The sequence below is a fragment of the Pseudonocardia xinjiangensis genome (genome assembly GCF_012911925.1).
Classification (GTDB): Bacteria; Actinomycetota; Actinomycetes; order Mycobacteriales; family Pseudonocardiaceae; genus Pseudonocardia; species Pseudonocardia xinjiangensis.
The window spans coordinates 1-56,920 of sequence record NZ_JAAXKY010000024.1 but is presented as its reverse complement, the minus strand read 5'-3'; the positions used below and the strand labels follow the sequence as shown (position 1 = coordinate 56,920).

55 protein-coding genes and 1 pseudogene (1 of these 56 cut by a window edge) are annotated in these 56,920 nt (G+C 68.4%); 26 read left to right on the top strand and 30 right to left on the bottom strand.

Features of this window, described 5'->3' with window-relative positions; genetic code table 11:
* Positions 1 to 379: the 3' portion of an LOG family protein gene (locus HF577_RS10335; RefSeq protein WP_169395556.1), read on the top strand. The gene continues 161 nt to the left of window position 1, outside the view; 379 of the gene's 540 nt are visible here — the last part of the coding sequence; its start codon lies off the left edge, out of view; its stop codon occupies positions 377 to 379.
* 108 nt (positions 380 to 487) lie between these two features.
* Here HF577_RS10335 and HF577_RS10330 read toward each other — a convergent pair whose 3' ends face one another.
* Together HF577_RS10330 and HF577_RS10325 are read right to left on the bottom strand one after the other, a co-directional pair.
* Entirely contained in the window at positions 488 to 1,204 is a 717-nt protein-coding gene (locus HF577_RS10330) for an SDR family oxidoreductase (RefSeq protein WP_312859054.1), read from the bottom strand.
* Positions 1,205 to 1,378: 174 nt separating this feature from the next.
* Positions 1,379 to 1,822 carry a hypothetical protein gene (locus HF577_RS10325; protein WP_169395555.1) on the bottom strand — a complete coding sequence of 148 codons (444 nt, stop codon included), beginning with the start codon at positions 1,820 to 1,822 and terminating at the stop codon, positions 1,379 to 1,381.
* Positions 1,823 to 1,960: 138 nt separating this feature from the next.
* Between HF577_RS10325 and HF577_RS10320 the strand changes: the two genes are divergently transcribed.
* Together HF577_RS10320 and HF577_RS10315 are read left to right on the top strand one after the other, a co-directional pair.
* Complete coding sequence (locus HF577_RS10320; RefSeq protein ID WP_169395554.1) at positions 1,961 to 3,499, top strand: DHA2 family efflux MFS transporter permease subunit; 1,539 nt, start codon at positions 1,961 to 1,963, stop codon at positions 3,497 to 3,499.
* Between the two features lie 99 nt (positions 3,500 to 3,598).
* A complete protein-coding gene (locus HF577_RS10315; RefSeq protein WP_312859053.1) occupies positions 3,599 to 4,774 on the top strand; it encodes an MFS transporter in 1,176 nt (391 codons plus the stop codon).
* Positions 4,775 to 4,803: 29 nt separating this feature from the next.
* On the opposite strand, the gene HF577_RS10310 is transcribed toward HF577_RS10315, so the two are convergent.
* Complete coding sequence (locus HF577_RS10310; protein ID WP_169395552.1) at positions 4,804 to 5,709, bottom strand: NmrA family NAD(P)-binding protein; 906 nt, start codon at positions 5,707 to 5,709, stop codon at positions 4,804 to 4,806.
* A 213-nt stretch (positions 5,710 to 5,922) separates the two neighbouring features.
* Between HF577_RS10310 and HF577_RS10305 the strand changes: the two genes are divergently transcribed.
* From HF577_RS10305 to HF577_RS10275, 7 genes are all read left to right on the top strand, one after another.
* Positions 5,923 to 6,303, top strand: a complete 381-nt coding sequence (locus HF577_RS10305) for a hypothetical protein (protein ID WP_169395551.1) — start codon at positions 5,923 to 5,925, stop codon at positions 6,301 to 6,303.
* Positions 6,304 to 7,530: 1,227 nt separating this feature from the next.
* Complete coding sequence (locus tag HF577_RS10300) at positions 7,531 to 9,003, top strand: aspartate kinase (RefSeq protein ID WP_169395550.1); 1,473 nt, start codon at positions 7,531 to 7,533, stop codon at positions 9,001 to 9,003.
* A gap of 65 nt (positions 9,004 to 9,068) precedes the next feature.
* A complete protein-coding gene (gene dapA, locus HF577_RS10295) occupies positions 9,069 to 10,019 on the top strand; it encodes a 4-hydroxy-tetrahydrodipicolinate synthase (RefSeq protein ID WP_246266183.1) in 951 nt (316 codons plus the stop codon).
* 132 nt (positions 10,020 to 10,151) lie between these two features.
* A complete protein-coding gene (locus HF577_RS10290; protein WP_169395548.1) occupies positions 10,152 to 11,600 on the top strand; it encodes a KamA family radical SAM protein in 1,449 nt (482 codons plus the stop codon).
* Entirely contained in the window at positions 11,588 to 15,619 is a 4,032-nt protein-coding gene (locus HF577_RS10285; protein ID WP_246266182.1) for a Pls/PosA family non-ribosomal peptide synthetase, read from the top strand. The genes HF577_RS10290 and HF577_RS10285 overlap by 13 nt, the downstream gene beginning before the upstream one ends.
* Complete coding sequence (locus HF577_RS10280) at positions 15,616 to 16,284, top strand: BPL-N domain-containing protein (protein ID WP_169395547.1); 669 nt, start codon at positions 15,616 to 15,618, stop codon at positions 16,282 to 16,284. The genes HF577_RS10285 and HF577_RS10280 overlap by 4 nt, the downstream gene beginning before the upstream one ends.
* A 70-nt stretch (positions 16,285 to 16,354) precedes the next feature.
* Positions 16,355 to 17,473 (top strand): serine hydrolase domain-containing protein, encoded by a 1,119-nt coding sequence (locus tag HF577_RS10275; RefSeq protein WP_169395546.1) that lies wholly within the window; start codon positions 16,355 to 16,357, stop codon positions 17,471 to 17,473.
* A gap of 117 nt (positions 17,474 to 17,590) precedes the next feature.
* On the opposite strand, the gene HF577_RS10270 is transcribed toward HF577_RS10275, so the two are convergent.
* The 6 genes from HF577_RS10270 to HF577_RS10245 form a co-directional block, all read right to left on the bottom strand.
* A complete protein-coding gene (locus HF577_RS10270) occupies positions 17,591 to 18,613 on the bottom strand; it encodes a DUF4331 family protein (RefSeq protein WP_169395545.1) in 1,023 nt (340 codons plus the stop codon).
* Positions 18,614 to 18,811: 198 nt separating this feature from the next.
* Positions 18,812 to 19,018: a hypothetical protein gene (locus HF577_RS10265; RefSeq protein WP_169395544.1), complete on the bottom strand. Its 207-nt coding sequence runs from the start codon at positions 19,016 to 19,018 to the stop codon at positions 18,812 to 18,814.
* Positions 19,019 to 19,132: 114 nt separating this feature from the next.
* The gene (locus HF577_RS10260; protein ID WP_169395543.1) at positions 19,133 to 19,558 is read right to left on the bottom strand and encodes a hypothetical protein; all 426 of its coding nucleotides are present in this window, start codon (positions 19,556 to 19,558) and stop codon (positions 19,133 to 19,135) included.
* Positions 19,559 to 19,856: 298 nt separating this feature from the next.
* Positions 19,857 to 20,666, bottom strand: a complete 810-nt coding sequence (locus HF577_RS10255; RefSeq protein WP_169395542.1) for a class I SAM-dependent DNA methyltransferase — start codon at positions 20,664 to 20,666, stop codon at positions 19,857 to 19,859.
* A gap of 353 nt (positions 20,667 to 21,019) precedes the next feature.
* Complete coding sequence (locus HF577_RS10250; RefSeq protein ID WP_169395541.1) at positions 21,020 to 21,637, bottom strand: TetR/AcrR family transcriptional regulator; 618 nt, start codon at positions 21,635 to 21,637, stop codon at positions 21,020 to 21,022.
* A gap of 81 nt (positions 21,638 to 21,718) precedes the next feature.
* A complete protein-coding gene (locus HF577_RS10245) occupies positions 21,719 to 23,140 on the bottom strand; it encodes an FAD-binding oxidoreductase (RefSeq protein ID WP_169395540.1) in 1,422 nt (473 codons plus the stop codon).
* A 224-nt stretch (positions 23,141 to 23,364) separates the two neighbouring features.
* On the opposite strand from HF577_RS10245, the pseudogene HF577_RS38120 reads away from it, so the two are divergent.
* The 5 genes and pseudogenes from HF577_RS38120 to HF577_RS10225 all read left to right on the top strand — a co-directional run.
* Positions 23,365 to 23,805 (top strand): annotated as a pseudogene (locus HF577_RS38120) (LLM class flavin-dependent oxidoreductase); the annotation flags it as partial.
* Positions 23,806 to 23,855: 50 nt separating this feature from the next.
* On the top strand, positions 23,856 to 24,374 hold the full coding sequence (locus HF577_RS10240; RefSeq protein ID WP_312859052.1) for an LLM class flavin-dependent oxidoreductase: 519 nt from the start codon (positions 23,856 to 23,858) through the stop codon (positions 24,372 to 24,374).
* 53 nt (positions 24,375 to 24,427) lie between these two features.
* Positions 24,428 to 25,603: a low temperature requirement protein A gene (locus HF577_RS10235; RefSeq protein ID WP_211174055.1), complete on the top strand. Its 1,176-nt coding sequence runs from the start codon at positions 24,428 to 24,430 to the stop codon at positions 25,601 to 25,603.
* Between the two features lie 14 nt (positions 25,604 to 25,617).
* Entirely contained in the window at positions 25,618 to 25,881 is a 264-nt protein-coding gene (locus HF577_RS10230; RefSeq protein WP_169395537.1) for a YceI family protein, read from the top strand.
* A 483-nt stretch (positions 25,882 to 26,364) separates the two neighbouring features.
* Positions 26,365 to 26,835, top strand: a complete 471-nt coding sequence (locus HF577_RS10225) for a MarR family winged helix-turn-helix transcriptional regulator (RefSeq protein WP_312859051.1) — start codon at positions 26,365 to 26,367, stop codon at positions 26,833 to 26,835.
* On the opposite strand, the gene HF577_RS10220 is transcribed toward HF577_RS10225, so the two are convergent.
* The 4 genes from HF577_RS10220 to HF577_RS10205 form a co-directional block, all read right to left on the bottom strand.
* Positions 26,789 to 27,811, bottom strand: coding sequence for an SLAC1 family transporter (locus tag HF577_RS10220; RefSeq protein WP_169395534.1), 1,023 nt, complete (start codon positions 27,809 to 27,811; stop codon positions 26,789 to 26,791). The genes HF577_RS10225 and HF577_RS10220 overlap by 47 nt on opposite strands.
* A gap of 38 nt (positions 27,812 to 27,849) precedes the next feature.
* Complete coding sequence (locus HF577_RS10215; protein WP_169395533.1) at positions 27,850 to 29,205, bottom strand: FAD/NAD(P)-binding protein; 1,356 nt, start codon at positions 29,203 to 29,205, stop codon at positions 27,850 to 27,852.
* 222 nt (positions 29,206 to 29,427) lie between these two features.
* Entirely contained in the window at positions 29,428 to 30,006 is a 579-nt protein-coding gene (locus HF577_RS10210) for an isochorismatase family protein (RefSeq protein WP_312859050.1), read from the bottom strand.
* Between the two features lie 483 nt (positions 30,007 to 30,489).
* Positions 30,490 to 31,299, bottom strand: coding sequence for a mycofactocin-coupled SDR family oxidoreductase (locus HF577_RS10205; protein WP_169395530.1), 810 nt, complete (start codon positions 31,297 to 31,299; stop codon positions 30,490 to 30,492).
* 539 nt (positions 31,300 to 31,838) lie between these two features.
* Between HF577_RS10205 and HF577_RS10200 the strand changes: the two genes are divergently transcribed.
* From HF577_RS10200 to HF577_RS10190, 3 genes are all read left to right on the top strand, one after another.
* Positions 31,839 to 33,377: a GMC family oxidoreductase gene (locus tag HF577_RS10200; RefSeq protein ID WP_211174054.1), complete on the top strand. Its 1,539-nt coding sequence runs from the start codon at positions 31,839 to 31,841 to the stop codon at positions 33,375 to 33,377.
* 66 nt (positions 33,378 to 33,443) lie between these two features.
* Positions 33,444 to 34,223 carry a response regulator transcription factor gene (locus HF577_RS10195; protein ID WP_169395528.1) on the top strand — a complete coding sequence of 260 codons (780 nt, stop codon included), beginning with the start codon at positions 33,444 to 33,446 and terminating at the stop codon, positions 34,221 to 34,223.
* Between the two features lie 39 nt (positions 34,224 to 34,262).
* The gene (locus HF577_RS10190; protein ID WP_169395527.1) at positions 34,263 to 35,198 is read left to right on the top strand and encodes an alpha/beta hydrolase; all 936 of its coding nucleotides are present in this window, start codon (positions 34,263 to 34,265) and stop codon (positions 35,196 to 35,198) included.
* A 224-nt stretch (positions 35,199 to 35,422) separates the two neighbouring features.
* Here HF577_RS10190 and HF577_RS10185 read toward each other — a convergent pair whose 3' ends face one another.
* The 3 genes from HF577_RS10185 to HF577_RS10175 all read right to left on the bottom strand — a co-directional run bounded on the left by HF577_RS10185 (position 35,423) and on the right by HF577_RS10175 (position 37,880).
* On the bottom strand, positions 35,423 to 36,181 hold the full coding sequence (locus HF577_RS10185) for a class I SAM-dependent methyltransferase (protein ID WP_169395526.1): 759 nt from the start codon (positions 36,179 to 36,181) through the stop codon (positions 35,423 to 35,425).
* 71 nt (positions 36,182 to 36,252) lie between these two features.
* Positions 36,253 to 36,843, bottom strand: coding sequence for a VanZ family protein (locus tag HF577_RS10180; protein ID WP_169395525.1), 591 nt, complete (start codon positions 36,841 to 36,843; stop codon positions 36,253 to 36,255).
* A gap of 59 nt (positions 36,844 to 36,902) precedes the next feature.
* On the bottom strand, positions 36,903 to 37,880 hold the full coding sequence (locus HF577_RS10175; protein ID WP_246266179.1) for an aminoglycoside phosphotransferase family protein: 978 nt from the start codon (positions 37,878 to 37,880) through the stop codon (positions 36,903 to 36,905).
* 19 nt (positions 37,881 to 37,899) lie between these two features.
* On the opposite strand from HF577_RS10175, the gene HF577_RS10170 reads away from it, so the two are divergent.
* The 3 genes from HF577_RS10170 to HF577_RS10160 all read left to right on the top strand — a co-directional run bounded on the left by HF577_RS10170 (position 37,900) and on the right by HF577_RS10160 (position 40,755).
* Complete coding sequence (locus HF577_RS10170) at positions 37,900 to 38,616, top strand: TetR/AcrR family transcriptional regulator (RefSeq protein ID WP_169395524.1); 717 nt, start codon at positions 37,900 to 37,902, stop codon at positions 38,614 to 38,616.
* A 204-nt stretch (positions 38,617 to 38,820) separates the two neighbouring features.
* Entirely contained in the window at positions 38,821 to 39,729 is a 909-nt protein-coding gene (locus HF577_RS10165; protein ID WP_169395523.1) for an SMP-30/gluconolactonase/LRE family protein, read from the top strand.
* An 18-nt stretch (positions 39,730 to 39,747) separates the two neighbouring features.
* Positions 39,748 to 40,755, top strand: coding sequence for an LLM class flavin-dependent oxidoreductase (locus HF577_RS10160; RefSeq protein ID WP_211174053.1), 1,008 nt, complete (start codon positions 39,748 to 39,750; stop codon positions 40,753 to 40,755).
* A gap of 57 nt (positions 40,756 to 40,812) precedes the next feature.
* Here HF577_RS10160 and HF577_RS10155 read toward each other — a convergent pair whose 3' ends face one another.
* The 5 genes from HF577_RS10155 to HF577_RS10135 form a co-directional block, all read right to left on the bottom strand.
* On the bottom strand, positions 40,813 to 41,253 hold the full coding sequence (locus HF577_RS10155) for an anthrone oxygenase family protein (protein WP_169395521.1): 441 nt from the start codon (positions 41,251 to 41,253) through the stop codon (positions 40,813 to 40,815).
* Positions 41,250 to 41,888, bottom strand: coding sequence for a TetR/AcrR family transcriptional regulator (locus HF577_RS10150; RefSeq protein ID WP_169395519.1), 639 nt, complete (start codon positions 41,886 to 41,888; stop codon positions 41,250 to 41,252). The genes HF577_RS10155 and HF577_RS10150 overlap by 4 nt, the downstream gene beginning before the upstream one ends.
* Positions 41,885 to 42,334, bottom strand: a complete 450-nt coding sequence (locus HF577_RS10145) for a hypothetical protein (RefSeq protein WP_169395518.1) — start codon at positions 42,332 to 42,334, stop codon at positions 41,885 to 41,887. Before HF577_RS10145 ends, HF577_RS10150 begins: the two co-directional genes overlap by 4 nt.
* A 223-nt stretch (positions 42,335 to 42,557) precedes the next feature.
* The gene (locus HF577_RS10140; protein ID WP_169395517.1) at positions 42,558 to 43,391 is read right to left on the bottom strand and encodes an enoyl-CoA hydratase/isomerase family protein; all 834 of its coding nucleotides are present in this window, start codon (positions 43,389 to 43,391) and stop codon (positions 42,558 to 42,560) included.
* Positions 43,392 to 43,654: 263 nt separating this feature from the next.
* Positions 43,655 to 44,191, bottom strand: a complete 537-nt coding sequence (locus HF577_RS10135) for a GNAT family N-acetyltransferase (RefSeq protein WP_169395516.1) — start codon at positions 44,189 to 44,191, stop codon at positions 43,655 to 43,657.
* Positions 44,192 to 44,407: 216 nt separating this feature from the next.
* Between HF577_RS10135 and HF577_RS10130 the strand changes: the two genes are divergently transcribed.
* Entirely contained in the window at positions 44,408 to 45,085 is a 678-nt protein-coding gene (locus tag HF577_RS10130) for an alpha/beta hydrolase (RefSeq protein WP_211174052.1), read from the top strand.
* 138 nt (positions 45,086 to 45,223) lie between these two features.
* Here the strand turns inward: HF577_RS10130 and HF577_RS10125 are convergent, their stop codons facing one another.
* Positions 45,224 to 46,387, bottom strand: coding sequence for an MFS transporter (locus HF577_RS10125; RefSeq protein ID WP_169395514.1), 1,164 nt, complete (start codon positions 46,385 to 46,387; stop codon positions 45,224 to 45,226).
* 145 nt (positions 46,388 to 46,532) lie between these two features.
* On the opposite strand from HF577_RS10125, the gene HF577_RS39655 reads away from it, so the two are divergent.
* Positions 46,533 to 47,171: a BBE domain-containing protein gene (locus HF577_RS39655; protein ID WP_169395513.1), complete on the top strand. Its 639-nt coding sequence runs from the start codon at positions 46,533 to 46,535 to the stop codon at positions 47,169 to 47,171.
* Between the two features lie 110 nt (positions 47,172 to 47,281).
* On the opposite strand, the gene HF577_RS10115 is transcribed toward HF577_RS39655, so the two are convergent.
* From HF577_RS10115 to HF577_RS10105, 3 genes are all read right to left on the bottom strand, one after another.
* Positions 47,282 to 47,635, bottom strand: a complete 354-nt coding sequence (locus tag HF577_RS10115) for a LuxR C-terminal-related transcriptional regulator (RefSeq protein ID WP_169395511.1) — start codon at positions 47,633 to 47,635, stop codon at positions 47,282 to 47,284.
* Complete coding sequence (locus HF577_RS10110; protein WP_169395510.1) at positions 47,574 to 48,074, bottom strand: hypothetical protein; 501 nt, start codon at positions 48,072 to 48,074, stop codon at positions 47,574 to 47,576. Before HF577_RS10110 ends, HF577_RS10115 begins: the two co-directional genes overlap by 62 nt.
* A 238-nt stretch (positions 48,075 to 48,312) precedes the next feature.
* Positions 48,313 to 49,008: a response regulator transcription factor gene (locus HF577_RS10105; protein WP_169395509.1), complete on the bottom strand. Its 696-nt coding sequence runs from the start codon at positions 49,006 to 49,008 to the stop codon at positions 48,313 to 48,315.
* A gap of 220 nt (positions 49,009 to 49,228) precedes the next feature.
* Here HF577_RS10105 and HF577_RS37415 point away from each other — a divergent pair, with 220 nt between their 5' ends.
* A complete protein-coding gene (locus HF577_RS37415) occupies positions 49,229 to 49,969 on the top strand; it encodes a phosphopantetheine-binding protein (protein ID WP_211174051.1) in 741 nt (246 codons plus the stop codon).
* On the opposite strand, the gene HF577_RS37410 is transcribed toward HF577_RS37415, so the two are convergent.
* Positions 49,945 to 50,199, bottom strand: a complete 255-nt coding sequence (locus tag HF577_RS37410) for a hypothetical protein (protein ID WP_211174050.1) — start codon at positions 50,197 to 50,199, stop codon at positions 49,945 to 49,947. The genes HF577_RS37415 and HF577_RS37410 overlap by 25 nt on opposite strands.
* On the opposite strand from HF577_RS37410, the gene HF577_RS37405 reads away from it, so the two are divergent.
* A complete protein-coding gene (locus tag HF577_RS37405) occupies positions 50,192 to 50,830 on the top strand; it encodes a hypothetical protein (RefSeq protein ID WP_211174049.1) in 639 nt (212 codons plus the stop codon). The genes HF577_RS37410 and HF577_RS37405 overlap by 8 nt on opposite strands.
* A 183-nt stretch (positions 50,831 to 51,013) precedes the next feature.
* Positions 51,014 to 51,889: a class I SAM-dependent methyltransferase gene (locus HF577_RS10095; protein ID WP_169395508.1), complete on the top strand. Its 876-nt coding sequence runs from the start codon at positions 51,014 to 51,016 to the stop codon at positions 51,887 to 51,889.
* Positions 51,890 to 52,025: 136 nt separating this feature from the next.
* Here the strand turns inward: HF577_RS10095 and HF577_RS10090 are convergent, their stop codons facing one another.
* The 4 genes from HF577_RS10090 to HF577_RS10075 all read right to left on the bottom strand — a co-directional run bounded on the left by HF577_RS10090 (position 52,026) and on the right by HF577_RS10075 (position 56,732).
* On the bottom strand, positions 52,026 to 52,496 hold the full coding sequence (locus HF577_RS10090; RefSeq protein WP_169395506.1) for a hypothetical protein: 471 nt from the start codon (positions 52,494 to 52,496) through the stop codon (positions 52,026 to 52,028).
* Complete coding sequence (locus HF577_RS38110; protein WP_169395505.1) at positions 52,493 to 53,104, bottom strand: TetR/AcrR family transcriptional regulator; 612 nt, start codon at positions 53,102 to 53,104, stop codon at positions 52,493 to 52,495. Before HF577_RS38110 ends, HF577_RS10090 begins: the two co-directional genes overlap by 4 nt.
* Positions 53,105 to 53,157: 53 nt before the next feature.
* Complete coding sequence (locus tag HF577_RS10080; RefSeq protein ID WP_169395504.1) at positions 53,158 to 54,273, bottom strand: NAD(P)-dependent alcohol dehydrogenase; 1,116 nt, start codon at positions 54,271 to 54,273, stop codon at positions 53,158 to 53,160.
* A gap of 104 nt (positions 54,274 to 54,377) precedes the next feature.
* A complete protein-coding gene (locus tag HF577_RS10075; RefSeq protein ID WP_169395503.1) occupies positions 54,378 to 56,732 on the bottom strand; it encodes an ATP-binding protein in 2,355 nt (784 codons plus the stop codon).
* Between the last annotated feature and the right edge of the window lie 188 nt (positions 56,733 to 56,920).

Genomic DNA, 56,920 nt, shown 5'->3' with positions numbered 1-56,920 from the left:
GGGAGGGCGGCTCGTCGGGATCTCGGTCAGCTTCCTCCGGGAGTGGGCCAGGAAGGACGCCGACGAGATGGTGATCGCCGAAGATCTGGCCGCACGGAAGTCGCTGCTGCTCGCCGGAGCGGACGCGGTGGTGGTGATGTCCGGCGGCCTGGGCACGCTGGACGAGGCCACCGAGATCCTGGAGCTGCGGAAGCACAGGCTGCACGACAAGCCGGTGGTGCTGCTGAACACGGCGGGCTTCTACGACGGGTTGATACTCCAGCTCCGGCGGATGGACGCGGAGGGGTTCCTCCCGGTCCCCCTGGCCGAGTTGGTCTTCTTCGCCGACGAGGGCGCCGACGCGCTGGCTCATCTGGAGGAGTCCGTCGGGACGCATTGACTCGTCGCGCCGCCCGCCACCGGCGTCATCGGGAGACGCGATACCGGCGGCGCCGGGCAGCGCCGCCGGTATCGCGACCATCATCGCCGGATCGGCGACCGTGGAAGCTCAGTCGGTGATGACGACGACGCCCGTCGGCTCGCTCAGTGCCTCCACCGTCCGGTCGGCAGCGCGGTCGATGCTGACCCGAGGTTCCGCGGGAAGTCGCTGGTCGTTGTAGGTGCCGGGCCCGTAGAACTGCCCGTAGCGCAGTACGACACCGCCCTCGGCGAGAACGGAACGCTCCAGTTCTGCAACGGCGTCGGCGTCGGGTCCGGCAGGCAACTGCCAGGCGACGCTCTGAGCGAGGATCTTCGGCGAGCCGCTCCCCCGGGCGGCCTCGATCAGGTTCTGGGTTCCCTCGGTGCGGATGCGGGCGTTCAGGGCTGCGAGCGCCCCGATCTGCGTCACGTCATCCGGGAGATCGGTCAGCTCGTTGAGCACGACGTCGGGCTTGAAGTCACGAACCGCCTGGACGAGTGCCGGGCGGTCGAAGACGTCACACAGAATCGGTTCGGCACCGAGGCGGCCCAGTACCTCCATCTTGCTGGACGAGCGCGTCATGCCGCCGACGACGTGCCCGGCCTGAACCAACCGGGGAATCAGTCGCTGTCCGATCACACCGGACGCACCGGCGAGAAAAATTCTGAGACTCATGGGTTTCTCCTGTTCACTGTCGGATGTGCCTGCCGGCCACGTTTGCTCGTGATTCGGCGGCCATGCACCGAACTTAAGGCCGACACGGCGCACACCATGGGTCATTCTCGACCGGATCAGATGGGCCACTCGAGACGCCGGACGGCCCGGGCGCCCGGGGCCCGCAGAATTGGACCACGGAGCCTCCCGGGAAATGGCCCAGAACCCGGCCGGCCCGGCCCGTAGCGTTGCGGACATGACAACGGACAGTCCGAGAGTCGCAGGTGCCGCCACCGTGGGGTGTGGCGGAGCAGGCGCTCCGGATCAGCCGGGAGCGAACTCGAGTGAGATCTCCTCCGGGTCATCGGGAGGGTCGGGCAAGTAGGCCATCTCCCGGTCGTGAATCTCCGCGTATCGCGGCGAGGTTATCCGTACTCGGGCGGCGTTCCATTCCTCCGGTAGTACAACCTCGAATCCCTCTACGAGACCCCAGAACGTGGTTACCACTACGTTCTGGGTGAGCAGGGGCATCAGGAGTGTCTCGGACACCATCCCCCTCCTTCTCCTGAGGTCCGTCAGGCCATCACCGACTGTCGCTTCGAGCAGGACGTCACCAGTGTGGGTGGCAGCCTGGACATGAACCAGTCCTTCGGCGATCACCTCCGCAAACTCAGGAGCATCGCGCACCTCCAACTCAGGGGAGTTGATCGCCTCGAGATTGCCGATGAGAAGGTATCCGTAGGACACGCCCGCCAGAACGTGAAGCACCCAGCCTTCTCCTCTCTGGGGGATCCCTTGCCACCCCCGCCGCATCCTGCGTGATCGTCCGGTAGACGGGAAGTGGCCCGCATTTCTTCCCTGGAAGTGCACCGCGCTCCGGTCCCACTGCCTGCTTAGCGTGAATTCATGAATCGAGAGGGTCCACTCAACCCGTGGCCCGCACTGTGGGCGCTGGTGCTCGGGTTCTTCATGATCCTCGTCGACTCGACGATCGTCTCGGTCGCGACCCCTGCGATCATGGCCGAGCACGGCGCCGACGTGGACTCCGTCGTGTGGGTCACGAGCGGCTACCTGCTGGCCTACGCGGTGCCGCTGCTGATCACCGGCAGGCTGGGCGACCGGTTCGGGCCGCGCCGGGTCTACCTCGCCGGGCTCACGGTGTTCACGCTGGCGTCGCTGTGGTGCGGCCTGACCGGCAGCATCGGTGAGCTCGTCGTGGCGCGGGTCGTTCAGGGCCTCGGCGCGTCGCTGATGAGCCCCCAGTCGTCGGCCATCGTCACGCGGATGGTGCCCGCCGAGAGCCGGGGCAGGGCCATGAGCCTCTGGGGTGCCACTGCCGGGGTGGCCACGCTCGTCGGGCCGATCCTGGGTGGCGTGCTCGTCGACGGCCTCGACTGGGAGTGGATCTTCTTCGTCAACGTGCCGATCGGTGTCGTGGGCCTTGTGCTCGCAGCCCGGCTGGTTCCCGAGCTGACCACCCATGTCCGCCGCTTCGATCTGCCCGGTGTGGCGCTCAGCGCCGTCGGCATGTTCCTGCTGGTCTTCGGGATCCAGGAAGGGCAGGCCTACGCCTGGGGGACGATCACCGGCCCGATCTCGGTGTGGTCGCTGGTCATCGCGGGCCTGGTGGTGATGGGGGGCTTCCTGTTCCGGCAGGCGCGCAACCGCGGCGAGCCACTGGTGCCGCTGGCGCTGTTCCGCGACCGGAACTTCAGCCTCGCCAACATCGCGGTCACACCGGTCGCCTTCGCGGTCACCGCTATGCAGTTCCCGATCATCTTCTACGCCCAGGGCGTTCTCGGGCTCAGCCCCACGGGCTCGGCGTTGCTGCTGATGCCGATGGCCGTCGTCTCCGGCGGTCTCGCACCGATCGTGGGCCGGTGGACCGACCGCTTCCACCCGAGCCTGATCGCCGGGTTCGGGATGGTGTCCCTGCTCGCGGCGCTGCTGTGGCTCGCGGCGATCATCGGGCCGGACACCCCGATCTGGCAGTTGCTGCTTCCGGTCGCGCTGCTGGGCGTGGGCAACGGGTTCACGTGGGGCCCGATCGCCACGACGGCGATGCGGAACCTCCCTCCTGCAAGTGCCGGCGGCGGTGCCGGGATCTACAGCACCACCCGTCAGATCGGAGCGGCCCTGGGCAGCGCGGCCATCGCGGCGCTGATCGGGTCGCGGCTCGCGGCGAACCTCCCGACGGCTGCCGGCGGCGGCAGCCCGGAGACCTGGGGCGCGCGGCTGCCCGAGGCGCTGCACGCCGGTTTCGCCACGGCGATGGCGCAGTCGCTGGTGCTACTCGCTGCGGTGCCGCTGATCGGCCTCGTCGCCGTGCTGGCATTCGCCCGGCCACGGCACCTCCCGCTCGCAGCGGCGCCGACCACCGCCACCGAAGTGGCCCGGGAATCCGCCATGACAATGGACCAGAGCCCGGCCCTACCACGGGCATAACGTTGAGATATGACAATTAATGAAACACAGAAAAGCACGGGCCGCCGTCCGGAACCCGCACCACTCCCGGGCCGGAGGACGCTCACCCTCCCGGCCGGAGTGGCGTTGACCGGTGGCGCGATCACGTTCACGAGTCTCTATCTTGCGGCGGGCGCGCTGACGCCGCTGCTCGTGCTCTACAAGGAGCAGTGGGAGTTCCCGGCGGCGTCTCTCACGCTGGCCTTCGCCGTCTACGCGATCGGCTTCCTCGCCGCTCTCCTCACCCTGAGGTCACTCTCCGACCATATCGGCCGGCGCCCCGTTCTCATCGGTGCTCTGGTCATTCAGCTCGCGTCGAACGTCATGTTCCTCGTCGCTCCCGATATCGGCTGGGTGATCGCCGGCCGTATCGTGCAGGGCATCGCCACCGGCGCAGCATCGAGTGCCCTGACCGCAGCGCTCGTCGAAGTGGCCCCGCGGAACCGGAAGCGACTGGGCACGATCCTCGGCAGTGTCAGCGTGACCGGTGGCCTCGCGGTCGGCTCCTTGCTGGCCGGCCTCGCGATCCAGGTCACGACCACGGCGAATGCCATCGTCTTCGTCGTCCTGACCATCATCACGATCCTCGGGATCGCCGTCATCGCCCTGTCCCCCGAGACCGTGGGCCGCACGCCCGGCGCACTCCGCTCGCTGATCCCGCGCGTCGCCGTCCCGCCGGCCACTCGACGGGAGTTCGCCGCAGCGGCGCCCGTGGTCGCCGCAAGCTGGATGCTCGCAGGCCTCTCGGGCGGCCTCGCCCCGAGCCTGGTTCGCAGTGTCTTCCTCGTGGACAGCGGCCTGATCAACGGCCTGGCCGGGTTCATCGCGCCCGCGACATCGGCCGTCATCGGACTGGCGTTCGCCAAGGTCGACTCCAGGCGCGCGATGACCATCGGCATCTACGCGTCCGTCATCGGGCCCCTGGGCATCATCAGTGGCCTGTTCGCCGGAAGCCTGGGAATCATGTTCATCGGCCAGGCGATCGCCGGCGTCGGCTTCGGCGCATCCTTCACCGCAGCCCTCCGCCTCGTCTTTCCGCTCGCGGAGCCGCATCAGCGGGCCGGGGTCGTCGCCGGCATCTACGTCGTCTCCTACCTCGCCTTCGGCGTGCCCATCGTCATCGCCGGCCAGCTCACGGAAACCCTCGGCCAGGTGCCGACCGTCTCCTGGTACGCGGCGCTGACCGTCCTGCTCGCGCTCATCAGCCTCGTCGCCCAGATCCGCATCACGCACAGCAGCCGCCGCTCCGACCTGTGAACGAGCGACGCAAGCCCGTCGGACCGGTCTCAGCCGAGGTAGAAGTCCTTGCGCGCAGCCACGAACGCCTCGACCGTCTGGGCGGGCACACCGGTCACGCGCTCGACATCGTTGCTCGCGCGGTCGTAGCGATTCTCCCGGTGCAACCGGGCCATGGTCGCGATGTGCTGCTCGGTGTGCGGAGGCAGACCCGCCTGCGCGAGCACCTCGGTGAGCCACCGGTCCAACGGGACGTCCACGTACGACACCGTCCGACCGAGTGCTCTCGTGAACTCCTCGGCCACCCCGTTCATGTCCTGTGTCCGAGGTCCGGTCAGCTCGTAGACGTGACCGACGTGCGGTGCCGGGTCGCGGAGCACGGTCGCCACCACCCGCGCGACGTCGGCCCCGGCGATCGGCGACGTGCGGCCCGTGCCGAACGGCAACGCGAGAGTGCCGTTCTCCCGGATCGTCCGCGCCGCCAGCGTGGTGAAGAGCGGGTTGTCGAGGAACGTCGTCGGGCGCACGTGCACCACCGGCAGGCCCGACCAGTCGAAAACCTGCTCGGCCAGCCAGTGCAGCCGCTGATGGTGGGACTCCGCGGTGCTGGTGGCGGTCATCTGCGACACCGTCATCTGCGACATGTCCACCACGACGTCGAGCGTCCCGAGCTCGCGGGCCACCGTGGCCACCACGGTCGCCGCCAGCAGATGATCCGGCGACACACTCATCCCGAAGTACATCCGCCCGACGCCCTCGAGCGCGGCCGCGACACTCTCGGGCCGGGTGAAATCACCGACGACCACCTCCGCGCCGAGCCCGCGCAACTCATCGGCACGCCCATCGTCGCGTCGGACCAGCGCACGCACCGGTAGCTCCCATGCGAGCAGCTGGTCGAGGACGTCGCGGCCCACGCCGCCACCGCCGGGGACGAGGACCAGGTTGCTCGCAACCATTGATGACACTCCTTCTCGCTCGGGGGTGGCGCTGCACGCGAGTTCCGTTCTTCAGACCTCTCCCACGTGTACGGGCGCCTCACCGGCGTCACAGCCCGGTGTACACCGACGCCACTCGCAGCTGTCAACCGCCGTCCAGCCAGGTCCTGACGTTCTCCCGCATCTCCGCGACGAGCACGCGGCGCCACGCCGTCACGCCCCCGCAGAGCCGAAATGCGCACCACCCAGCTCTCTAGGCTGGAAGTTGTGCCGCAATGCGACCCGTCCGATCGTCCACAGCTTCAGGTCGGCCCACTCCTGCGCGAGCTCGCCGCCCACGACGTCGACTGGGTACTGAGCGGCTCGGCGGTACTCGTGCTCTACGGCGCCACGATCACCCCCAACGACCTCGACGTCGTACCGGGCCTGGACCAGGTGAACCTCGGACGGCTCGCGCGAATGTTCGACAAGCTCGGCGCGGTCCCTGCTCACTTGCCGACCTGGCCAGAAAGCCCGAGTCGTGAGCAATGCTGGCCTGGAGCCCCGACCCTGAACTACCTGTATCTGGGCGAGCCAGCGGTGGGAACGCGCTTGGCGCCGACCTCGACGCCCTGACGATCGCGATGTATTGATCAGGACCTCGTGGCATCAGCCGCAGACCTGTCGCAGCAATTGGCCAGGTCGTCGGTTCGGTATTCACCCGCGGCCGCCGCCACGGACGCACTCCGGCCGGCATCCGCAAGAGCCGTCAGCGACGGGCGGAGCAGACCGCGCCACAGTTCTCCCGGGACGCCGATCGAGGCGTCCTGGCGACGGTAACGGGTTTCATCAACCGGTCTGGTAACTCGCGAGGAGCCGAGGAGCGATATCGCTCGAGCGTCGAGAGCTGAGGGACCGAATCGAACTGTCAGCCACTCTCAGTCGTCGGTAGCGCACGGATGGTTCCTCCGTCGCCCATTTTCACAATGATGAAGCTACACTCGCCGATTGATCCTCTGCTCCGAGTGCGCGTCGCTTGTCGCCGGGGAGGCGCCCGCACGCCGCCGTCCACGACGGACTGCCAGTGCAAATGGGTGATTGACTCCCATCCTGCTTTCACCCGCATTCCTGCAGATCGAGGGCGGAGCGATATTGACGGTGCGTAACCAGTATACGGCCACATTGCACAGCGTGAACGACGGCAAGGTCATCCAGGGCTTACTTCACCCGATCAGCGTATCGGTCCCGCCTTGATCGTTATCTTGGGTCAATCTTCCTCGCGTTCGGGTTGATCGGTTGTCTCAGACGGCCGAGCGGGTGAACGCTCAGTAGTTGCGAAACGCTCACACTCCGCCCCACGACTCCCCTCGGCATCTCCACTACAGCCGACTGGTCCACGAGTTCCTACCGGCCGGCGGCGGATCACACTCCGCCGCACAAGCAACATCGAGTTCGCGCTCACCTGCCCAAAGGCGCTGAACAGATCGGCTCGCCGGAGGAAACCATGACCTTGCTCGTCGAAACATGGCGGACTTGCGCGGCCGTGCGCACTAGGAGATGCGCAGGGCGCTCGGACGGTGGTTCTGATCGTCAAAGTTGTGGGGAGTACCGACTAATCTGCCGACGGCCTTGCGTAATCGAGCGAGTTACTCGATGCTCCTCACCTCTAATCCCTCCGCCTACGAGTCATCCATCGGCAGCTGATCGCTAATAGGGCTGCGACCGCGAGTTCCGGATCCTCGCACCAGCTGGGCCACCTGCCCAGAATGACATCAAGTATCTGCTTCATCACGAGAAGTTACGTCGCTGCGACGATCTCGTGGCCGTCCGGATGAAACCGTCCACCAAGCCTCAGGGGACTCCATGGATATAGTTGATCGAGGGGCGACGAGAAACTCGACCGCGGATGCAATCGAGACTACCCAACGCGACGACTCCTTATCAGTCGGTACCGGAGCGCGTTACTCACCGATCACGGTCGGTGAGGCCGACAGGAGTTCGACCATCGCGATTCAGGAGGAGTACCCGCGCCTCGCGAATGGCCATCGAGGTGTGGGTCGACGGAGTTCGATCGTCGTGTGGAAATTCGGCGGGACATCGGTGGCCGATCCGGCCCGGCTCCGCGCTGCCGCCGAACGCATCGTGGTGGCCCAACGGGACGGCCTCAAGGTTGTGGCCGTGCTGTCCGCGATGGGCCGCTCGACGGACGACCTGATCAGCATGGCCTACACGATGTCGGAGCGACCCCTGCTGCGCGAGCTGGACGTCCTACTGTCCGTCGGCGAGTGCATCTCGTGCGCGCTGGCGTCGATGGCGGTGAACGATCTGGGGTCGCACGCCGTCTCGCTCACGGGGCCCCAGGCGGGTATTCACACCGATGGTCAGCACGGTAACGCCCAGCTGGCCGAGCTCTATCCCCGACGCATCCTCGACGCGCTCGACACCGGGGCCGCGGTGCTGGTGACGGGATATCAAGGAATCTCGCCCGCCGGCGACGTCACCACGCTGGGCCGCGGCGGCTCCGACACCTCTGCAGTCGCTCTCGCGGCCGCCCTCGGCCTCAGCGAGTGCGACATCTTCACCGACGTCTCCGGCGTTTTCACCGCCGATCCCCGGCTCGTTCCGGATGCGCGGAAGCTCACGGCTGTCAGCCGCGAAACGATGTTGCAGTTCGCAGCAGCGGGTGCCGCGGTCCTGCAACCGCGCTCGGTCGAACTCGCCGCTGCTCATGATGTCGACATCCACGTTCGATCAAGTTTCACGACCGACGTGGGCACCTGGATCCTCGAGGAGGAACCCGTGTTCGAAACATCAGTCGTCACGGGCGTGGCCCACCGGGAACGGGAGACGTTGTTCGCCGTCCGGGGTGTCTCTCCCGCCGCAATCACCGCGGCTCTGGCACATCGCAGCGTGGCGATCGGCACGATCGGCCGCGACGGCCAGTGCCTCCGGTTCACCGCTCCGGATTCCGAGGACGCCGCGGTCGTCGCGGCGCTGTCGCTCGCCGGTATCGGCGTCGACGTCCACAACGAGTTCGGCTCCGTCAGCCTGGTCAGTGCCGGCATCGCGCGGCGACCGGATGTCACTGCTGAGGCAATGCTGGCGCTGGAGTGCCACGGCATCGAGCCTCAGATGGTCACCAGCGCGCCCTCTCGGGTCTGTTTTCTCATCCGCACCGACACGGTCCATCACGCAGTCCGGCTGCTCCACGATCTCTTCGGGCTGCAGGACGGGCAGTACGCCACGCCGACCGGGGACCGCGACATCTACGCGAGCCGGACCGGAGCCGAGGCACGAAGGGAGTTCGAATCATGCACACAGCAGCACCACCGGTAGTTCCTGGCTGCAACGGCGGACCGACGGTCGAATACGGCCGGCCCACGAGTCCGTTCGGTCACGTGATGACGGCAATGGTCACGCCCTTCACCCCGGACGGCCGCGCGCTCGACCTCGAGTGCGCCGCCGGCCTCGCCACCTCCCTCATCGATCTGGGCAACGACGGGCTCGTCGTCAACGGAACCACCGGAGAGGCGCCGACGACGTCCGATGCGGAGAAGGCGGCACTCATCCGAACCGTCGTCGCCGCAGTAGGGCACCGGGCGACGGTCGTCGCCGGAGTCGGAACCTACGACACCGAGCACAGCAAACGGTTGGCGCGGCAGGCCGCCGCGGCCGGCGCCCACGGCATACTCGTTGTCACGCCGTACTACTCGCGGCCGCCACAATATGGACTGATCGCACACTTCACCGCGGTCGCCGACGCGACCGAGCTGCCCGTGATGCTCTACGACATTCCACCACGCACCGCCGTTGCGTTCGAGGCGGACACGCTGTGCACGCTGGCGGCGCATCCGCGGATCATCGCCATCAAGGATGCGCGAAACGATCTGCACTTCTGCGCGGAGATGATCTCCAGGACCGGATTGCACTACTATTCCGGTGACGATCCGTTGAATCTCCCGTTCCTCGCGCTTGGCGCAGTAGGTTTCGTCAGCGTGATCGGACACGTCGCGGCGGACCGGCTGCGGATGATGCACGACGCATTCACCGACGGTGACATCGAGGCCGCTCGCGCCCTGCACGTCGCCCTGTTCCCGCTGCACCGGGCAATGCGTCGCGTCGGTGGCGCCGTCTTCGGGAAACTGGCCGTCGGGCTCAGTTGGCGGGACGTGGGCACCACGCGGCTCCCACTCCCCCCACCGACAGGGGACCAGGTCGCCGCGGTCGCCGCGGACCTCGCCGAGGCAGGTGTGCCGTTCAGCACGGCCCAGTTCCCTCGCCGTCCTGTGGCCGAGCGTCGCGTGCCGACGAACAAGGCCAGCCAGACGAAACAGCCTGTCCCGATCCCGTAACCGGCATCGACCCGACGGCCGCGGCGGAAACACCCGACGCATGCCCGATCGCGCCCTCACCCATCCGCGACCGCCTTCCGACGCCGCTCAGCCGGTGTCCGGCCACCGCACAACCGCTGCGACGGAGTACCGATGACTATCGACCAGAACTTCCTTCCGACCGGGCTCGACGAGCCAGGCACCAGTAACCGCCTCGCCGCCCAGCCCTACCAATATCGTCGCCGCGACCTGGTCGAGCCGGACTGGACGCGCATTCCCGGCTGGCGCGACGTGACCCGCAACGAGTGGGAGTCCGCCCAATGGCAACGGGCGCACTGCGTCAAGAACCTCCGCCAGTTGCACGACGTCTACGGCGACCTCATACCCGAGACGTTCTACCGGGACCTGGAGCACGACCAGGCCGAGTCAGCGACCATGCCGCTGCTCATCCCGCCCCAGATGCTCAACACGATCGTGCCCGGGCACGTCCCGGATCTCGACGGCGTCTACGCCGACCCGGTGCGCCGCTACATGTTGCCGGTGGCCTCCGACCGGGATCGTGAGTGGCCGAGCCATCCACATGCGACCCGGGACTCGCTGCACGAGAAGGAGATGTGGCTCGTCGAGGGCCTCACCCAGCGCTATCCCACCAAGGTGCTGGCCGAACTGCTCGCGACCTGCCCGCAGTACTGCGGGCACTGCACGAGGATGGACCTGGTCGGCACCTCGACGATCCAGTTCAGCAAGCTGAAGCTGGAGACGAAGCAACCGGCCCGCTTGGACGGAATCATCGACCACCTGCAGCGGTCGCCGCAGATCCGTGACGTCGTCGTGTCGGGTGGCGACGTGGCGAACGTGCCGTGGCGGCTGTTGGAGGACTTCCTGACCCGCCTGCTCGCCATCGACTCCATCCGGGACATCCGGCTCGCCACCAAGGCGCTGATGGGCCTCCCCCAGCATTGGCTGCAGGACGACATCGTCCGCGGGATGGAACGGGTGGCAACGCTCGCCCGACGGCGCGGTGTCAACATCGCGATCCACACCCACGTCAACACGTCGCAGTCGGTCACGCCCCTGTTCGCCCGGGCCGCGAAAACGATGCTCGAGACCGGGATCCGCGACGTCCGCAACCAGGGGGTGTTGATGCGGAACGTCAACGACTCGCCCGACCAGCTCCTCGATCTGTGCTTCGCCCTCCTCGATGAAGCGGGAGTCATTCCGTACTACTTCTACATGTGCGACATGATCCCGAACTCGGAGCACTGGCGTCTGGCCGTATGGGAGGCCCAGGAAATCCAGGACCAGATCATGGGCTACCTGCCGGGCTTCGCGACGCCGCGGATCGTCTGCGACGTTCCGTACCTCGGTAAACGCTGGGTGCACCAGCTGACGGGCTATGACCGCACCCGCGGCGTGTCCCACTGGACGAAGAACTATCTGACCAGCATCGAGGCCGACGACCCGGCTGCGGCGTACCGGCTCTACGAGTACTTCGACCCGATCAGGTCCCTCCCCGGGTCGGGGCAGATGTGGTGGCGTCGGGAGTTCCCGGCCACCGACCGGAGCCCGGCGATGGCGGGTGCCCCGGCATGCACGAGCTGACGGCGCCGACCATGACATCCGGTACGCACGACACCCTCGCCGTGGAACCGGCGAGCCGAGCGGTGCTCGGGGAGGCTGCCTGCCTGCACGAGCTCTTCGAGGCACAGGCGGACGCGACCCCCGACCTGACGGCGCTCGTGTGCGGCGGCCGGAGCCTGAGCTACGCGCAGCTCGACGCCGAGGCGAACCGCCTCGCGCGCGTGCTCCGGCAGCGCGGGGCAGGGCCCGGCGCGTTCGTCGGGATCTACTCCCACCGCTCCGAGCTGCCGATCATCGCCGTTCTCGGTTGCCTGAAAGCAGGCGCCGCGTACATCCCGATCGACCCGACCTACCCGCCGGAGCGCGTGCGCTACATCGACGGAGAGGCCCGGCTGCTGCTCTGCCTGACCGACCGTGCGCTGTCCTCGCGCGGCGCGGAGCTCCTGGGGGCCGAGCGGCTGATCGAGGTCGAGGACGTTCTCGGCCGCGACGACCTGCCGGCGTCGAGACTCACGCGCGCCGAGACCGGCGCATCACCGCGGGACCTCGCCTACGTCATCTACACCTCCGGCTCCACCGGGCGGCCCAAGGGCGTGATGACCGAGCATCAGCACGCCACCCGCTTCGTCTCGGCCTTCAACGAGGTCTGCGGTACGACCACCACGGACCGCGTCTACCAGGGCTTCTCGCTGAGCTTCGACGGGTCGGTCGAGGAGATGTGGATGGCCTTCTCGAACGGGTCGACGCTGGTCGTGCCCACCGCCGACGCACCGCGCTTCGGGGACGAGCTGGGCGAGTATCTGCGCGCCCTCGGCGTCACCTACTTCTCGACCGTCCCGACCCTGCTGTCGACGATCGCGGCCCCGGTCCCGAACCTGCGAACCGTCGTGCTGAGCGGGGAGGTCTGTCCGCCACGGCTCGTGGACACCTGGGCAGGAGACGACACGCAGGTCCTGAACGTGTACGGGCCCACCGAGGCGACGGTGAACACCACGGCGTTCGCATGCGTGCGCGGCCGGCCCGTCACCATCGGTCGGCCACTCGGGGGTTACGAGGTCCGCATCGTCGACGAGAACCTCGATCCCGTCCCGCCAGGCGTCGCCGGCGAGCTGCTCATCTCCGGCGCCACGCTGGCCCGCGGGTATCTCAACGAACCGGCGATGACCGAGGAGAAGTTCCTCACCGTCATCGACGACACCATGGGCCAGGACCCGGTGCAGCGCTGCTACCGCACGGGCGATCTGGCCCGCTGGAGCGAGCACGGCGATCTCGAGTTCCTCGGCCGTCTCGACGGGCAGGTCAAGATCCGCGGCTACCGGGTGGAGCTGTCCGAGATCGAGAACGTCCTGACCGAGCTCGACGACGTCCGCTCGGCAGGCGTACGCGTGGTCTCCCACGCCGGCCTGGACGAGCTCGCGGCGTACGTCGTACTGAGCCGTCCCGCCGCCGCGCTCGAACCCGGCGCGGTGCTCTCGCTGCTGGAGTCGAGGCTTCCGGCGTACATGATCCCCGGCCATCTCGACGTCCTTCCCGAACTCCCGCGGACGACCAGCGGGAAGGTGGACCGCAAGAACCTGCCGGACCCTGTCACCCCCCTCGTCCGGGTCTCCGGCACCGTCGTCGCGCCGCAGAACGAGCGGGAGCATCTCGTCGCCGAGGTCTGGACCGGCGTCCTCGGTATCGACGTGACGTCCGTGGCCGACGACTTCTTCCTGGATCTCGGCGGACATTCCCTGGTCGCCGCTCAGATGGTGACCACGCTGCGGGAACGGACCGGGCTGCCGGTCGCCGTCCGGGACGCCTATGCGCATCCGACCGTGCAACTGCTCGCCGCCCGGCTCGACGAACTGGCCCGGGCCGGGGAGAGCCCGGCGGGAGTGGCACCGGCGATGACCTCGAGCCGGGAGGTCTTCGAGTCGACGCCTCGACGGCAGCGGTGGACCACCGTCGGTGCGCAGGCGATGTCGATGTACGTGCTGTCGGCGCCGGTGATGATCCCGACCACCGTCGTCTTCCTGCTGGCCCTGGGCTGGATCCAGGGAACGGTGTCGACGGTCCGGCTCCTCGTCATGGCGTTCGTCGTCGTCCCGATCATCACCTGGCCGATCCTGCTCCTGGTCTCGATAGCGGCGAAGTGGGTGCTGATCGGCCGCTACCGGCCGGGAGAACACAAGCTGTGGGGCTTCTACTACCTCCGCTGGTGGCTCGTGGCCAGGCTGACGGCGCTCAGCGGTGCCGGGGCACTGGTGGGCACCCCGCTCCTGCCCGTCTACTTCCGGTTGATGGGCGCCCGCGTCGGGCCGCGCTGCACGCTCAACTCGGGGCAGTGCTTCGCCTGGGACCTCGTCTCGATCGGAGCGGACACGAGCATCGGTGCCGACACCCAGATGCTCGGTTACCGCGTCGAGGGCGGGATGTTGCGGCTGGGCGAGGTGCGGATCGGGAGCCGGTGTTTCGTCGGAATCCACTCCGCGCTGGGCCTCGACGTCCGGATGGGCGACGGGAGCAGCCTCGACGACCAGTCGCTGCTGGGCGACGGCGAGGAGATACCTGCCGGTGAGGGGCGCCAGGGGTCGCCGGCCCGGAAGGCGGAGGTGAGCCTGCCCGCGGAACGTCCCGACCCGCGCCAGTCGACGGGCCGGCGGGCGCTCTTCGGGCTCGCACACGTGGTGCTGACTGACCTCCTGGCGCTCGTGAGCCTGCCCCCGGCTGTCGGGTTCCTGCTCGCCTACTGGTTCGCGTTCACCCGCGGCGGCGTGGTCGTCGGAGCTTTGACGCTGGTGGGCTCGGTACCGGTGGGGCTCGTCTTCTCCTGCTTCTACATCGCCGCTGTGAAGAGGCTGCTCCTGCGCGGGATCCGGCCGGGCACGTACTCGGTACTGAGCGGGGCCTACCTGCGGAAGTGGGCGTCCGACGGCCTGATGGGCGTGACGCGGGGCCTCATGCTGCCGGTGTACACGACCCTCTACCTGCCGCCGTTCCTGCGGCTGCTCGGCGCCAGGATCGGACGTCGCGCGGAGATCTCGACGGTCTGGTCGGTCGCGCCCGAACTGGTCGACATCGGCCCGGAGAGCTTCTTCGCGGACGGCGCGATCATCGGTGGGCGCCGGACGCACCTGGGTGTCTTCCAGATCGACGTCAACCGCATCGGACGGCGCAGCTTCATCGGCAACGGCGCTGTCGTGCCGGTGGGCAACAGCGTGGGTGACGGCTGCCTGCTGGGCGTCCAGTCGATTCCGCCCGCCGGTCCGCGCACCCCCGACGGCAGCGAGTGGCTGGGCTCGCCGTCGTTCCCCTTGACCCACCGGATCAAGGTGGGCAACTTCGACGAGACGACCATATTCCGTCCCACTGCCAGGCTCTACGCGGAGCGCGCCGTCATCGACGGGCTCCGGATCCTGATCCCCGCCTACCTCGGGCTGCTCACCTTGACGGCATCGGTACTGAGCCTGTTCCTGGTGTACCGAGCGGCCGGGGTGGCGGTGATGGTCGCGGTGGCACCGCTGATCGGGCTCGCTCTGGGAATCGCGGCGGCGGCGATCGTCGCGTTGCTCAAGAAATGCGTCATGGGAACGTACCGCCCGGAGATCCGGCCGCTCTGGTGCCGGTACGTGTGGCTGAACGAGATGGTGAACGGGGCGTTCGAGTCGGTGTTCGCACCCGTGGCGTCGACGATGCTCGGCACCCCGTTCATCGCCGCGTTCCTCCGCATGATGGGCTGCCGGGTCGGACGACACACCTACATCGCGACAACGCTGTTCTCGGAGTTCGATCTCGTCGACATCGGCGACCACGTCGCGTTGAACCACGGGGCCGTCATGCAGAACCATCTCTTCGAGGACCGCGTCTTCAAGTCGTCGGCGCTCACGATCGCGGACGAGGCGTCGATCGGCAACATGAGCGTGGTGCTCTACGACTCGGAAGTCCGCCGAGGTGCTGTCATCGGGCCGCTCTCGCTCGTGATGAAGGGGGAGGCGATCGAGGAACGCACCTGGTGGCAGGGCATTCCCACGTCGCGGGTGGAAGGAGGGGCGGGATGAGCGCTCTGGCTCTGGTGTACCGCGGTCCCGCGGCCTGCGAGGGGTGCGCGGAGGAGGTGGCCGCCCTGCTCCGCGCCTCCGGGCACGACCTCGACATCGCCTATGTCGGCCCGCGCGAGGCACTTCCGCTCACCAGGGAGGTGCTGGACTCCGCCGTCCTCTATGCGCAACCAGGAGGCGGCAACAGCGTCAAGCGAGCATTCCGCCAGATGAAGCGGTTCGCTCCGACCATCATCGACTACACGCAGTCGGGTGGCCGTTACCTCGGAATCTGCATGGGCGCCTACCTGGCCGGTACGTGGGCGGGCTTCGGGTTCCTCCCGGACACCGACCAGTTCATCACCTCGGCCGGAGCCGACGTGCGGACGAGCCGCGACACCGTTGTCGCGGTCGACTGGCGCGGAGTGCGACGGCACATGTTCTTCCAGGACGGCACGGTTCTGACGCCACCGGCATCGGGCTCCGGAGGCGCCGTCCTCGCCAGGTATGCGAGCAACGGCGAGATCGCCGCGCTCGTGGCGCCGTTCGGGCGCGGGAAGGTCGGCCTGTCCGGCCCGCACCCCGAAGCGTCGCAGGAGTGGTACCGGAGCAACGGCCTGACGAATCCCGACGGCATCCATTACGACCTGGGCTGCGACCTGGTCGACTCACTGATGGGACCGTGATGATCTGCGCCCCGCCGAAGCACGGAAACCGACCCGCCCGGCCCGGCCGGCCGCCACCGGGCATCGTTCGATGAGCGGCGGCCGCGGGCCCGCCGTGCGGCTCGTCGCCACGGCGTCGATCGTGCTTCTCGCGATGGCGGCCTGCTCGTCGGGTCCGCCCCGGGAGGACGGCTGCAACGGCGCCCGGCAGCGATCCGGGAACACCTTCTACGAGAACAACCCGACCTACACCGACCGCGGCGACGTCGAGTCCGGCACGACGGTGTCAACCCCGGAGGCCGAAGGCATCGACGGCGCGAGGCTCGATGCGGGAGTGAGCGCCCTGGCCGGCAACAACTCCGTGCAGAGCGTGGCGGTCGTGCGCCACGGCCGCCTCGCCTACGAGCGCTACGTCAACGGTGGGGGCATGGACCAGAGCAACAACGTCCACTCCGTGTCGAAGAGCATCCTCCAGGCCGTGCTTGCGACCGCCATCGAGAAGGGGTTCATCAACAGCCTCGACGACACGGTGTCCCGGTACCTGCCCGGCTACCCGAACGCGGACAGGATCACCCTCCGGAACCTCATCGAGATGAGGTCCGGGCTGAGGTGGACGGAGGATCGGACGGAGTACCGGATCGAGAAGGAGAGCGACTGGGTCTGGGCGATACTCGACCAAGGTCTCGTCGCGACACCGGGGACCGTTTTCACCTACAGCAGCGGCAACACACACGTCCTTTCGGCGGTCATCCAGGCGGCCACCAAGACGGGCACCTGCCAGTTCGCGGAGAACAATCTCCTCACACCGCTCGGTATCACCGTCGAGCACTGGGGACGAGACCCGCAAGGCATCTACTCGGGCGGGTACAACGTCTACCTGAACACCCGGGAGATGGCGACGTTCGGGCTCCTCTACCTCGATGACGGAACCCACAACGGGACGCGCGTGATCCCCGAGTGGGCCGTGACGGCCGCCGCCACCACCACGACCACGGAGAACGGCTCGGGTCCCGGCTACTCGCAAGGATGGTGGACACGCACCATCGCCGGCCACGACATGTACTTCGCGTGGGGATACGGCGGCCAGTTCATCTACGTGATGCCGGATCTCGACACGGTGCTCGTGATCACCCAGAACACACTCCGACGGGACCGTGAGGTCGACTCCGCCGCATTCGTCGAGCGGTACGTGATCCCCGCACTGCTCTAGTACGGCCGGCCCGGCAGGACCGTCGTCGCAGAGCGAGCGTGCTCCTCGCAGGGCCCCCAGCATCTGCGAGGAACCCACGCCGTCTGCGAGGACGCCGGGGCGAGCCGAGCGGCGGGATCAGGCCGGGACGACGTACGGGAAGTCGGGCGTGCGCAACTGCTCGTTGGTGGCCGGGGTCAGACCGGAGGGCACCGCGACCCCGGTGACCAGGGACAGCATCACCTCCGGGGCATTGTCGGCCAAGGTCCGCCCGTTACGGCCGGCGAACCCGTAGGTCGCCGGCGTACCCACGGTGTAGGACAACACGTCCGGGAACAGCTCCGCCGCCACCGTCTGGCCATAGCCCGCGGGATCGGCGGTGGTGCCGGTCGCCGCCGCGGACGCGGCGATGTGCTCAGCGACCTCCTGGCGATCGGACTCGACGTCCTGCGACGGGTGCTGGGTGTTGGACGCCAGAGCGAACTGCACGTCATCGGGCCAGAAGATCGGCCACATCATCGGATGCCCCGCCCGGTTGATCTGCCGCCACCCACCAGCATCGGTGGCCAGCTTCGTCGCCGCCCACACCCCGATCTGCGCGCCCGGGCGCAACTGCGGATGCCGGTGCGACACCTCCAGCACGATCGAGTCCACCGTCGTGTCCGCGAAACTGTTCGTCGCCTCCCGCGGCTGCCACCCCGACAAGTCCAGAACCGTGCCACCGCGGACCGCGGAGTTCACCATGTCCAACAACGACAGGTCGATGTAGAACCAGTCCTTGATCCGCCCGGCCCACAACCGCACCCCCGACCCATCCGCGCTCGACCCGGTCCGGCCCTCCAGCACCAGCTCCCCGGTCGCCGCGTCCTCGCGCGCGTCGGCGCCGGTCAGCTCGTGCAATTGCAACGCCTGGCGCCCCTCGGCGTCCGCATCGGCGAACGACACCCGGTAGGTCAGCTCCTCCACCTCCGCACCGTCAAGGTGCACCTTGAACTCGTACCGGGCCTCGGAGTGGAAACTCGGCTCCGAATGCAGACCGTTGACCGTCGAGTTCACATCCATCACGAACACGGTGCTGTCCTCGCCACGGAAGACACACAGATCATCGAGGAACAACTGGCCGGTCTGCGCCGCCAGCGGGGTATCCAGATGGTGGGACACGGTAGGTCCTTTCGGTTCGGGTGGTGCATCGGTTCGTGCAGTGGCGTGGGTGCACGGCCACCCCAACGTGCCGGGTGCCACGTGTGATCGCAGTTCCTGCAACCGATTGGGTATGCCGCTACGTGGGCGATTCGGACAGGTCGACCGAAACCACATCAACGCGTTTGATCACAATTCCCTGCGAATCACGCAAGTCGATCATTCCGAGCAGCAGCACCAGCGAACCACTCGCGGGTTGACCAGCTGGACGTTCATGGTGCACAACGGGCGCGTCTCGAGCACATTCACTCCCCTGGACGACAGCTGACCGTCATTTATCCGTTCACGAAGGTTCGCGATCCGCCCGGTCCCCTGGTAGATGGTGCCGAAGACCGCCACCCCGGTGACGAAGCTGAACTGCAGCACTGTCGTCGCCGTACCGCTGGCATCGGGATGTGCTCGGGCCGGACGTGGGCGACGGTGAGCGACACCAGCGGACTGAACGACACCCCGAACCCCAGACCTGTCACGCCGAGCACGTCAGCGCGGCCGCGGCAGGCCAGCTCTCCCCCGCGGTGAGCCAGGCGGGGAGCAGGAGCGCCACGCCGGCACCGACCACACCGCTGACGAGGAGCGAGTACCGACGAGCAGCAGTCCCAGCAGCCCGGGACGGACACCGCGGGTGGTGGACAGCGCCGGCTCCACCAGCACCGGCTCACCGCGGCGACTCGTGCGCCGCTGCTGAGCGACGAACACCACGAGCACCGCCACGCCCGCGCCAGCAGCACCGATGCTCCACGGCGGCCAACCGCCCTCCGTGCCGAGCGTCAGCGCCGAGATCACGAGAACGCCGCCGCAGGTCAGCAGCACCACACCGGGAACGTCGAGGCGCCGGTCCACGACCGGAACCCGAGGCAGCACGAGTGCGGCGACGACGAACAACGCAATGCCGATCGGGACATTCACCAGGAATACCGAGCGCCAGCCGAGGCCGGCGATGTTCAGGTCGATCAGGACGCCACCGGCGACCAGCCCGCGCCTGCCGGCCCTCGCCGCCCGCGCAACAGGCGACGAGGAAGACGGGGGCGGCGCCGGTCGCGCTGCGCGATGTCCCCCCAGTGTAAAACGAGCGCTCGCTCATTTAACACGGCCAACGCCGCGTGCCGGCCTCAGGCGTGATCATCGCCGCCGGTCAACCGGCCGGCCCGGACCGGGCGCACCTCGTGCGATCGTTCGCAGCGGACTTCCTGATGGACAGAACTGTTCAGCGGATCCAGGCCGTCGGCACATCACCCGTCTTGCGTACGACGAACGCGATGTACTCCAACGGCTTGCCATGCACCGACAGCCGATGCCGGTAGTGCTTCTCCGCCTGCGCCACGATTGTCTTCTCGGCGAACATGCGCCGGATCAGCAGGCTGAAACCGCTCGGGTCGTCATCGCGGAGGAAGTCGTCCTTGATGGTGAACGCCAGCAGGCCCGGGGTCTCGATGAGGTTGAACGCACCCACGAAGGCCTCGGGAGGGATGTCGCCGAACCCGAGCGCAGCCACCGTGGTCATCGTGTTGAACTTGGCGCGGACGAGGACGTCGCGCTGCTCGAGCGTGAGGTCGGTGAGATCGGCGACGAGGTAGTCGTCGTAGACGTCCGGACGATCGCGACGGGTAGCGGCGGCCGCCTCCTCCAGAATGTCGACGCCGTGCACCGTGTCCACGCCCAACGTCCGGATCTCCTCGCCGACCATGCCGTTGCCGGCGCCGACGTCCAGCACCCGCAGGTCCTCGGCCTTCATCGCGTGTTCGGCCAGTGCCGTGGCCAGCAGATCGCAGACCGTACGCGGAGAGACACACTCGAGCATCTCGTAGAAGAGACGCTCGTACATGCCTGGAATATCGTAGATCCGGTGGTAGTCGTGGAATCGAATCCTGGTCCGCTGCCCGTCGACCAGGACCTCGCACCACTCCTCGTCCTGATCGAGGATCTGGTCGCCGTCGAACTCAGGAAGAAATACTTCGAAATTCGCCGATGATTCGGCTTCCGACAGGCCGAACCGGTTCGATCCAATGATGGTCATGACGCCTCCCGATGCCTTTCGTCGAGAAATGATGGACGCGCGACCCGGGCTCCATTTGAAACGCCGCAGCGGCCGATCTCACAGCCACTGGCCACACATCTGCCTACCACTCGGACGACCATACAACAAGGCACCATTGATTCCGGCAACCCTGTAGACCACCAAGAAAATGTGGGCAATGGGCCAACCCCAGGAAGATCCTGATGATTCTATGGAGATCGACAAAGACAGCTACGGATAGCAGTGATTCAACTCACATGCAGGTCGCGCTGCGCGCTACCGGCATCTAAGGTCCGCCATTCTCATTCCGTGCTGCCGATGGGCACCGTCGTGAGCGTCGGGCCGCGCGTCGCCTAGACGTCGAGTCCCAGCATCGATCGGAGCTGGGTGAGCAGGACGGCGCGGAAGTTGGCAGAGGACGGCGCGGGGTGCAGAACGTGGGAGACGATGGCTCCGGCCAAGGCGGACTGCACGAAATCCGCGATGTCGTCGGGGCTGAGAGTGGGGGTGAACGCACCATGCTCGCGGCCTTCGTTCACCGCGGCCAGGAAGGGCGTCCGATAGCGCTCCCACCCCTCGACGCTGTACTTGCGAACTTCGTCGTCCCGCATTGCCGACCGCCAGAATTCGACGAGCAGCTGCCGAGTGCGGTGGGAGCTGTTCAGACTCCGATCGATCATCGCGATCAGCCGATCCCACGGATCACCTTCGGCCGCGGCTACCGATTCGAGCGCATCCACCTCCCGAATGGTGGACATCTCCATGGCCTCGATGACCATGTCCTCGCGCGAGCCGAAGTAGTTCTGCAGCGTACTGATCGCCACCCCGCTGGCCGTCGATACGTCGGCAAAGCGGGTGTTCTCGTACCCACGTTCCGCAAGCACATCTGTCACCGCGTCCAGAACGACGGCCCGTTTCCCCCCACCGGCACGTCTCTTTCGATGTGCGGCGCGCAGGTTTTCGGCGGGCATGATCGCACCATATAGCCATGCCGGATCACGGTCAATCCGGTCAATCCGGTCGATCTGCTGGTCTTTGGCACTGGCCGGCGCCTACGTGCGGGGCGGGATGTTGTGGGTGAAGCGGAACACGTTGCGCGGGTCGTACCGGGTCTTCGTCGCCTGGAGACGCTCGTATGTCGATGTGTCGTACGCCAGGCGCACACTCTCGACGGAGGCGTCCGCAGGCGAGAGGTAACCGGGGTGCTTCCGGCCGCCGCCGGGTGGGGTGAGCCGGCGCATCAGTTCCAGACCCTGGTCCATGCCTGCGTTCAGGACCACATCGCCGGGCGGCACGACCGTGAACGCGAAGATGGCGAATGCGGCATCGCGTCGCCCCACCGCGTTCGCCTTTTCCGACGGCCGACCGAGCGCGCCGCCGAGATGGGTCAGGTTGACCATGGTGACGGAGGAGTCGGAGTTCGAACCGGCGATGTCGAGGATCGCCTCCATCGCCGACGGGGACAACTCGTCGAGGATGGCGAAATGCTCTACGGCGGCAGCCGGTTCGCTCGGATCGTTGGTGATCGAAGCGATGTCGGCGAACGGCATCGTGGACACGGTGTCGGCGAGCACGGGCGCAACCGCTCGCAACGGCGCGATCAACGCCTCGCCCTCAGGTGCCGCGCCCAGGAAGGAGATCCTGATGGAGACGGTGAGCCTTCCTCGCATGAAGTCGGGGACGAAGGGCAGGTCGGGAGCACGCAGGAAGACGATCGACGAGGTCAGTTCGTCCGGTGCGGTCGAGGTGAACCGCTCGTAGGCCTCCAGCACTTCCCGCGCGTTGTCGCCCGAGAAATGCAAGGCTCCCGCGTAGATTTCCGCGACGGGAAACAGCGTGAACTCCATCGCGGTGACGACGCCGAAGTTCCCCTTCCCGCCGAGGAGGGCGAAGAACAACTCCCCGTCCGAATCAGGCGTGACGCGGCGGAGCTCGCCGTCCGCAGTCACGATCTCGATCACCTGCACGTGGTCGGCCGCGTAGCCGAAGGCCCGCCCCAGCGCCACACTGACCCCACCACCGAGCGTGTAACCGACGACGCCAACATGCGGTGAGGACCCGGCGAGCGGCGCGAGCCCGACTTTCGCGGCCTCGTCGACCACCTGGCCCCAGCGGGCGCCGGCCTCGACCCGGGCCGTCCTCTTCGCGCTGTCGATCCACACTCCGGCCATGCGACGCGTGGTGATCATGACGGAGGGTCCGGAAGCCGGCACGGAAGGGCCGTGACCGGTGTTGAGTACCGCGACGGGGAGGGCGTGCTCACTGGCGAAATGCACCGCCGCCCGGACGTCCGCCTCACCGGTGGCGCCGACGATCACGTAGGGAAGATGCATGACGGCCGTGTTGAACACGGACGCCTCGTCGGCGAAACCGTCGTCGCCCGCGAAGAAGACGGGCCCGTTCACGGACGCCAGAAGAGAGGAGGTCGATCGGCGGAGCATGTCAGCGCCTTTCTGATTCGTCTCACCGCGCACGGCGCGAACCGGTGCCACCAACCGCAGCGACGTCGGGGGTTGTCGTCCGCCGCCCGGCGGACGTGCGGGTGTGCCATGGGCATGCGACCGAGGTGCTCGCCGGCTGTCCGGCGTCGGCCGCTCGAGCCGACGACCGTCGGATCGGTATGGATATACGGTATCACCGTACCGATCGGGCGAGCCGGTGGTGCCAGAGGTGTGAACACACTTGCAGTTAGTCATGGATGCTGATAGTCATAGAATGCTACCACTCTAGGAACCGATGCCGATCGCCCGGCGCACGCACCCTTCCGACCTGCGAGGAGGAGAGCTTCGTGACAGACCTGCAGTTCGGCGTCTCCTTGCTTCCGACCCGTGATCTCGGGACGACCCGCCGGTTGGCGGTGGTGGCCGAGGAGGCGGGACTGGAGTACATCGGCGTTCAGGACCATCCCTACGCGGCGCGCTACCTCGACGCGTTCGTCGTCATGGGCGACCTCCTCGCCCGTACCGAGCGCATCCAGGTGTTTCCCGACGTGGCGAATCTGCCGCTTCGCCCCCCTGCTGTCCTGGCCCGGACGGCGGGCGCGCTGAGCTCGGTGTCCGGAGGCCGCTTCCAGCTCGGCCTCGGCGCAGGCGGCTACTGGGATGCGATCGAGTCCATGGGAGCGCCCCGGCGGACCCCACCCGAGGCGCTGCGGGCGCTCGAGGAGGCGATCGCCATCATGCGCGGGCTGTGGCGGCCGATGCGAGCGTCGACCACGACGGCGAGTTCTACCGGGTCGGCGGGGTCGTCGGGCAGGAGCCGGGTCCCGGCGGCGTGGCGATCTGGGTCGGGTCACAGGGCCCACGCAGTCTCGCGCTGACCGGGCAGCTCGCTGACGGCTGGGCGGCGCCGATCCCGTCGTACCTGCCCTACGAGCGCTGGGCGCAGAGCAACGAGCTCCTCGACCGCGCGGCGCGCGGAGCCGGGCGCGATCCCGCGGACATCCGGCGCATCGCACAGCTCGTCGGAGTCATCGACCCGGCGGCGGCGACGCCGGGGCCGCTCGCGCAGTCCGGCAGCGATCCGGTCCGTGCCGATGTCGGGGGCTGGGTCGAGCTGTTGACCCGGCTGGCCACCGAGCAGCCGTTCACCACGTTCGTGCTGTGGCCGCAGCGGACCGACGAGCGGCAGATCCGGCTCTTCGCCGAGGAGGTCGCGCCCAGGGTCCGGGAGCGCGCGGGCCGCTTCGCCCCCGACATCAGCACATGACAGCCAGAGGCAGGCTCAGAATGGTCACCCCGCGCCGCACGAGGTTCGAGTCCTTGAGCGAGGGCGCCACCGTCACGACGCTCGAGCTGTTCTTCGATCTGGTGTTCGTGTTCGCGCTCACCCGGGTCACGGACTGGATGGCCGAGGACAGCTCGGCCGAGGCAGTGCTGCGCGGCGTGCTGATCCTCGTCGTCATGTGGTGGTCGTGGGTCGCCTACTCCTGGCTCGGCAACGTCGCGAAGGCGGACGAGGGGCTGATCCGGCTGGGTATGTTCGTCGCGATGGCGGCGGTGTTCGTCGGGGCGATCACCATCCCCGAGGCTTTCAACGACCTGCCGGGCGGGCTCTCGGGGCCCGTGGTGTTCGCCGTCGCGTACTTCTGCGTGCGCGCGGTACACCTGGCGATGTACTGGGTGTGCAGCCGCGGGGACGCGCAGCTGCGCGCGCAGATCGTGCGCGTCGTGCCGGCCGCGGTGCTGGGGACCGTGCTGCTGCTCGTCGCGTCGCAGACCGAGGGTTGGGTGCAGACCGCCTTGTGGGCCGCGGCGATCATCGGCGACTACGTCGGCACGGCGGTGGCCGGCGCCTCCTGGCGGCTCAACTCGGCGAGCCACTTCGCCGAACGGCACGGGCTGATCATCATCGTGGCGCTGGGCGAGTCGATCGTGTCCATCGGCATCGGGGTGGCAGAGCTGCCGATCTCCTGGCCGATCATCGTCGCCGGCGTGCTCGGCCTGGCCGTGGCGGGCGCGTTGTGGTGGATCTACTTCGACGTCGTCACGTTGCGCGCCGAGCACGCCCTGGCCGAAGCCGGCGGGGAGCGGCAGATCCGGATGGCCCGCGGCGGGTACACCTATCTGCACCTGCCGATGGTCATCGGGATCATCCTGATGTCGCTCGGGCTGAAGAAGGTCCTGCTCTACATCGGTGGCGGCGAGGGACACACGATCGCCGACCCGCTCTACGGCATCCCGCTCGCCGCGCTCTACGGCGGCGCGGTGCTGTACCTGTTCGCGCACGTCGGTTTCACCTGGTACGTGCTGCGCACGGCCAACCCCGTCCGGCTGGTCGTCGGGGCGGTGCTGCTGGCCGTGATGCCGCTGGTCGCCGGGCTCCCGGCGATCGGGACTCTGGGCTTCCTCGCCGCCGTTCTCAGCGCGCTGGTGGCGTACGAGGTGCATCGCTACCGCGAGGTGCGGCAACACGTCCGGCACGTGGGGCCTGCGTAGGTGAAGGAGCAGCCATGAGCATCGACATCCCTCCGGGCCGGTACGCACTCGACCCGGTCCACTCGTCCCTCCAGTTCGCCACCCGCTTCGTGGGCGCGCGCGTACGGGGGACGTTCGGCGAGCTGTCCGGAGCCCTGGAGATCGCCGAGGACCTCACGAAGTCCTCCGTCCAGGTGGAGATCGACGTCGCCACCGTGTCGACCGGCGATGACCACACCGGGGCCTTCCGTGTGGGCTTCACAGCCTCCGGGCGCGTCTCGCGGTCCGCCTTCGCGTGAACGGCAACGTCTCCCAGACGGGCGGTCCGCTCCTCATCGGGGACGCAACGGAGATCACCCCGGAGGTCCAGGCCGTCCGGGCGAGCTGACCCACGTCCGACCCGACCAGGCCCGCAGCGCCTGGAGCAGCGTGACGACCCGCCCGCCGGTACTCGTCCCGTCCTGACCGTCGCGGCAGCAGGTCGTCGACCGACGGTTCGACCGTGACGACCTCCGCGCTTCGCGCCCCGGTCGCGAGGGCCTCTTCCCGGACCGGCTCCAGCCCGGTGCCGGGCCGACGTTCGAGGTAACCCCGTGCCTCCAGCTCGTCGACGTTCTTGCCGATGAGCAGCTTGTGCCGATCTGACCGCTCCGCCGACGCGCGTGGGTCAGGAGTGCCTGATCTGGGTGTGCCCTCACGATGAGGGGGCCTATCGTAAGGAGTCACGACGATCCTTAAATCACTGACGGTAGTGGGCGCAAGCGATAGGAGCACGGCCAGTGGTGACCCGCGCGGAGCGGAACTCGACTGATCCAGATCTGGGCGTACTGGCGGGTCGCCTCTTGTTCGCGGTGCAGCGCGAACTGTTCACGTCGCTGGCGGAGCTGGGTTTCGATGACTTGAAGTACAGGCACGGCGCTGTCCTGGCCTACCTCGATGCCGACGGGGTGCGCCCGTCCGAGCTGTCTCGGCTGTCACACCAGCACAAACAGAACATCGGGACACTCATCGACGAGCTGGAGGCTCTGGGGTACGTCGAGCGACGGCCGGACCCGAGCGACCGTCGGGCCAAGCTTGTTTTCCCGACGGCCCGCGGCCTGGCGCAAATGCGCGCTGCTGACCTCATCCTGGCCGCCATGCAGCGGCGCCACGCACAGATCGTGGGACGAGAGGACTACGAGCGGTTCAAGCGCATCTTCTTTCAGGTCACCGAGAATCAGCGCGGTTACGCCACGCAACTCCCCGACGAGTGACCGAATACACGGCAGGTGACGCGCGGGGCGGCCTCGGCAGCAGCTGGTGGCGGCCGAGCGCGATCACGGTGCGCACGGCGATGCCTCCGATGAACACGGTGATCGCCGCGAGCACCACGTAGTGGTACATGACGTAGCCGCTCGGCCTGGTGCCGTTGACCCAGTGCATCGCCACGTTGGCCACCGCGGCCCAGCTGAAGGTGAATGCCCAGGTGCTGGGCATGAACGGCAGCCTCAGGTAGGCGGGCAGCAGTCGCATCTGGGACAGGACCATCAGCAGGCCGTAGCCGGCCAGCATCGAGGCGAAGGTGTCCACGCGGTCACCGGTCATCGTGAAGTAGGCCAGGCTCGCGACCGCAGGAGGGGCGACCTCGATGGCCACCGTCGGCAGCAGCGGTCCCGGCAGCAACGGCCGGAAGAACATCCGCATCAGGATGACCGAGCCGACGACGAACCAGCAGACCATGCCGAGCCCGAACATGACCTCGGCCAGCCGTGGCTGGCCCACGGCGGCGGCCGCGGCTGCTGCGACCAGGCCGCCGGCGACGGTCGGCAGGAAGTAGCCGGGATGGAACTTGTCGATGTCGACCGGGCCGTAGATCCACTGACCGGTGAACCAGGACCCGAGCAGGACGGTCAGACCGATGAACACGTCGGTCACGATGGCGCCGGCCACGGGCGCGTACGGATAGAGACCTTCGGCCGCCAACAGCATCGGTGTGATCACGGCCAGGGACGCGAAGGGGCCCGCGACGTTGTCGAGCAGGTCGCGGGCGAAGGCGGCCCGGTCGAACAGAGCATCGCGAACGTAGCGGCTGACGACGAACAGCCACACCAGCGCGGCGACGACGAGGATCGCCTCGCCGAACGCCGGCGGGGCGAGCCCGTACTCCGCCGCCGTCAGCCAGCATCCGCCCAACCCGGCTAATCCGAACGGCATTCCGAAGAAGTTGAGCGGTACCCGTGCGACGGGCATGATCGCGGTTCCTCTCATCAGTGGCTGCACGCCCTCATTCACCGGCCCATGGGCACTGGCGCGCTCGCTCCGAGGGTCGTCGTGAGGTGCTCGGCGAGTCGGGCGGCCTGGCCCCGTATCTCCGGGACGGAAATGGCTTCCCAGACAGTGCCCCTGGTCGGCGGGCCGACGGAGTACATGCCCGGAACGGCATCACCGTGGCTGTCGAGAAGCTCGCCGCGCTCCGTGCACGCCACGCCGAGTCCGAGGGGGTCGGGCGCGATGACGCCGCGGTCGAGCAGCGTGCGCAGTAGCGGGTCGGTGGTTCTCGTGATGTCGCTCGACGGGCCGGTGCAGTTGACGATGGCGTCCGACTCGAGCGTGGTGTTGCTGAGGTTCGCGCGGCAGCGGCTGCCGAGGTCTTCCACGGACCGGAGTCCGCCGCTGTGGAGAGTGAACCGCCCGGTTTCGGTATAAGCCCTGACCCGGGCGGCGATCTGAGGAGCCATCCGGTTGCGATGCACGTGCCAGTCGTGCTCGTACTCAGCGAGGAAGCGGCGGCGCTGGTTCCGGTCGAGGCGGCGCCAGATCGGCTGGGACTGCGGGCGGAGGCCGTCGAGAACTGCGCGCCAGCCGACGCCCCGGCGCCGGGCCAGTGCGATCTGGTCATGGACCAGTTCGGCGAGACCGTCCACGGTCAACGGCCCGGGCGGAATCGGGGTCACCCATTCCGCCGGCACGTCCTCCAGATGAGCACGCGGAAGGTCACCACGGCGGCTCACCATCGCCACTCGACGCTGCGGGGCGTCGTCCAGGAGCGTGAGAGCGACATCGACGGCAGTGAGCCCGCTTCCGACGATGACGATGGTGGCGTCGTCGGGCACCCGCGCGAGGGCCCCGAGATCCCAGGGGTTCTGCAGGTGCCATGCGGCGTCCGGAAGCGACTGCGCCGTGGTGGTCGTCAACCGGTGGGGCGCGCCGACTCCGTACGCGAGCACGACCGACCTGGCCTGTGTGTTCGTGCCGTCCGTGGCGATCTCGAAGCCACCGTCGTGGGCCACCACGTCCTCGACCCGCGCATCGACGACGTGCAACCGATGCTCACCGAACTCGGCGACCAGGTCCCGCAAGTAGTTGCCGTAAGCCATCCGCGGCAGGAAGTCAGTGGGTTTCCACCCCCGGCCGGCGCGCCGGGCCCAGTCGACGAAGTGGTCGGGCTCATCCGGAAATGCGCTCATCATCTGCGCGCGCAGGTTGAGCAGATGCCGCTCGTCGGTCGTGCCGTAGGCGACGCCGAGATGGCGCCGTCGCGAGTCGGCTTCGAACAGCACGACCCGAAGGTTCGGATCGCTGCTTGCGCGCAGCAGATGAAGCGCGCTCAGCGTCCCGCTCGCACCCCCACCGACGATCGCCACGGTTGGCGGCGGACAGCCCAGGCTCCTCGAACCGTCAGGGAACTTTCCACTCACGCTGCACTCCCATGGATATCGGCTCACGGCTCGCGCGGAAGCGGTACCTGCCGTGGACCCCTCGTAGCCGCGACAGGTACCGCCGGGCGGAACCGATCGTGGAGTGGGATCGACCGAGTAGCGGCCGACTCAGCTGTCGGTACCCAGCAGAACCGGCGCCTTCTCCGGTCAGCGCTTGGTGTACGCGTCGGCGATCTGGCCCACGAGCACAGCGAAGGGCATGTCGAGAGCGGCGTAGACGTCGACGGCGAGCGGGTCGGCGTTGTCGGCGAGGATCTCGACCATCACGTTCGAGTAGTCGACCGGAATCACTCCGGCCTGCGTCATCCGCAGCAGACCGGCTTCCCGCTTGGCCTGCCAGAACGTTCCGGAAGCGTCGATCGCGGCGTAGGTTTTGAACCCTTCGGCCAGCGCGGCCATCGCCGGCAGCGCCAGACATACCTCGGTCGACACTCCGGCAATGATCAGGTTCTTTCGACCGGTTGCCCGGATGGCCTCGACGACGCGTTCGTCGTCCCAGGCGTTGACGGTGGACCGGTCGATCACCGTCAGGTCGGCAGGCAGTGCGGCGGCCAGTTCCGGAATGAGCGGGCCCCACATGCTGTCTGCTGCGGTCGTGGTGACCACCAACGGCAGCCCCAGTACCTGGCCGGCCTTGGCCAGTGCCACGACGTTGTGTTTCAGGTCGCCGACTGAGATGTCCCGGACGCCGCTGTAGAGGCCGACCTGGTGGTCGACGAGCACCACCGCTGCGTTGTCTCGGGTCAACCGCTCGGTGAATGTGCTTGCAGACATGACTTCTGCTTCTCCTTCACTTGGGACAGTCGATGCTCGGCATGAGCGAAACGCCGAGCAGAAGATCGGCTGACGTCACGTGCACCAGGGCGCATGTTGTCATAAACCAGGACTAACACAGGCCTCAGGCCGACGCAAGGTCGCGCCGTTATGGGGCCACCGCCGAACAGCCCTGCGTTCCTCACCGCGACCACAGGAGCCCGCTTGTCCATTGCGATCAGGAATCGCATATATCCGCAGCTCAGAGCCCTGTCAATCACCAGAACACAGGGTGACCCACGGCCTTGCGGAACATCGAACGGCACTCGATGACGATCTTCAGAAAGTCAGGCCGACCTGCTTGCCTCGCCGGCAAATGGCGCATGCTGGTCACGTATTCGGACTATTGTGGCCCCGCCGTCGTCAGCACCCCTGCCGAATCGGTCGATCCGGAGGTCACCGCTGCAGGTACCCGGCGTCCACCGGCAACGTGACGCCGGTGACGTAGCGGGCCTCCTCGGAAGCGAGCCAGGCGATCGCGTTCGAGACGTCCGCAGGCTCGACCATCTCCACCGGCAGCGCGTTCTGCAGGCTGAACGACCCGTCCGCACTCAACAGCGCCTGCGCCATGAACTCGTTCACGATCATCGGCGTGTTCACGCCCGTCGGGTGCACCGAGTTCACGCGGATGAAGTAGGGAGCCAACTCGTTGGCCAGACTGCGCATCAGACCGACCAGGCCGTGCTTCGCCGAGACGTAGTGGGTCGCGCCCGGCATGCCCTTCAGACCGAAGGCCGAGCTGGTGATGACGATCGAGCCACCGTTGCCGGCCTCGACCATCGCCGGCACCGCCGCCCTCACGGTCTTCCACACCCCGGTGAGGTCGACCGCGATCATCTCCTCCCACTCCTCGTCGGTGATCGACCAGGTGTTCTCCACGACCCCGCCGATTCCCGCGTTGGCACACACCACGTCCAGACGCCCGAAATCGCGCACTCCCCCATCGACCAGCGCCTGCACCGCAGCCGAGTCCCGCACGTCCGCCTCACCCGCCACGATCCCGCGGCCCAGCTCCTCCACCAGCTTCACCGTCTCCGCGAGGTCCTCCGGCGTGGCCAGCGGGTAGGGCACCGTGTCGAGCTGGCGGCACACGTCGAACGCGATGATGTCCGCACCCTCCTGCGCCAGCCGCACCGCGTGCGACCGGCCCTGCCCCCGCGCCGCGCCGGAGACCAGAGCGACCTTGCCCTCGAGACGTCCTGCCATCGTGATCTCCTCGTCGTCCTGGTTTCAGAGGCGAAGTTCCGGGCGCCTCGTTTCTGGGCATCACAGGCGCCGGCAGCGCGACATCGAGCGATTCGCCCGGAATGCCACATGGAGGCTCGGCCGGATCAGGAGCATCACACGACCCGCCGCCGAGCATGGTGATAGATAATGACTAACACATGGATGATCCGCGGTGCAAGGTCGCGCCGCGGCGGACCGCCGGTCCGCCGGGCGTACGTTCATCACCGCGGCTCACACATCCGGCGATCAACGGGACGGACAGGATAGCTGCCAGCAGGAACAGCCATCGGGGACGGACGCGTCCTACGTCACCACAGGGACAGCGAACGCACTCGACGAGGAGCCTCAGGTTACCCGGGAGATCGCCAGCCCCCGTCGCCACGCGGTGTATCATTCGTCATAGATCGTGACTACTATTGTGTGCAAAGATCTGCTCGACCGGTGAGGCTGCACCCCCGGGAGGTACGAGTGAAGGTCCTCGTGCTCGGTGATCCCGTTGTCAGGGAAACGACATCCGAATGGGAGATCTACTGATGCGTCCGTACGACATCGTGATCATCGGTGCCGGGACGGCCGGTTGTGTGCTCGCGTCCCGCCTGACCGAGGACGCCGGCACGCGGGTGCTGCTGCTGGAGGCAGGGAGTCGGGACGCGCTGCCCGCCGTCGCCGATCCCCAGGCCTGGCCGTCATTGGCGGGTTCCTCGATGGACTGGGGTGACGTGTCGGTGAGCGTGCCCGGCAGCCCGCGCGTGCGGTTGACGCGCGGTCGGGGTGTGGGTGGGTCCTCGGCGATCAATGCGATGTCGTTCATCCGGGGCCACCGGGCGAGCTACGACGCGTGGGTTGCGGCGGGGGCGAAGGGCTGGGGGTTCGACGACCTGCTGCCGTTCTTCACACGCAGTGAGCACGTCGAGGACCGTGACCCGGCTCTGCGGGGCCACGGCGGTCCGTTGCGGTTGTGGCGGGTGTCCCCGCCGCACCCACTGTCGGAGGCCATGCTGGCAGCGGCTCGCCAGATCGGTCATCCGGTCGTCGACGACATCGACAGCGGCGTCCAGGAGGGATTCGGCTGGGCGGAGTTCACGATCGTCGACGGCAGGCGGCAGAGCGCGGCGGACGCCTACCTGGGGCCTGCACTGCACCGGCCCAACCTCGATCTCGTCACCGACGCGCTGGTGCACCGTCTCCTCTTCAGCGGCGGGCGCTGCACCGGTGTCGAGTACGGTGTCGGCTCGCAGTCCTTCCGTGTGGACTGCGGCCGTGACGTCGTGCTGGCAGCCGGTGCGATCGGCTCGCCGCAGCTGTTGATGCGCTCCGGCGTCGGACCGCAGTCACACCTGCGCGAGGTCGGGGTCCCGGTCGTCGTCGACCTTCCCGGGGTGGGCACGAACCTGCACGACCACCCACTGACCGGCGTGGTGTACCGATCGCGGCAGCCCGTCGTGGCCGGCGTGGGCAACGGCGGGGGCGAGGCCAAGGGCACGATCCGCACCACTCCCGAGGCGGGGTGGCCGGACGTGCAGCTGTTCTGCGCGGTCGCGCCGATGCTGGGCGACACGGTCCCGAGCCCGGAGCGAGGCGCCGGCTACACCGTCGTGGTCGCGGTCCTGGCGCCGTTCAGCCGGGGTTCGGTCCGGTTGGCGAGCGCCGACCCGCACGCGGCGCCGCTGATCGACCCGGGCTACTACACCGACAGGCGGGATCTCGACGCCGCGGTGGCGGGGCTGCGCGCCGCACGTGACCTGGGGAACGCACGAGCGTTCGCGCCGTGGCGGGGCGACGAAGCTCAACCCGGCCCCGAGGTGAGCGACGACCACCAGCTGCGTGACTACGCACGCCGTAGCGTGCACACCTACTTCCACTACGCCGGGACCTGTCGCATGGGTACCGACGAGCACGCCGTGGCCGACCCGGACCTGCGAGTGCATGGGGTCGAGGGGTTGCGCGTGATCGACGCCTCGGTGATGCCGTCCCCGGTCAACGCCAACACCAACGCCACCGTGTACGCAATCGCCGAACGCGCGGCCCACCTTCTGCGTGCCCAATCGGCTCGGTAGGTCTCGGCTCATGTCGAACCGACTCGACTTCGAGTCGATCTCCCCCTGGACGAACGTCTACCTCTTATGCGAGCGAGGTCCTGTGCGTTGCGCGTAGATCAGCACAGACGCACCGACAGAGAAGACGAAGATCCCCCGCCTCGAATACTGGTCATCGAGGACCGGACGGCTCGCTCGAATACGGTCGTATCAGCGGCGCTCGAACTGCGCGACCACCTTGTCAGTACGGTTCCCACCGCCATGGCCGGGTTGCGGTCAGCCGTCACCGCCCGGCCCCATCTCGTGCTGTTGGACCTGGAGTTGCCCGATCAGTGCGCGATCGACTTGTTACCCGCTTTGCGGGCCGCCGCGCGAGCTCCGGTCATTGCCATCACCTCCCGGGCCGACGAGTGCCATATCGTCACAGCACTGAACGCCGGCGCCGACAGCTGTCTGATTCGTCCGTTCAGTGCCGACCTGTTGCTGGCCAAGGTCGGGGCCGCCCTCCGGGCCGACGCCGGCCAGCTGCCGGATCCACCGATACTCGTCTTCGGCGGATTGGCCATCGACATCGAGAACCGGGTCGTCGAGTTGGACGGCGGAACGCTGTGCCTCTCCCCCAAGGAGTACGACCTGCTGGTGTACATGGCTCTTCGCGCGGGCGAAGTGGTCCCCCTTCGCGACCTGCTGACGGAGGTGTGGCGACTACCGGACACCTATCGCTGCACCACGGTTCAGGTCCATATCTCCTGGCTGCGCAGCAAGCTGCGAGAGACCGCAAGGAAGCCGCGATACCTCCACACCGTCCCGGGGGCTGGGCTGCGTTTCGAGGTTCCGCAGGATCCACCGGACACAGCCCATATGTGAATGAGACCCGCCATCGGACCCACCCAGGAGAAGGCATCCATGTTCTACACCACCATGTCGATCCCGGCCGCCGACCGCGAGGCGGCGCGGGTGATCACCGCAGCGAAGGCAGGCCGGTCACTGCCCGACCCCACAACGCCCGACGGGCTGGCGATGCTGCGGTCGTCCACGAGTGGCGTACCGCGAGCCGAAGGTGCTGTGGACACGCTGATTCCGGGTGCTGCCGGCGATGTGCGTGTCCGGGTCATCCGGCCGGAAGGGGAAGCTCGTGCCGTCCTGTTCGACGTGCACGGCGGCGGCTGGTTCGGGGGCAGCCCCGAAGAGAACGACCACGCCAACGAACTCATCGCCCGGGAAGCCGGCGTGGTGGCGGTGAGCGTCGACTACCGACTGGCGCCCGAACATCCCTACCCGGCCTGCCTCGAGGACGTGCTGGCCGCCGTCGAGTGGTTGTTCGACCACGCAGCTTCCGAGTTCGGCACCGAGAAGCTGCTCATCAGCGGAAACTCCGTGGGCGCGCATCTTGCTGCGCTGGCGGTGCTCCACGTTCGGCACAGGCACGACGCGATGGAACGCGTGGTCGGAGTCAGCCTCGCCTACGGCGTCTTCGACCCGTCACTGACCCTTGCCGAGCGCCTGGCGACACCCACCACGCCGGTCCTCAGCACGTCGTTCCTGCGGAACACCCGCAAGCTGATCTTCCCCGACACGGCCGCGGTGCTGCGGAACCCCACGATCTCCCCGCTGTACGCCGATCTCACCGGTCTGCCACCTGCGCTGTTCACCATCGGGGAGCTCGACCCGCTGCTCGACGACGTCCTGTTCATGGCAGAGCGCTGGCGCGCGGCCGGCAATGAGGCCGAGATCGACTTCTACCCCGGAGCCATCCACGGGTTCATGAACCTCGTGCCTCCGCTCGGGGAACACGCACTGCATCGGATCAGCTCCTGGATCGACGATCATCTGCTCACCTAGCACCTAGCCAGTGTCAACTACAAGGACCACCTCGGGGTGGGCACCGGGGAACTGCCCGATCTCACGTGGCCACGAGTCCCGTTCGTTGACGCCAGCGCCGAAGTTGTCGAATTCGGCGAGGGTGTCACAAATGTTGCAGTGGAGAGCCACTTCGGAAAAGTGGCGATAATGATGTGATCGCCACTCCGGCGGATCGACGCCACAGCGCGGCAAGGTGGTGGGTATCAGCCCGCCACACCCACCGCCGACCACGCGACGCCCGTGATCTCGAACGGCGGTGGTGGAAGCTGGGCGGCGCAATGAGCCCGCAGCGCCGCCTGCCGTGCGTCGTCGAGCCCGGCCACGTAGCTGCCGGTGGAGCCGACGCCGAGCGTCAACGGTTCCCACCAGTCCTCGAAGGTCGGGTAGGTGACCCTGACGGCCAGCTCGCCGGACCGGACGTCCCGCAGTCCGGCCGCGGCGAACAGCTCGGCGAGCCGACCCTCGCGCGTGCCGGCTCGATCGGACTCGACGACGTCCGGGTCGAGGTCGTGCGCCACCCGCCAGAACGGGGACAACGGGCCTCGGCCGCCCCCGTTGTCCCAGACACACGCGGCGACGAGCCCGCCGGAGCGCGTGACGCGGGCCATCTCCGTCAGGCCGGCGACGGCATCGGCCATGAAATGCACGACGAGCTGCGCGGCGGCGACGTCGAAGACGGCATCCTCGAACGGCAGACGCTCCGCCGCGGCACGACGGACGTCGACCCCGGGCAGGCGCGTTCGCACGGCGGCGACGAACGACTCGGACGGGTCGACGGCAGCGACGGCGCCGGCCCCCAGGTGTTCGGCGAGCACCGCGGTCAGTGCACCTGATCCGCAGCCGACGTCCAGGGCACGCCGGCCCTGCCGTAGCTGCAGCAGATCGGCGAACCGCCTCGCGAGCGGCTCGGAGAAGCGGCCCATGAAGCGCCCGTAGGCATCGGCGGTGACGTCGAAGCTCATCCCTTCATCGTGGCTCGCTGCGGCCGTGCCCGAGCACTTCAGCCTGGTGATCTTCCCCGCGATGCGCGCGCTCAGCGTCCAGGTACCGGAGCCGGTCGAGCCCTGTCCGGCGACGCTCCGGCCGTAGCCTGCCACCAGCGGCGCGACGCCAACGCGGCCAGCCCGGCCCCGGCAGCGTTGAGCAGTACATCGTCCACAGACGACACCCGGTCCAACCGCAGGACGTACTGCGCGACCTCGACCAGGACCGAACAGCCCGCCGCGAGCAGCAGGACCCGCGGGACCGACGCCAGCGCCGCGAACCGCATCGGGGCGAGGAAGCCCAGCGCCGCGAACACCAGCAGGTTGCCCACGACCTGGCCCGTCGCCGTCAGCGGCCCGGCTGCGATGATCGTGACCAGATCCCGCAGCGGCACCAGGCTCACCCGACCCGGGACGGCACCGGCCTGACTCCCCGGCAACATGATCATCCACACCAACGGCGCCGTCCCGTAGACGATGCCGACCTCGGCCAGCGCCATCCGCCACGCCGGCGTGGCGCCGGCGACCCGCCGACGACGGGCCAGAACCCACACCAGCAGCGCAGCCAGCGGCAGTGCGGCCAGCGTGAGGAGCACGCCACCGGTGAACGTGCCGAACCAGAAGTGCCACCCCCCGGCCATGTCACCCCCGCTTCCGTCCGGCGGCGGAATCTACCCGGGCCCGGCCGCGCGCCCTCGCGTCAGCCCGCCACCAGGACCCGTTCGAGCGTGGCGTAACCGGCCGGTTCCCAGGTCGGTTTGCCTCCGGGCAGACCACGCCTCCCGTTCCGTCCGATCCAGATCAGGCCCAGAGCCCGGAGTACCGCCCAGCCCCGCGCCCGGGTGATCGTCGCGTCGTCGGCGAGCGCATAGGCGTCGAAGAACCGGCTCGCCGTGCCGGCAGGCAGGAGGATCCAGGCGGCTGAGAGATCAGTTGCGGGATCGCCTGCGCACATATCGCCGAAGTCGATGACCCCGGCAAGCATCCCGTCCCGGACGACCACGTTCGCCGGATGCAGATCGCCGTGCAGCCACAGCGGCGCACCGTGCCAGACGGGCGCTGCCACGGCTTCCTCCCAGACCTCCCGGGCGCGGCCGACGCTCGGGTGGTCGGCGATGACGTCGAACCCGCCGTCGACCCCCTTCTGCATCTCGGCCAGCGGCATGCCACGCGTGGGGTTGGCCGGTGCGTCGGCGGGCGCCTGGTCGTGCAGCGCGCGAAGGAACTCCGCGAGGATCTCGGCCGCATCGATGCGGGTGATCGGCGCGCGATCGGCCGGATCACCCGGAACCCAGCGCGCGATCGTCCAGGTGTGCTCGAACAGGCTCGAAGGCCTGCCGATGCGCACCGGGACGGGCGTCGGCAGCGGCAGGCGGTTCGCCAGCACCGGCAGCCACGTCTGCTCGGTGTGCAGCAGAGCAGGCGCGCGCTCGGTGCGTGGCAGGCGCACGGCCAGCTCGTCGCCGAGTCGCCATTGCTGGTTGTCCCAGCCGCCGTCGACGTCCCGGAGCTCGAGGTCGGCGAGATCCGGATGCTGATCCCGGAGCAGAGCCCGCACCAGGTCCTGCTCGAACCTGAGCTCCTTCATCGGTGGTCCCCCCGATCGCTGCACGCGCAGGCACGTTAGACCCGGGACGAACGCCGTCAGCGGGTAGGTTTGCCCCGACGCAGGTGGCATCGAGCCATTGAGGGGGCGTATGGCCAAGAGGCAGCCCGGGGCATTCGACACCTGGGAACTCGATGCCCCCCAGCTTCAGGACCGATCCGCCGAGCTGTGGGACCACTCCTACGGGCCTGTCGCGAGGCGCCTGCTGACCTCCGCGACCCGTTGTTATGCCTCCAAGGGCTTCCAGGCGACCACCACCCGCGACATCAGCGGTGGCGCCGGGTTGAGTCCCGCCGCGATGTACGTCCACTTCCCGTCCAAGGAAGCGATCCTGTTCGAAATCGCCCGGACCGCCCATGTGAAGGCCCTGGACGACATGCGCTCCCCTGCACAGGACGACCTGGTGGAACGGATCTGGCACATCGTCTATCGCCACGTGGCCTGGAATGCTCGCTATCACGTGGCGGCCAGGGTGGCGCAGTACGAGCTGGCCAATCTGACCCCGGAGAACTACGCGTCGATCCGCGAGATCCGGCGGGAGACCAACCGTGTCTACCGCAGCATCGTCGCCGACGGGGTCGAAGACGGGGTCTTCGTGCCCATCGACATCAAACGTGTCGTCCGGGGCATCATCGCCCTCGCCGTCGACCCGGTCCGCTGGTACCGGCACAGCGGCACCGACAGCCCGGAAGACCTCGGCGAGTTCTACGCAGGTCTCGCGCTCGCGATGCTGACCAGCACACCACCGGTGCCTGCCTCGCGCACGGAGCCTTCGGACCCCACGCAGGCGGGCGAGCCCGCTCGCTGACGGTCGACGCCGGCTCCGGCGCTTGACATCAACTCCGGCAGGCACGATCCTTTGGCCAGCCTGATTATGCGCTTAGTCATTGGCCGGTTAATGACGCTCCGGCTATAGAGGCATGTGATGGTCAGTGGTTCTCAGCCCGCCCGCATCAGCCACGGCAGGGCAATTCCGGTTTGCCAACGACGACATAACGGATTCGAGGTCACGATGGGACAAGGTGCGCCGTCAACTCGTGAGGTGACGGTCGTGCTGGACGGATACTCCTTCCTGGAGTGTCCGCGGTGGCATGACGGCCGGCTGTGGGTCTCCGACTTCTACACCAACCAGGTTGTGTCGACCGACGGTCGCGGTCACGTCGAGGTTGTGGCCGAGGTGCCGCGCCAGCCCGGCGGGATCGGTTTCCTTCCTGACGGACGCGCGCTCATCGTGTCGATGCGTGATCACCGCATCCTGGTGCGCGATGAGTCAGGGTCGCTCGCCGAGCACGCCGATCTGTCCGGCGCGGTCCCGGGGCTGCTCAACGACATGGTCGTCGACGATCGCGGACGTGCCTTCGTGGGCAACTTCGGCTTCGACCTCATGGGTGGAGCCCCGTTGCGTCACACCACGATCACGCGGGTCGACGTGGACGGCACTGTGGCCACGGTGGCCGACGACCTGTGTTTTCCGAACGGCATGGTGATCCTCGGCGGGAACGTTCTGGTCGTCGCGGAGACGTTCGCGGGGCGGCTGACCGCGTTCGACATCGCGGAGGACGGCGGGCTGGGCAATCGGCGCGTGTGGGCCCAGTTCGGTGAGCCACCGCAGACCGAGGACGTCGGGGAGGCCGTCGAGCTGCTCCAGGTCGGTCCTGATGGCATCTGCGCAGACGCGGAGGGTGCGATCTGGGTGGCTGACGCCCTCCACGCCCGCGTGATCCGGGTGCAGGAGGGCGGCGAGATCCTCGACGAGATCCCGACCGGGCTCGCGGTCTTCGCCTGCATGCTCGGCGGTGACGACGGCTGCACGCTCTTCCTGTGCACTGCTCCTTCCTTTCCCGAGCACGAACGCCGGCCGGTTCGCGAGGCGCAGCTCATGGCTGTCCGGGTGGACGTTCCCCACGCAGAGTTGCCTTGATCGTCGGCCCCGCCGCCCATGGAATGGAGGCTCCTCGTGGAGGTGTCCTGCGCTTTTCCGACCGCTCTGGATTCCCCTGCCAACATTGCTCTGGCCGAGCAGCTGGGATACGCGCGAGCGTGGGTCTATGACACGCCCCAGCAGAGCACGGACGTGTGGATGACCCTGGCGCTGGCCGCTGAACGAACCGAACGGATCGGTCTCGGTCCGGGTGTGCTGGTGCCCAGCCTGCGACACCCGATGGTCAACGCTGCGGCGACCGCCACCCTCGCCGCGCTGGCTCCGGGTCGGGTCTCGATCGCCTTCGGCACGGGGTTCACCGGCCGCCGCGCGATGGGGTACCGCGCCATCACGTGGGCCTACATGGAGTCGTACATCCGCGCGTACCGCGGGCTGTTGCAGGGCGAGGTCGTGGAGTGGGAGGGGGCGCAGATGCAGATGCTGCATCCCGATGGGCACGCGCCCGCACGCCCGGTCGACGTCCCCATCCTGGTCGGCGCGCTGGGCCCCAAGGGCCACAAGGTCGCCAAGGAACTCGGCGACGGGCTGTATGTGACCCTTCGGCTGCCCGAGTTCATCACCGAGTACTCCTGGGTTCCCAACCTCGTGTGGGGCACGGTGCTCGACGAGGGAGAGGCCACCGACTCCGACCACGCCCGGCTCGCCGCTGGACCGGGGTGGGCGCTGGCCTATCACGGGGCCTACGAGTTCGGGGGGCCCTCTGCCGTGCATGACCTGCCGGGCGGCGCGGAGTGGATGGACGTGGTGAACCGGACTCCGGAAGATCGACGGCACCTCGCGGTTCACGCGGGTCACTGCGTCGAGATCGGTGAAGCCGATCGAGCGGCATGGGACGCCGGCGGCCACGCGATCCTTCGGGACGTGACGATCAGCGGTACTCGCGACCAGGTCCGGCATCGCCTCGACGAGTTCGCCTCGAAGGGTGTCACCGAGATCGTGTTCCAGCCGTGCGGACCCGACATCCGGGCCGAGCTCGAGAGGTTCCTCGACGCAGCGACGGCCTGACAGCGACGTCGCTCCGAGTCGGCGACGTGCTCGGCAGCGGCTGGTGGAAACGGCCGGTCAGGTGGTGGCGGCTGCGCAGCTCAGGACGAACCCCAGGAGCAGCAACCAGGAGCGCACGCCTTGGAAGGACTCCCAGCGGCGGCGGGTCCGCTCCCAGTCGGCGGGCGGGTGTGCGGGGTCCCAGCGTCCGGTGGCGGCGTTGATCGGGACGTTGACGACGACGGTGGACGCCACGGCAACGGCGAAGGCCGCCGCTGCCGACCAGGACAGCAGCGCGGGCCCGCGCCCGTCGGCCGCAGCGGCAATGCCGAGGACGACGCACAGGGTCATCCCGACGGGCATGACACGTCCGTAGGTCCTGAGCAGGCCTTGTTCGACGGTGATGCGCTCGGTGGCGGGGAGGCGGCGCAGCACGGGATGGACGAAGGCATAGGAGCCGAACTCCGCGCAGGAGATGAATCCGGTGACGAGCAACGTGGCGAGGGTCAGCAGGTTCACGGTGCCTCCTGGGGTCGGGGCCGCGTTGCCGCGGCGGCACGCACGGCGGTCAGGGCCGCGTCGATCAGGGCGTCGGGGTCGGGCCAGGGCATGTCGGGTTTGGTGATGCGCAGATCGACGATGCCGTGGAGGGAGGCCCACAGCTCGGTCGCCAGCATGGGCGCCACGTCCCGTCGCTCGGCTTGCACGCACGCGGCAACCGCGTCGAGCAGGGCCCGGTGAGACGCCGCCCCGGGGTGTTCGGTGTCGGGATCGAGGCCCAGGCCTGCCGCGCCCGCGTTCGTGGCGCTGAACAACACGCGGTAGTGCCCCGGCCGGTGCAGGCCGGACCGCACGTAGGCGCGCGACATCGCCTCGAGGCGAAGCAAGGGCACCTCGCCTGCCGAGTCGGCGGCGGTCCGGAGCTCGTCGGTGAACGCGGCGAACCGCTCGGCAACGACCACGCGGAGCAGCGCTTGTTTGTCCGGGAAGTGGCGGTACACCGAGGGTGCCGTGACTCCGGCGGCGGTGGCGACGCTGCGCATCGTGACCGCGTCGACGTCGCCAAGCTGCGCGAGCAGGTCGGTCGCGACGCGGACCACGAGGTCACGCAGCTCGTGCCCGGTGCCGCGGCGACGGCGGTGGGGTGCGGTCACGGGGCGGTCGTGTCGTCGGGGAGCTGCACCCGCACCAGGACCCGGCCGCGCCCGACCTCCGCGCGCACGTCGGCGGCGTCGGGGGTGCCGTCGGCGCCGACCCGGACGCGTGCCCAGCGCCCGTACGGGCGGTGGTCGCGCACGAGTGCGGTGAGCGCCTCGGCGACGGCATCAGGTTCGCGCACGGCCTCGGCCCGGGCGCCGACTCTGCGTCCCCGCAGCCGTAGCTCCACCGGCACACCACCGGCGAGGTTGCGCCACCACCTGCTGTTGGTGGTGATGAGCAGCTCACGGCCGCGTTGCAGGTAGTTGACCGGGATGGCATACCGCTCGCCACTGCGGAGCCCGACGAAGGTCAGGACGAGCCTCCTGGTGCTCAGCAGCGGATGCAGCGGCGAAGACAGGACAGCGGCCGGGACCCGGTTGACCAGCGAGGTCCTGGCCATCACGCACCGCCCCGTCGCCGACCCATCCCGTCGGCCTCCGCCCCCGCTACCGCCTCGAGTGCCTGCCCCAGCTGGTGCAGCATGGTTCCCCCCGCATGCTAACAAACGTTACTATAACGGACGTTAGCATACATGTGGGATGCGAGAAGAGATCGCGTCGCACCGCCCGGGCTACGCGACGATCTGTTGGCGCCGTCTCGCCGCGACGGGACGGATCACCAGGTCACTCCGCATCTCCATCCGGCTGCCGCCCCAGGTGGTAGCCCAGGCGAAACTCGTAGTCGCCGGCTTGGTTACGCCCCGCCGCGATCGCGGCGGGCAGCCTGCGCTGGGAGCCCGGCCAACCGAAGGACGCGAAGTAGATGTCATAGGAGGACTTGATGTCCTCCGCGGACGGCAACGTGTACCGGTTGACCTGCCCCTTGACCGCAGTGATCGAGTCCTTGTCGAACGACGCGATCCGCCGGGCGAGGGTGTCCACCAACCCGTCCAGTTCGGCGTCGGGGACGGCGCGGTTGACCCACCCGTACCGCTCGGCCAGGTCGGCCGGGTAGTCGTCGCTGGTGAGGATGACCTCCAGCGCCCGCGCCCGGCCGAGCAGCAGCGGCAGGTGCTCGAGACCACCGCCGCCGGGCAGGTTGCCGTTCGCGGTCTCCGGCTGGCCGAACAGTGCCCCGTCACCGGCGAAGCGCATGTCCATCGCCTGGGCGAACTCGCAGCCGACTCCCCTGACCCGCCCCCGGATCTTCGCGATCGACACCACGGGCAGGCGTGACAGCCGTGTGCCGGCGTCGATGACCAGCGGGTAGCCGGTCACTCCCAGGCCCGTCGGTGTCTCGGCGACCCGGGAGGTGTCGTAGTGGTTCAGGAAGTAGTCCGGGTTCGCCGACTCGAACACCACCACCCGCAGGTCGGGCGCGGCTTCCATCTCGTCGATCAACTCCGGAAGCTCGGTGAGCATCTCCGGGGTGACCAGGTTGATCGGCGGGCTGTCGAACGTCACCCGCCACAGGCGCCCGGTCTCGGCGGTCACGGTGAAATGGGTCCACTGCCTCACGGTTCGGTTCCTTTCTCCCAGGTGATGCCGCTCAGACTCACCCGTGTCGCCGACCGCCGCACGACGCCCGGCAGCGAGTTACGCGAAACAGGCGAGCCGGAGGTCTGGCTCGAGCGCGGCTATCCAGCCTCCGTCCGCTGTGGACTCAGCCCAGCGGTGACAAGACGGCGACCGTGAGCAGCCCTGCTTCTCACTGGCGTGGACCATCCAGAGGCGTCGCCGGTACCTGATCGGCATTTCTGCCGTTGTCAGCGGCGACCGAGTCAGAGCTGTTTCGTCGTGAACAGGTTTGTCCCGTGGACCGCATGCACTTCCATCCGCCCGGTCTCAGTGAACTCGATCTTGGCCAGCACACGGCGAGAAGCGACGTTCCATTCCCAGACCGTGGCCCACAGCCGTTCGTATCCGGACGATCTCGCCCAGTCCAGAACCGCTGATGAGGCCTCAGTGGCGTATCCTTGACGCCAGACTCGGCGCAGCAGTTCGAACGCCAGTTCCGGCTCCCCGTCCGGCACTTTTTCGCTGTCGACCAGTCCGCAGTAACCGATGACGTCCCCAGTGGCTTTCCGCTCGACCGCCAGCAATCTGGACGACCATGGCCGGTTGGTGCGAATTGACTCTTCAATCTCCGCGACCGTGGGGCGTCCCTCGGCATCTATTCGACGGTGCGGCGGCACTCGTGGGTCCCGTTCGGTCCACAGCTCACGCTGGACGGCAGCCTCGGTCACCCGCCACGGTCTGAGCAGCAGCCGAGCCGTCTCCAGTACCACCTCGGGTTCCGGCGTCACTCCAGCTGCCATGACAGCAACAGTCTCACGGCCGCCGACAGCGCTCACGTACTCGAAACTCCGCTCGATCGGTTCGACCGTTGCCGGGGTGCCGAACCCGTCCGCAGTGCCCCGTCCCTCGTGGTCGCGCGCGCCGCCGCGGCTCTCGCAGGACCCCCACGACACTCGGCGTCGATACGTTACAGTTTGGTCTTGTAACTATTCGCCCCAACTCCACAGAGGAGCATCGTGACTGCTCAGCGGCCCACGCTCGTTCTTGTTCCGGGCGCCTGGCACCTCCCGTCCACCTGGAATCTGCTGCGCGGGGAGCTCGACGACCTCGGCTACGCCAGCCGCGCGGTGAAGCTGCCCACCACCGGCCCCGACCCGCGTGGCGGCCTGCGAGAAGACGCCGAGGCGGTCCGCGCGGCAACCGAGGCGATCGGCGGCCCGGTCGTCGTCGTGGCCCACTCGTACGGCGGGATCCCCGCCACCGAGGGCCTCGCCGACCTGCCCGACGTTCAGCAGCTCGTGTACCTGGCCGCGTACGTCCCCGACATCCACGAGTCGCTGTTCAGCCTGCACGGCGCTCCCGATCCCGACTCGAAGGAGGAGCTGTTCCCGATCGGCTCGGACCCGCGGGCCCGGCTTTACGCCGACGTTCCCGAGGCGGTCGCCGACCTGGCCGTCAGCCGGCTCGTCGACCAGCGCCGCCAGCCGTTCGCCGACCGTGCGACCCGGGCCGCGTGGCAGACCGTCCCGTCCACCTACATCATCACCGAAAACGATGCCGCAATCCCGGTCCGGATTCAGGAGCAGATGGCCCTTCGCGCGAAGAGCATCCGTCGGATCCCGACCAGCCACTCCCCGTTCCTGTCCCGTCCCGCCGAGCTGGCCGCGCTCCTCGACGAGATCGCCAGGGGCTGACCGAAAGATCACGCACGGGTATGGAGGTCTGCCTGAAAGGGCAGGGTGAAGCGGCGCCCTTCTCGACGACGCCGGCCCAGGGCGACCCCGCTCTGGACCGGCCAGGCCGTCCGCTCGAACCTTGCGTTGCACGCAGTTTCACGCAACGACGTTCTCCGCAGCCACGCGCCTTCGGCCGAGCTGAAGCGTCAGCAGCAGGGCGATCACGACGAGGCCGAAGCCTGCACTGAGCAGGGGGAGCGCCAGCAGGCCTCCAGCGCCGATCACGATTCCGCCGACCAACCCACCGACGGCGGTGCCGAGGTAGATCGCCGATGCGTTGAGCGAGAGCACCATGCCGCCGGTGGGAGCCAGTTCCAGCAGAAGGGACTGCATCGGGGGGTTGAACGCCCAGCTGAAGACAGCCCACAGGGCGAGGACCACGGCGGCACCCAGGACGGTGCTCCCGGCCGGCGAGAGCACCGCGACCGTGATGACCGACCCGCCGAGGAGGGCGAAGAGCGTAGGCACGGCGCCGAACCGGTCGGCAGCGCGGCCACCCCACGTGTTGCCTGCCATCGCCCCGATCCCGTAGATGAGCAGCAGGAGCGCGACGGTGGCGCCGTGGATGCCGCCCGTGGCGTTCAACAAGGGCGCCACGTAGATGAAGACGACCATTGCGGCGAGGACGTTGACCGCGGTCATCGCGAGCGCCGTCAGCACGCGCCAGTCAGCGGCGACGGCGAAGCGGCCACGCAGCGACACCACCGGGGGCCCCGGGAGGCGGGGTAGGCAGAGCGGCGCGGTGGCGGCGACCAGTGCGGTGACCACGGCCACCGCCCCGAAGACGCCGCCGTAACCGATCCTGCCGCCGAGCAGGTCGCCCGCGGGCACACCGACGGCGAGTGCCAGCGTCAGACCACCGAACACGATGCCGACGGCACGGGCGCGCTGGGCGGGCGGAAGCATGGCGGTGCAGACGAGCGTGGCGGCCGGTGTGTAGGCGGCCGCGCCGAGCGCGGTGATGATCCGGCCCACGATCAGCAGGGGGTACGTGGTCGCCAGTGCGGACAGCCCGTTCCCGACGGCGGCCACGACGAGAGCGGCAACCAGCAGAGTCCGGCGGTCCCACCGGCCGGTGAGGGTGCTGACCAACGGGGCACCGACGGCGTAGGCGATCGCGAAGGCCGTCGCAAGCTGGCCGGCAGCGGTCAGCGAGACACCGAGCTCCCCGCTCACCGCGGGAAGCACGCCCGACACCACGTAGGCGCTCGTGCCGACCGCGAAGGCACCGGCGGCGAGCAGATAGGTGCGCACGGACATCGAGAGCCTTTCGAGTCCTTGGTCGGATGATCGTCGTACTACCTGTTCCATCGAGGTCGAAGCTCGTCGCACAGGGCTACGCGGGCGACGGCTGTGAGGCCTTCCAGCCCGGCCCGCTCGACGTCTGCTCGCCGAACAGCGTCAGGTGACCTCCGCCCGCGCCCCCAAACCCGAACCACTGCGCGGGAGGTTCGTGGTGTCGTTGCGGTTCGCCTACAACGGCACCGCCGAGGACGGCGAGCGGCTGATCGCGCCGCTGCGCACGGTGGCTCCCGCAGTCCTGGACACCGTGCGGGACATGCCCTACACCGAGGTCGCGTCCATCCACAACGAGCCGACCGAACCGGTGCCCTACTACGAACGAGGCATCATGCTGCGCGAGTTCCCCGCGCAAGCGCTGGACAAGCTGGTCGAACTCGTCGGCCCGGACTCCGACACCACCCTGTGGATCGCCGAACTGCGCGCCCTGGGCGGGGCATGGGACCGGGAGCCGACAGTGCCCAACGCCGTGGCCACCAGGGGCCTGCCCTACAGCCTCTTGGGCGTCGCGGTGGGTCCCCTGCCGGAGGAGCAGCAGCTCAAGGCATCGGTCGCCGCACTGCTCGACGGCATGCAGCCCTGGCAGGGCGACCGGCGGCTGGTGAACAACCTCGCACCCGACGAGGCGACCGACGCCGCCGCGATCTACGGCGCGCAGCGCTACGAGCGCCTGGCAGCCATCAAGAAGACCTACGACCCGGCCAACATGTTCCGGATCAACCACAACGTGGCGCCGGCCGCCTGATCAGGCACCGGCCGACCGGGCGACGCCGGACGTGATCAACTCGTCGATCATGTCCGGCGCCGCCGACGGCGGTCCGGGTGAACTCACAGCTGCATTCGGCAGGACAGCTGCTACTCCGGCGACTGGAACGGGGCGCCGTCATCCCCGGGGACCGAGCGCGCTGAGCGTCGCGGTCGCGGAGGTTCGCCCAGGTGGAGCTGTCTGCGTGAGGTGATGTCGAGCTTGGCGAAGATCCGCTCCATGTGCCACTCGACGGTGCGCGGGCTGATGAACAGGCGGGCGCCGATCTCTGCGTTCGAGAGGCCTTCGCGGACCAGGCTGACGACCTGGGCCTCCTGGGGGGTGGGATCGATGGTGGTATCAATGCTGCGTTTGCGTGCGGACCCGTCGTGCGAGTGGTGGTCAGTTCGGGGTCTGCGCAGCGCCGCTCCGCGCGCCGTACCGAGGTGCGTCGGAATCCGCACCTTCCCACGGTGCCAGGTTCAGCAGCGCCATCCCCGCGCGGCGGGGCTGCTGGGGGGTGACCTCGAACTTGTTGTGCTTGGAGATCGTCTCGACGCTACTTGCCACGACGCCGCGTGACGTCCCCCGGTACATGCTGATGATCGAGCCATCCGCTGCGCCCGCCAGCAGGACCTCCCGCACCCGTTGCAACAGGAAGTCGAGGAACAGGTGTTCGCTCGAGCGTTGCCGGGGCAAGTTGGCCCACACCGTCAACAGGTGCGAGCCGGCGGGAGCGCCACTTTGATCATTCACCGACCATTCCATCACGATGGAACAGGCTCCGAACCGGCTCGTCGTCGAGGCGAGGTCGATCCCTCCACGGTCTGTGTGGGTTACGCGGACTGCGTCCAGCACAACGTCTCGGGCGATGAGATCGCCTACACCAGAACGAACGTCCACGGTGATCCTCCTGTGGGCCGTTGCCGTGCCGCGGGAGTCGTCAACCGGTCGCGGCTGGGGCTGGTCGCTGCCGCGTGGTTGCCGTGCCCTCGGTGGCGAGCCTGCTGGCGTGCGTGAAGGTTGTTGTGAAGGCTAAGCACCCGACCGCAAGTGGAGGCACAGCAGAGGGCCAGAGGAAGGTAAAAACCTCGCCCGGCGGTGGGCTCGCAGGCGCCAGAGGCCCCGAGTCGACCCACCCTCATGTGGATGGCGTCTCCAGCCGGTAGCCGAAACCCCGCAAGGTGATGATCCGTGGGACGGAGTCGGCGGTGGAGTGCTCCGCGAGGCGGCGGCGCAGCGCGGCGACGTGGACGTCAAGCGTCTTGGTTGAGCCGACCCAGTTCGTGTCCCACACGTCGGCCATCAGCGCCTCCCTGCTGACGGCCGAGTTCGGCTCGGCGGCCAGGCGAGCCAGCAGATCGAACTCCTTGGTTCGCAGTGTCACTTCGCGTCCGCCTACTGTCACCATCCGGCTGACGGAATCAACGGTGAGATCGCCGATCGAGGCCTGCAAGGGCGTCCTCGCCGCTGGTCCTCCGCGCCGCAGGTGCGCCCGGATCCGGGCGTGCAGCTCCGTCAACCGCATCGGCTTGGTGAGGTAGTCGTCCGCGCCGGCTTCCAGCGCCACGACGACATCCATCTCGCTGTCGCGGGCAGTGAGGACCACCACGACCGCTCTCGGCTGGGCAGTCCGCATCTGCCGGCAGACCTCCAACCCGTCGAGGTCAGGAAGTCCCAGGTCGAGCAGGACGAAATCAACTTCGGAGAGTGTCGACGCACGGAGAGCCGCTCGCCCCGTGCGGTGCCATAGGACGTGGTATCCGTGGGCTCGCAAGCTGGACTCGAGCACGGTGCCGATCGTCTCGTCGTCCTCCACCAGCAGGAGAAGTCCCATGCGCATCAGGATAGGGAAACTGTGCGCCGTTTGACTGACAAATGATCTACAAAGGTCTTGCCAACGTTTGGCAAAAAGAATTTAACCTTCGATATTACCCTTGCCGCGCGGCAGCGCACGTGCCTAACCTGACATGTCGGCCGCGCGCGTTGTGCTCCCTGTAGCGCCAGCGCGGATCCAGTTACAGCTCCGAGACACAGGTTACCCAACAACGCATGAAGTGGGAGCGAAGAGCACCTTTCGTCACGCCAACGAAAGCTTCTCACCGGTTATCTACTGCATCCCGACGCGCATGTCGCACACTTCTGGCAATAGATCGAAAAAACCCCCGTCATGGTGCAGGGAAGGCTCACGTTGTGGGAAACCCGTCGAGGTCCTGACGGCCGACAAGGCTGAGTCTCCCGCCGGCCGGCGCGAGTACGGCGGCCCGAGGACCGCCACCGAGCAGCTCTTCGCCGAGGTGCTGGCCGACGTCGCGGGGCTGGACCGGGTGTCCGTCGACAGCCATTTCTTCGCCGACCTGGGTACCGACTCGATGGTCATGGCCCGATTCTGCGCACGAGCCCGGAAGCGTGCGGATCTGCCGCCGGTGTCGATGAAGGACATCTACCAGCACCCGACGATCGGCACTCTGGCGAGGGCGCTCGCGAGCGACGACGAACCCGCCCCGGTCCAGGCGTCCACGCCTGCTCCGGTCGAGGTGGCGAAGGTGGCCGGCAGGGGCGAGTACGTCCTCTGTGCAGCGCTGCAACTCCTGACCTTCCTCGCGTACACCTACCTCGCCGCGCTCGTCACCGAGCGCGGATACGTGTGGATCTCCGGCGCATCGGGGGTGCTCGACCTCTATCTGCGGTCGCTTGTGTTCGGGAGCGCCGCCATGGTTGGTGTGTGCATTCTTCCGGTCCTGTTGAAGGCGTCCTGCAGGTGCTCAGCGGACTACTCGTGCTCACGCCTTCGGTGATCAGCGGCCTGGGTTTCCTGCTCGCCGAGGTCCCACAGCTCAACGCGCTGCTGGATCCCGGGCCCATGGTCTTCACGAGCTGGGACTTCTACCTCCACGCCCTGATCATCTCCGCCGTGCTCCTCTTCGGCGCGCTGCTCATCGGCCACCAGACTCGACCTCACCACCGCCGGCGAGTTGCCCGGCAAGCTCGCCCCGAAGAACAGGTACAACGTCGTCAGCATGGGCATCTATCTGCTGGTGCGCTGGTTCAATGTCTTCGTGGTCACCCTGTTCGTCCTGGGTGCCGTGGACCTCTACCCCTTGCTCGGTGCGTCGTCCATCGCCGCCGGTGCCCGTCCTTGCCGTCGTGTTCAGCGTCTTCTACGTCGTACTGGCCGAGCGTCTCGTCGCGGGATTCAAGAACCTCGAGCCCCGGTACTGCTCGATCTACGATCCGTACTTCTGGTGGCACGAGCGCTACTGGAAGCTCAGCGCGCAGCCGAAGATCCTGGACAGCACTCCGTTCAAGAACCTGGCCTGGCGGCTGCTGGGCGTCCGGATGGAAAGCGCGTCTTCGACGACGGCTGCAGCATCATCGAGAAGACGACGGTGACCCTCGGAGACCACTGCACACTGAACGCGGGGAGCCGGATCCAGTGCCACTCGCAGGAGGACGGAGCCTTCAAGTCCGACCGCATCACGATCGGCGCCGGCTGCACCCTCGGCACCAGCTCCTTGGTCCACTACGGCGTGACGATGGGCGACGGTTCAGAACTCGCTCCCGACGCCTTCCTCATGAAGGGCGAGGAGATTCCTCAGCGCGCCCGCTGGGCGGGGAACCCCGCCAGGGAGATGCAAGAGATCACTACTCGCGCTTGATGCCTCTGCCGGTTGAGGCGGTGGTGTTGCTCACGCTGCGCGCTGTGACGCGCCGACATCTCAGGTCCATACCGGACGGATCGGCGCAGTTCAGCGCAATTCCGACATTCACGCTCAATCGTTCTTCGATCAAGTACGCGTAGGCTGACGTCCAGCGCTTACTCAGTGAGAGGTCGGTTGTCGATGACTGGCGAACAGCAGGACTGGGACATCGTTTCGGGAGTCGGAATTACCGCACTGTCGGTGGCGGCCGCGCGCGCCGTGGACACCAGCCGGGCAGACGGTCTCATTCGGGATCCGTTCGCGGCCGCCTTTGTCGAAGCCGCGAGCCCGCCGCGCCCGATACCTACGCGTGCCGACGACATTCCCGCGGATGACCACACCTGGGGGCCGTTGTCCCGCCTCCTGGCCTTACGGTCGAAGTTCTTCGACGACTATTTCTTCTCCGCCACGGCCGCCGGGTTGCGCCAGGTGGTGATCCTGGCCGCCGGCCTGGACTGCCGGGCCTTCCGCCTGGATTGGCCGTCCGGGACCACGGTCTACGAGATCGACCAGCCACGCGTACTGGAGTTCAAGGACCAGGTGCTCGCCGGTCTTGGTGCGCGACCGGCCAGTGCGCGCCGCCTGGTCCCGGTCGATCTGCGCGACGACTGGGTCACCGCCCTGCGAGGGGCGGGGTTCGACTCGGCGCGGCCGACGGCATGGCTGGCGGAGGGCTTATTGCCCTATCTACCGGACGAGGCGATCACGCGGCTGATCGACGCCATCCATGAGCTTTCCGGGCCCGGCAGCACCGTCGGCATCGAGCACTTCGACAATGCACAGGCCGTTTTCGACGATCCCAAAGTCGCCGAAGGGGCGGACGACCGCGGAATCGACACGGGAGCACTGTTCGCGGGTGGATCGAAGAAGAGCCCGGACGAGTACTTGTCCAGCCTGGGCTGGCGGACGACCACCGAGTCGATTTTCGAGCTTTCCGACCGGTACGAGCGCCCTCTCGGCGGGGTCGAGTCTCAGCTGTTCGGTGGCAGGTACATCACCGGCACCTTGGGGAGATGAACCCGCCGTCTCGGGCAGACCGGATTCGTGGTCGGGCCGGCACATGCAGGTCGCGCTGCTCGCTATCGGCATCCAAGATCTGAATCATGGACCGGCCCGGGCCGGCGCCAGCACGACGAGCCATGGGGCGTCCTTCTCACGCGACGCTCGCCGTGGTCGGGGGCACCGCCGGTCGCGCTTCGACCGGCTCGGTGAACCAGCCGGCGTAGGTCAGCAGGAGACCGACGACGGCCAGGGCACCGAAGAACACGCGGGCCAGGGTCGTCGCGGTCGGCGAGAGCGCGGTGGCCTCGACGCCTGAGCGGATCACCGTGGGGGTGGCAAGGAGGAGCAGCCCCCGCAGGGCGACGAACCAGCCGAACAGCGACACCGTCATCGCGAGGGGGCCACGCCAGCTGCGGTGTCCGCCGATGATGACCAGTCCTCCGCCCAGCATCAGGGCCCCGAGCATCCCGGCCAGTACGGGTTCTGCGAACAAGTTGGTGGCCAGCCCCATCATCTCGGGCAGGCGGATCGCGAGAACAGCGGTGACGGTTGCGATGTAGGGCCCGAGGACGCGGGCGAACGCCCGGGTGCGTAGCTGCGCCTCGACGCTGGCTGGCTTCATGGTCGGTTCCTTTGTCGTGTGTTCGCGTCGGGCCGGTAGCCGGCCTGGCGTAGTACGGCGCGGAGGAAGTGTTCGACGTCGGCCGGGCCGGTGGTGTCCGGGCGGGTCGCGAGGTGTTGCCAGACCGCTCCGGTGAGCATGTCCAGCAGGACGTCCGGGTCGGTGTCGGGGGGCAGCTGCCCGCGTTCCCGAGCCTGCTCGAGCGCGTCTCGACGAGCTCGATCCCGATCTTTGCCGAACTGGTCGAAGTAGGTCCGGGCGAGCTCGGGGTGGTCCTCGATCGTGCCGTAGAGGCGCCGCAGCAGACGGCGTTGGTGCGGATCGGCGAGGACGTGCGCCCAGCCGGCCAGCAGATGTTCGACGTCGCGGATCTCGGGTCGGGGCGGGGGATCGCCGTAGGCGGCCTCGATCGTGGCGATGAGCAGCCTGGTCTTGTCCGGGAAGCGCCGGTACACGGTGGCCCGGGTGACTCCCGCACGCCGGGCGACCTGCTCGATGCTGGTGGCCTCCACGCCGCGCTCGACCAACAGCTCCAGGGCAGCGGTCAGGATGGCGGCGTCGGCCTCCCTGCTCCGGGGGCGGCCAGGAGCCGGCTCAGGACTGCTCACACGACATACAATACGGACCTGCTCCGTATTTAATCAAGCTGCAGCGGACCCGATCACTGCGACCTCCGGGGGAAGAGCAGGACGGGCTTGATCGTCCTGGCGGCCTCGGAGTCGGCGAACGCCTCGTTGATCTGCTCGAACGGATAGGACCTGATCAGCTTCTCGAACGGGAAGCGTCCCTGGCGCCACAGCTGCACCAGACGCGGGACGAAGTCCTGCGGCACCGAGTCGCCTTCGATGATCATCTTGAGCGACCACCCGCGCGTAATGGACAGACCGGTCTCAAAGCTCACCTCGGTGCCGGGAGCGGCCGCACCGACGAGACCGACCGTGCCCCGGATCGCCAGTGAGTCCGCGGCCTGGCGCAGCACGGACGGCACGCCCGTCGCGTCCAGCGCCACGTCCACCCCGCGCCCGCCGGTGATCTCCATGACGGCGTCCACCGGCGAGCCCTTGCTGCTGTCGACGACGTGCGTCGCGCCGAGCTCCGTGGCCATCCCCAGCCGGGACTCGTGGATGTCCACCGCGACGACGGTGGTGCAGCCGGCCACGAGGGCCGCCAGGATCGCGGCGGACCCGACCGCCCCGGCGCCGAAGATCGCGATCGACGAGCCGGCGCGGGGACGCAACGAGTTCAGCACTGCTCCCGCGCCCGTCATGAGCCCGCAACCGAGAGGCCCGGCGAGCTCGAGCGGGACGTCGTCGTCGACCTTGACGACGGAGCGTTCGGCGACGTTGGCGTGCGTCGCGAACGACGACTGCCCGAAGAACGGCGAGGAGATCTCCTGCCCGCCGTCCGTCAGCGTGGTGCTGCCGTCCGGCCTCCTGCCACCGAAGTTCAGGGGGTAGCAGTCGACGCAGTACATGGGGGAACCCGTCAGGCACTGCGTGCACCGGCCGCAGCTGTTGACGGTCAGGATCACGTGGTCGCCGGGCCGGACCGACGTCACCGCAGGTCCCACCGCCTCGACGACACCGGCACCTTCGTGGCCCAGCACGGCGGGCAGCGGGGTGGGATAGACCTGGTCCCGGACGACGGCGTCGGTGTGGCACACGCCGGTGGCGACCAGCGCCACCCTGACCTCGGTGGGCGCGAGATCGTCGAGCTCGAGGTCTCGGAGTTCGAACGGCTGGCCCGGCCCGACCGCGACGGCAGCGGTTGTCTTCATCGGCTCCCCTTGGTGCTCGTCGATGCAAGGGAGTCTGGGCGGCCGGGGTGGGAGGCGGGTAGGGGAAGAACACCTCACCGCTACCCGATTCCGCCCGCCGCGGCTCACGCGCCGCCGGTGACCTCGGGCCGCCCGTGGGCGTTCTGGGTGACCCAGGTCGCCACCTGCGCCCGGTTGGAGACGTTGATCTTGGTGAAGAGCCTCGCCACGTGTCCCTCCACCGTGCGGCGGGACAGCAGCAGCTTCGCGGCGATCGCCTTGTTCGTCAGGCCCCTCGCGATCAGTCCCGCGACCTCGCCCTCCCGTCGGGTCAGGACCGGTCCGTCCGGCAGGGCGGGCTTCCGCGCACCGGCCGGACCGGTCTCCCCACTCCTGAGGAGGTCCTGCCAGCGCACCCGGCCGTCGACGAACAGCGTGTCGAACAGCGGGCTGCCGAGGTGCGTGATCACTGTCTCCCGGCAGGCGGCGGAGTGCTCGGCGAAGTCCGGGCCGAAGGCGGCGATGTCGGCACCGAAGGACTCCCACATCGCGGCACTCGCGCCCAGCAGGCGGGCGGCCTCCTCGGGACGCTGCCGGGACGCGGCGATCCAGGCGAGCAGTTCCACGGTCAGCACGGTGCTGACGAGGTTGGCGTTGGGCGTCATCGCGAGTGCCCGGCGCGCCTGGGCCTCCGCGCTCCCGTCGAGGTCACCGCCGACGTCACCGCTGCGCCAGCGGTCGAACGCCTGCGCCCACATCGCCGCTCCCTGCGCCCACTCCTCACCGTGGCGCCGCGCGAGCCGGATGGATTCCTCACACCGCTCCTGCGCGGCGGCGTGGTCCCCCGTGTGGGAGAGGACCAGGCTGTACTGGAACGACCCCCACAGCACGGCCGCCGTGTCCCCGCACCGGCGCATGAGCGAGATGCCCCTGTCGAACTGCTCGGCCGCCGACGTGAGGTCGCCGCTGAACAGGCCGATGCTTCCGCGCAGGAGATGGCCGTACGCCTGCAGGTGCTCGTCGTCGAGGTCCCGTGCGAGCTGTTCGCACTCCTCGACCCGGGCTGCTGCGGTATCGCGTTGCCCGACCAGGAGCGCGACCCAGGCCGCCACCCAGAGCGCGTCCCCCCGAGCCCGAGTCGGGTGATGCGCGGCGCGCAGGACCTGCTCCAGGCGCCTGTGGCCGGCGGCGAGGAAGCCGCCGAGGGTCCAGTGGTACCGCAAGGCGGAGACCAGCTCCAGCGCCACGTCCTCCTCGCCCGGCTCGGCGAGCGAGAAGTCCATCGCGGCCTCGAAGTTGATGTTCTCCAGCCGCAGCCTCGTCAGGATGTCCGACTGGTCCGGGCCGCACCAGCGCTCGCACAGCTCGGCGGCGGTGCGGACGTAGTGGTCGCGGTGCCGGCGACGCACCTCGCACTCCTGCCCGGAGGCCGCCAGGATCTCGCCGCCGTACTGGCGAATGGTCTCGAGCATCCGGTACCGGACGCCCCGCGAGGTGAGGCGGGCGACGACGACGGACCTCGCGACCAGGTCGTCGACCAGGTCGACCACGGCTGCCGGGACGACGCCGGGGCCACCGCAGACGTTCTCCACGGCCTCGAGGTCGAACTCACCCGGAAACACGGACAGGCGCGCCCACAGCAGCCGCTGCTCCTCGGTGCACAGGGCGTGGCTCCAGTCGATGAGCGCGCGCAGGGTCTGCTGCCTGGACAACGCGAGCGGGTTGCCCCTCGTGAGGAGCGCGAAGCGATCGTCCAACCTCGCGACCACCTGCTCGACCGACAACGACCTCAACCTGCTCGCCGCCAGCTCGATCGCGAGCGGCAGCCCGTCCAGCCGAGCGCACAGCGACACCACCGCGTCCCGGTTGCCGGAGTGCAGGGCGAACGACGGCTGGACAGCCGTCGCCCGGTCGATCAGCAGGGCGACCGCGTCGCATCTGGACATGTCCTCCAGCGCGACGGCGCCGTCCACGTCGGGGAACGCCAGCGGCTCGACCGTCAGGACGTGCTCGCCCGCGATCTCGAGCGGCTGCCGGCTGGTCGCCACCACCCGCAGGCGCGGCGCGATGCGCAGCATGTGGTCTACGAGCTCGGCGCACCCGTCTCGCAGGTGCTCGCAGTTGTCGAGAATCACCAGTGCCAGCCGGTCGGCCAGGAAGTCGCGCACCTGCTCCTTCGCCCCCCGCGCCGAGAGCTCCTCGACGCCGAGCGCCGCCGCGACCGCGTCCGCGAGGCGGGTCACGTCGTCGATCGCGGCCAGGTCGACCAGCCACGTCCCGTCCGGGAACGCGCGCCGAATCCGGAGCCCGGCCTCGACGGCCAGCCGGGTCTTCCCCACGCCGCCCGGGCCGGTCAGGGTGAGCAGCCGTGAGGAGCCCAGCAGCCGGCGGACCTCGGCCAGCTCCGGCTTCCGCCCGATGAACCTGCTGTTCAGAGTCGGCAGGTTGCCCGTGGGCCGCGACACCCTGTCCTCCGTCATGACGTCCATCAAAGTGGCGTCCTTCCGCCCGGTGTTCGAGGAGCCGGCCGCAAGGCCGGGACGAATGACGTAGGCGCGTCGGGACATGCCTCCGGACGGGCCCGGTCATTCGCGAGTTACCCCGCACCCCCCGCGTCTCTAGCGTCGTTGTCGCTGCCCGTGACCCGCTCCCCCGACCGGGGCCGGAG

What these genes read in the sequence shown, in the direction of transcription:
- HF577_RS10320 (WP_169395554.1), top strand. Translation starts at nt 1,961, where the DNA reads ATGAATCGAGAGGGTCCACTCAACCCGTGGCCCGCACTGTGGGCGCTG.
- HF577_RS10310 (WP_169395552.1), bottom strand. Translation starts at nt 5,709, where the DNA reads ATGGTTGCGAGCAACCTGGTCCTCGTCCCCGGCGGTGGCGGCGTGGGC.
- HF577_RS10305 (WP_169395551.1), top strand. Translation starts at nt 5,923, where the DNA reads ATGCGCACCACCCAGCTCTCTAGGCTGGAAGTTGTGCCGCAATGCGAC.
- HF577_RS10300 (WP_169395550.1), top strand. Translation starts at nt 7,531, where the DNA reads ATGGATATAGTTGATCGAGGGGCGACGAGAAACTCGACCGCGGATGCA.
- dapA (WP_246266183.1), top strand. Translation starts at nt 9,069, where the DNA reads ATGACGGCAATGGTCACGCCCTTCACCCCGGACGGCCGCGCGCTCGAC.
- HF577_RS10290 (WP_169395548.1), top strand. Translation starts at nt 10,152, where the DNA reads ATGACTATCGACCAGAACTTCCTTCCGACCGGGCTCGACGAGCCAGGC.
- HF577_RS10285 (WP_246266182.1), top strand. Translation starts at nt 11,588, where the DNA reads ATGCACGAGCTGACGGCGCCGACCATGACATCCGGTACGCACGACACC.
- HF577_RS10280 (WP_169395547.1), top strand. Translation starts at nt 15,616, where the DNA reads ATGAGCGCTCTGGCTCTGGTGTACCGCGGTCCCGCGGCCTGCGAGGGG.
- HF577_RS10275 (WP_169395546.1), top strand. Translation starts at nt 16,355, where the DNA reads ATGAGCGGCGGCCGCGGGCCCGCCGTGCGGCTCGTCGCCACGGCGTCG.
- HF577_RS10255 (WP_169395542.1), bottom strand. Translation starts at nt 20,666, where the DNA reads ATGACCATCATTGGATCGAACCGGTTCGGCCTGTCGGAAGCCGAATCA.
- HF577_RS10250 (WP_169395541.1), bottom strand. Translation starts at nt 21,637, where the DNA reads ATGCCCGCCGAAAACCTGCGCGCCGCACATCGAAAGAGACGTGCCGGT.
- HF577_RS10230 (WP_169395537.1), top strand. Translation starts at nt 25,618, where the DNA reads ATGAGCATCGACATCCCTCCGGGCCGGTACGCACTCGACCCGGTCCAC.
- HF577_RS10220 (WP_169395534.1), bottom strand. Translation starts at nt 27,811, where the DNA reads ATGCCCGTCGCACGGGTACCGCTCAACTTCTTCGGAATGCCGTTCGGA.
- HF577_RS10205 (WP_169395530.1), bottom strand. Translation starts at nt 31,299, where the DNA reads ATGGCAGGACGTCTCGAGGGCAAGGTCGCTCTGGTCTCCGGCGCGGCG.
- HF577_RS10200 (WP_211174054.1), top strand. Translation starts at nt 31,839, where the DNA reads ATGGGAGATCTACTGATGCGTCCGTACGACATCGTGATCATCGGTGCC.
- HF577_RS10195 (WP_169395528.1), top strand. Translation starts at nt 33,444, where the DNA reads ATGCGAGCGAGGTCCTGTGCGTTGCGCGTAGATCAGCACAGACGCACC.
- HF577_RS10190 (WP_169395527.1), top strand. Translation starts at nt 34,263, where the DNA reads ATGTTCTACACCACCATGTCGATCCCGGCCGCCGACCGCGAGGCGGCG.
- HF577_RS10185 (WP_169395526.1), bottom strand. Translation starts at nt 36,181, where the DNA reads ATGAGCTTCGACGTCACCGCCGATGCCTACGGGCGCTTCATGGGCCGC.
- HF577_RS10180 (WP_169395525.1), bottom strand. Translation starts at nt 36,843, where the DNA reads ATGGCCGGGGGGTGGCACTTCTGGTTCGGCACGTTCACCGGTGGCGTG.
- HF577_RS10175 (WP_246266179.1), bottom strand. Translation starts at nt 37,880, where the DNA reads ATGCCACCTGCGTCGGGGCAAACCTACCCGCTGACGGCGTTCGTCCCG.
- HF577_RS10170 (WP_169395524.1), top strand. Translation starts at nt 37,900, where the DNA reads ATGGCCAAGAGGCAGCCCGGGGCATTCGACACCTGGGAACTCGATGCC.
- HF577_RS10165 (WP_169395523.1), top strand. Translation starts at nt 38,821, where the DNA reads ATGGGACAAGGTGCGCCGTCAACTCGTGAGGTGACGGTCGTGCTGGAC.
- HF577_RS10160 (WP_211174053.1), top strand. Translation starts at nt 39,748, where the DNA reads ATGGAATGGAGGCTCCTCGTGGAGGTGTCCTGCGCTTTTCCGACCGCT.
- HF577_RS10145 (WP_169395518.1), bottom strand. Translation starts at nt 42,334, where the DNA reads ATGGCCAGGACCTCGCTGGTCAACCGGGTCCCGGCCGCTGTCCTGTCT.
- HF577_RS10135 (WP_169395516.1), bottom strand. Translation starts at nt 44,191, where the DNA reads ATGGCAGCTGGAGTGACGCCGGAACCCGAGGTGGTACTGGAGACGGCT.
- HF577_RS10125 (WP_169395514.1), bottom strand. Translation starts at nt 46,387, where the DNA reads ATGTCCGTGCGCACCTATCTGCTCGCCGCCGGTGCCTTCGCGGTCGGC.
- HF577_RS10105 (WP_169395509.1), bottom strand. Translation starts at nt 49,008, where the DNA reads ATGGGACTTCTCCTGCTGGTGGAGGACGACGAGACGATCGGCACCGTG.
- HF577_RS37405 (WP_211174049.1), top strand. Translation starts at nt 50,192, where the DNA reads ATGGGCATCTATCTGCTGGTGCGCTGGTTCAATGTCTTCGTGGTCACC.
- HF577_RS37410 (WP_211174050.1), bottom strand. Translation starts at nt 50,199, where the DNA reads ATGCCCATGCTGACGACGTTGTACCTGTTCTTCGGGGCGAGCTTGCCG.
- HF577_RS10095 (WP_169395508.1), top strand. Translation starts at nt 51,014, where the DNA reads ATGACTGGCGAACAGCAGGACTGGGACATCGTTTCGGGAGTCGGAATT.
- HF577_RS10090 (WP_169395506.1), bottom strand. Translation starts at nt 52,496, where the DNA reads ATGAAGCCAGCCAGCGTCGAGGCGCAGCTACGCACCCGGGCGTTCGCC.
- HF577_RS10080 (WP_169395504.1), bottom strand. Translation starts at nt 54,273, where the DNA reads ATGAAGACAACCGCTGCCGTCGCGGTCGGGCCGGGCCAGCCGTTCGAA.
- HF577_RS10075 (WP_169395503.1), bottom strand. Translation starts at nt 56,732, where the DNA reads ATGACGGAGGACAGGGTGTCGCGGCCCACGGGCAACCTGCCGACTCTG.